The sequence below is a fragment of the Aquimarina ulvae genome, from assembly GCF_053613295.3.
Window position 1 is genome coordinate 1 of the sequence record NZ_JBSIBP030000005.1, and the last position, 57,671, is coordinate 57,671.

38 protein-coding genes (1 of these 38 running past the window's edge) are annotated in these 57,671 nt (G+C 34.7%); 17 read left to right on the top strand and 21 right to left on the bottom strand.

Features of this window, described 5'->3' with window-relative positions; translation table 11 throughout:
* A partial coding sequence (locus ACWGOQ_RS12010; protein WP_458202817.1) for a DUF6443 domain-containing protein occupies positions 1-3,490 on the bottom strand: 3,490 nt, incomplete at its 3' end.
* Positions 3,491-3,502: 12 nt separating this feature from the next.
* Positions 3,503-7,135 carry an RHS repeat domain-containing protein gene (locus ACWGOQ_RS12015; RefSeq protein WP_452058393.1) on the bottom strand — a complete coding sequence of 1,211 codons (3,633 nt, stop codon included), beginning with the start codon at positions 7,133-7,135 and terminating at the stop codon, positions 3,503-3,505.
* Positions 7,136-7,914: 779 nt separating this feature from the next.
* Between ACWGOQ_RS12015 and ACWGOQ_RS12020 the strand changes: the two genes are divergently transcribed.
* Positions 7,915-8,433, top strand: coding sequence for a hypothetical protein (locus ACWGOQ_RS12020; RefSeq protein ID WP_452058394.1), 519 nt, complete (start codon positions 7,915-7,917; stop codon positions 8,431-8,433).
* A gap of 154 nt (positions 8,434-8,587) precedes the next feature.
* Here the strand turns inward: ACWGOQ_RS12020 and ACWGOQ_RS12025 are convergent, their stop codons facing one another.
* From ACWGOQ_RS12025 to ACWGOQ_RS12060, 8 genes are all read right to left on the bottom strand, one after another.
* A complete protein-coding gene (locus ACWGOQ_RS12025; protein WP_452058395.1) occupies positions 8,588-10,012 on the bottom strand; it encodes a rubredoxin in 1,425 nt (474 codons plus the stop codon).
* A gap of 14 nt (positions 10,013-10,026) precedes the next feature.
* Positions 10,027-13,548, bottom strand: coding sequence for a molybdopterin-dependent oxidoreductase (locus tag ACWGOQ_RS12030; RefSeq protein WP_452058396.1), 3,522 nt, complete (start codon positions 13,546-13,548; stop codon positions 10,027-10,029).
* A 465-nt stretch (positions 13,549-14,013) separates the two neighbouring features.
* Positions 14,014-14,340: a hypothetical protein gene (locus ACWGOQ_RS12035; protein ID WP_452058397.1), complete on the bottom strand. Its 327-nt coding sequence runs from the start codon at positions 14,338-14,340 to the stop codon at positions 14,014-14,016.
* Positions 14,341-14,436: 96 nt separating this feature from the next.
* A complete protein-coding gene (locus tag ACWGOQ_RS12040) occupies positions 14,437-14,766 on the bottom strand; it encodes a hypothetical protein (RefSeq protein WP_452058398.1) in 330 nt (109 codons plus the stop codon).
* 380 nt (positions 14,767-15,146) lie between these two features.
* Positions 15,147-15,968 (bottom strand): ABC transporter ATP-binding protein, encoded by an 822-nt coding sequence (locus ACWGOQ_RS12045; RefSeq protein WP_452058399.1) that lies wholly within the window; start codon positions 15,966-15,968, stop codon positions 15,147-15,149.
* Between the two features lie 14 nt (positions 15,969-15,982).
* Positions 15,983-16,846, bottom strand: a complete 864-nt coding sequence (locus tag ACWGOQ_RS12050; RefSeq protein WP_452058400.1) for an ABC transporter ATP-binding protein — start codon at positions 16,844-16,846, stop codon at positions 15,983-15,985.
* Between the two features lie 10 nt (positions 16,847-16,856).
* Positions 16,857-17,954 carry an ABC transporter permease gene (locus ACWGOQ_RS12055; RefSeq protein ID WP_452058401.1) on the bottom strand — a complete coding sequence of 366 codons (1,098 nt, stop codon included), beginning with the start codon at positions 17,952-17,954 and terminating at the stop codon, positions 16,857-16,859.
* 122 nt (positions 17,955-18,076) lie between these two features.
* Entirely contained in the window at positions 18,077-19,483 is a 1,407-nt protein-coding gene (locus tag ACWGOQ_RS12060) for a CmpA/NrtA family ABC transporter substrate-binding protein (RefSeq protein ID WP_452058402.1), read from the bottom strand.
* A gap of 303 nt (positions 19,484-19,786) precedes the next feature.
* Here ACWGOQ_RS12060 and ACWGOQ_RS12065 point away from each other — a divergent pair, with 303 nt between their 5' ends.
* Positions 19,787-20,641, top strand: a complete 855-nt coding sequence (locus ACWGOQ_RS12065) for a type IV pili methyl-accepting chemotaxis transducer N-terminal domain-containing protein (RefSeq protein ID WP_452058403.1) — start codon at positions 19,787-19,789, stop codon at positions 20,639-20,641.
* Here the strand turns inward: ACWGOQ_RS12065 and ACWGOQ_RS12070 are convergent.
* Positions 20,630-21,313, bottom strand: a complete 684-nt coding sequence (locus ACWGOQ_RS12070) for a response regulator (RefSeq protein WP_452058404.1) — start codon at positions 21,311-21,313, stop codon at positions 20,630-20,632. The genes ACWGOQ_RS12065 and ACWGOQ_RS12070 overlap by 12 nt on opposite strands.
* 255 nt (positions 21,314-21,568) lie before the next feature.
* On the opposite strand from ACWGOQ_RS12070, the gene ACWGOQ_RS12075 reads away from it, so the two are divergent.
* The 6 genes from ACWGOQ_RS12075 (at position 21,569) to ACWGOQ_RS12100 (ending at position 28,893) form a co-directional block, all read left to right on the top strand.
* Positions 21,569-22,894, top strand: a complete 1,326-nt coding sequence (locus ACWGOQ_RS12075) for an alginate export family protein (protein WP_452058405.1) — start codon at positions 21,569-21,571, stop codon at positions 22,892-22,894.
* Between the two features lie 166 nt (positions 22,895-23,060).
* Positions 23,061-25,577 (top strand): nitrite reductase large subunit NirB, encoded by a 2,517-nt coding sequence (gene nirB / locus ACWGOQ_RS12080; protein WP_452058406.1) that lies wholly within the window; start codon positions 23,061-23,063, stop codon positions 25,575-25,577.
* Positions 25,578-25,629: 52 nt separating this feature from the next.
* Positions 25,630-26,007, top strand: coding sequence for a nitrite reductase small subunit NirD (gene nirD, locus ACWGOQ_RS12085; RefSeq protein WP_452058407.1), 378 nt, complete (start codon positions 25,630-25,632; stop codon positions 26,005-26,007).
* A 53-nt stretch (positions 26,008-26,060) separates the two neighbouring features.
* Positions 26,061-26,645, top strand: coding sequence for a DUF4202 domain-containing protein (locus tag ACWGOQ_RS12090; RefSeq protein ID WP_452058408.1), 585 nt, complete (start codon positions 26,061-26,063; stop codon positions 26,643-26,645).
* Between the two features lie 10 nt (positions 26,646-26,655).
* Complete coding sequence (locus ACWGOQ_RS12095; protein WP_452058409.1) at positions 26,656-28,473, top strand: ATP-binding protein; 1,818 nt, start codon at positions 26,656-26,658, stop codon at positions 28,471-28,473.
* 45 nt (positions 28,474-28,518) lie between these two features.
* Complete coding sequence (locus ACWGOQ_RS12100) at positions 28,519-28,893, top strand: hypothetical protein (protein ID WP_452058410.1); 375 nt, start codon at positions 28,519-28,521, stop codon at positions 28,891-28,893.
* Between the two features lie 20 nt (positions 28,894-28,913).
* Here ACWGOQ_RS12100 and ACWGOQ_RS12105 read toward each other — a convergent pair whose 3' ends face one another.
* The 9 genes from ACWGOQ_RS12105 to ACWGOQ_RS12145 form a co-directional block, all read right to left on the bottom strand.
* Complete coding sequence (locus ACWGOQ_RS12105) at positions 28,914-29,783, bottom strand: BadF/BadG/BcrA/BcrD ATPase family protein (protein WP_452058411.1); 870 nt, start codon at positions 29,781-29,783, stop codon at positions 28,914-28,916.
* An 81-nt stretch (positions 29,784-29,864) separates the two neighbouring features.
* Positions 29,865-30,866, bottom strand: coding sequence for a type I glyceraldehyde-3-phosphate dehydrogenase (gene gap / locus ACWGOQ_RS12110; RefSeq protein ID WP_452058412.1), 1,002 nt, complete (start codon positions 30,864-30,866; stop codon positions 29,865-29,867).
* A gap of 43 nt (positions 30,867-30,909) precedes the next feature.
* Complete coding sequence (gene pfkA, locus ACWGOQ_RS12115) at positions 30,910-31,896, bottom strand: 6-phosphofructokinase (RefSeq protein WP_452058413.1); 987 nt, start codon at positions 31,894-31,896, stop codon at positions 30,910-30,912.
* Positions 31,897-32,146: 250 nt separating this feature from the next.
* A complete protein-coding gene (locus tag ACWGOQ_RS12120) occupies positions 32,147-33,532 on the bottom strand; it encodes an alpha-amylase family glycosyl hydrolase (protein ID WP_452058414.1) in 1,386 nt (461 codons plus the stop codon).
* Positions 33,533-33,553: 21 nt separating this feature from the next.
* Complete coding sequence (locus ACWGOQ_RS12125; protein WP_452058415.1) at positions 33,554-35,416, bottom strand: glycoside hydrolase family 13 protein; 1,863 nt, start codon at positions 35,414-35,416, stop codon at positions 33,554-33,556.
* Positions 35,417-35,529: 113 nt separating this feature from the next.
* The gene (gene mdxK, locus ACWGOQ_RS12130) at positions 35,530-37,836 is read right to left on the bottom strand and encodes a maltose phosphorylase MdxK (RefSeq protein WP_452058416.1); all 2,307 of its coding nucleotides are present in this window, start codon (positions 37,834-37,836) and stop codon (positions 35,530-35,532) included.
* Between the two features lie 81 nt (positions 37,837-37,917).
* Positions 37,918-38,583, bottom strand: a complete 666-nt coding sequence (pgmB, locus tag ACWGOQ_RS12135; RefSeq protein WP_452058417.1) for a beta-phosphoglucomutase — start codon at positions 38,581-38,583, stop codon at positions 37,918-37,920.
* Between the two features lies 1 nt (position 38,584).
* Positions 38,585-39,961, bottom strand: coding sequence for an MFS transporter (locus ACWGOQ_RS12140; protein WP_452058418.1), 1,377 nt, complete (start codon positions 39,959-39,961; stop codon positions 38,585-38,587).
* A gap of 131 nt (positions 39,962-40,092) precedes the next feature.
* On the bottom strand, positions 40,093-41,115 hold the full coding sequence (locus ACWGOQ_RS12145) for a LacI family DNA-binding transcriptional regulator (protein ID WP_452058419.1): 1,023 nt from the start codon (positions 41,113-41,115) through the stop codon (positions 40,093-40,095).
* A 224-nt stretch (positions 41,116-41,339) separates the two neighbouring features.
* On the opposite strand from ACWGOQ_RS12145, the gene ACWGOQ_RS12150 reads away from it, so the two are divergent.
* The 9 genes from ACWGOQ_RS12150 to ACWGOQ_RS12190 all read left to right on the top strand — a co-directional run bounded on the left by ACWGOQ_RS12150 (position 41,340) and on the right by ACWGOQ_RS12190 (position 56,152).
* Entirely contained in the window at positions 41,340-44,291 is a 2,952-nt protein-coding gene (locus ACWGOQ_RS12150) for a SusC/RagA family TonB-linked outer membrane protein (protein WP_452058420.1), read from the top strand.
* A gap of 13 nt (positions 44,292-44,304) precedes the next feature.
* The gene (locus ACWGOQ_RS12155; RefSeq protein ID WP_452058421.1) at positions 44,305-46,152 is read left to right on the top strand and encodes a RagB/SusD family nutrient uptake outer membrane protein; all 1,848 of its coding nucleotides are present in this window, start codon (positions 44,305-44,307) and stop codon (positions 46,150-46,152) included.
* Positions 46,153-46,165: 13 nt separating this feature from the next.
* Positions 46,166-47,257 (top strand): SusE domain-containing protein, encoded by a 1,092-nt coding sequence (locus ACWGOQ_RS12160; RefSeq protein WP_452058422.1) that lies wholly within the window; start codon positions 46,166-46,168, stop codon positions 47,255-47,257.
* A 67-nt stretch (positions 47,258-47,324) separates the two neighbouring features.
* Positions 47,325-50,108 carry an alpha-amylase family glycosyl hydrolase gene (locus ACWGOQ_RS12165; protein WP_452058423.1) on the top strand — a complete coding sequence of 928 codons (2,784 nt, stop codon included), beginning with the start codon at positions 47,325-47,327 and terminating at the stop codon, positions 50,106-50,108.
* A gap of 362 nt (positions 50,109-50,470) precedes the next feature.
* Positions 50,471-50,674, top strand: coding sequence for a hypothetical protein (locus ACWGOQ_RS12170; protein WP_452058424.1), 204 nt, complete (start codon positions 50,471-50,473; stop codon positions 50,672-50,674).
* Positions 50,675-50,741: 67 nt separating this feature from the next.
* Positions 50,742-52,040 (top strand): DUF6734 family protein, encoded by a 1,299-nt coding sequence (locus ACWGOQ_RS12175; RefSeq protein WP_452058425.1) that lies wholly within the window; start codon positions 50,742-50,744, stop codon positions 52,038-52,040.
* Between the two features lie 178 nt (positions 52,041-52,218).
* Positions 52,219-54,423: a peptidase domain-containing ABC transporter gene (locus tag ACWGOQ_RS12180; RefSeq protein ID WP_452058426.1), complete on the top strand. Its 2,205-nt coding sequence runs from the start codon at positions 52,219-52,221 to the stop codon at positions 54,421-54,423.
* A 39-nt stretch (positions 54,424-54,462) separates the two neighbouring features.
* On the top strand, positions 54,463-54,825 hold the full coding sequence (locus ACWGOQ_RS12185; RefSeq protein WP_452058427.1) for a four helix bundle protein: 363 nt from the start codon (positions 54,463-54,465) through the stop codon (positions 54,823-54,825).
* A 28-nt stretch (positions 54,826-54,853) separates the two neighbouring features.
* Positions 54,854-56,152, top strand: coding sequence for an HlyD family secretion protein (locus ACWGOQ_RS12190; RefSeq protein ID WP_452058428.1), 1,299 nt, complete (start codon positions 54,854-54,856; stop codon positions 56,150-56,152).
* 3 nt (positions 56,153-56,155) lie between these two features.
* Here the strand turns inward: ACWGOQ_RS12190 and ACWGOQ_RS12195 are convergent, their stop codons facing one another.
* Positions 56,156-57,671, bottom strand: the 3' portion of a protein-coding gene (locus tag ACWGOQ_RS12195; RefSeq protein WP_452058429.1) for a tetratricopeptide repeat-containing sensor histidine kinase. The gene runs 461 nt beyond the window's last position; the window shows 1,516 of its 1,977 coding nt (coding positions 462-1,977); the start codon falls outside the window, past its right edge — the gene reads right to left on this strand; the stop codon is at positions 56,156-56,158.

Genomic DNA, 57,671 nt, shown 5'->3' on the forward strand with positions numbered 1-57,671 from the left:
TGTATTTATAGTTGTGTTCACGGCCAGTTATGGTGTTGTTATACCCTTTATGTTGCAGACCAAAAGGATAGTAGTTATTCTCGGCTACAATCACTAGACCTTCTTCCCCTTGAGTAATTTTGACGTTATCAAGATAAAAATGAGTATCAACTGGTCTTGACTGATAAATACCAACTTTTAGGATGATATACCCTACATCTTTTGGGATTGTATGCTCTGCTTCAAAAACACCAGTTTCAGGATGTCCTAGTATTGTATATCCTAGACTCTGATTTTGCAATGTCTTATAGGACATTACTACATCCAAAAGAAAATCACTTCCCAGTTTATCAATCTCTAAGCGTACATTAATCTTCTCTCCAGTAACAAAACTTTTGTTTATCCTATATTCGGCAGCACTAAATGAATTCTTAACCGTAGCTTTTAGTCTACCATTTTCTGGTGTGATAAGTGCTCCTCGGGATGTAGACCAACCTTCAGCACCTGTATCAAAAGCATTATCTGCATAAACCGTATGATCCTTGTCTTTATAAGAAAGTCTAATGTTTCCTAAGTGATCTCTATACTGATAAATGTACTGATAAGCTTTACCTTCAGCAGTATTTACAGGTTCTACATATCCTTCTGAGTGATTAAAAAATTGTAACACGCCGTTTTCATATACGTGGTTGCCAGCGTACTCAGTAGTATTCAAAGAACTTCCTTTGGATACCAGCTTTTTTAGTTTGGTACCTAAGGCGTCGTAAATATAGGTAATATTTCCATTATTCCCTGTCTTATTAATTGTTACAGATTGGGGTAGATTTAGATGATTGTATATAATATTTGTAACCCCTTTATTGGTATCGGCGATCATATTACCATTACTATCATATTGGTAATCATCTCCTGACTGCTCTGTATCCACAAACCCAAATGGACTACTGGTATTGGCGTAATCATCTACTTTAGCCAAACGATTACTGTTTGTATCATATTTATAATATAATTGATCCATAAACCCAAAAGAACTGGGTTCTGTATCTGTGGCTGGGATAAATCCTTTTCTAGATAGTGAAGTGATATTTCCGTTTTTGTCATATCGGAGCCCTCTTACTGTATATTTATCCTCTACATCCTGCGCTTCTTTTAGTCTATTGAGTTTATCATATTTATAACCATATAAACGCAGGGTGTTGTCGCTAGCTGTTTTCCAAAAAGTCTCACTAATGTTTCCGTTATGTAATCCTTGTAAGGCTAAATTATAATCATTCGTAATGGTAAAATACTCTGGTTGATCATAGGTTATCTTAAAGGTAAACAAGTCATCACCTATAGCGTTTACATCATTAATATCTGTAAGCCATCCGCGTATGTTATACTTATAATCTACATCTTGTAAAGGATTATTTTCTGTATTACCTACTTTTTTTTGTTTTAATTGCCCTAGATCATCGTATACATTTTTAGCTATAAGCTCACTGGATTGCCCATTGATACTTTGTTTTTGACTGATCAATCGAGACATATGATCATAGGTAAAGGTATCAATAGTAATAATAGGTGCATTATTCCCTTTGATGTGAGTCATTTTTGTTTGGATCGCTTTACCAGAAAAATCTAATTCTGTTTCTATAATATCTACAGTATTTAAATATTCATTGGTACTGTGTATATAAATAGGCCTTCCTTTGGTGTCATAATAAGTAACTGTTGTTATCCAAGAGTCGGTTTCTAATACTCGTACCTTTGACCCAGTGGCTAACCCTTTAGTGTTTGTAGTGACTGCTTGTCCGAATATCGTGCTTGGGTTAGGTACGTCATAGTCAAAATTATAATCATCATAATAATTGATAGTGAGGATTTCTGAAATATCCCCTCCAAAATAAGCATCGTTAGAATAATATAGATTAGTATTAGCAATATTTATAGGCTCAGATAGTTTACGTTCATAATGAACATTGATAAATTGATCTATATTTTGCTGCGTATATTCTCTATCGTAATTTGCTGTATTTTTACCAGTATAGACCACACGCCCAAAAACATCATATTTAGTAAATAACCAGGTAGCATTATTTTTTTGTATAGTATCTTGCATTAGTACGGGTTGGTCTAGTTTATTGTATACAATATACTCCCATCCTTTACCTGGTATTTTCTTCTCTACCAATCGATTGCGCTTGTCATAACGATATTGGTAGCACAGTTCGGCAAGTTCAATGTTCGAGATTCCATCGGTGATATCTACTTTAGGTGAAATTACGAATGTTAGATTTCCAAAATCATCATATACAGAGTAGGTGTCCAACGTGCTATTATCAGATTCTTCATCATCAAAACCAGATTCGCTATCATAAATCCGTTGCAAAAGCAGCTGACCGGATTTATTGGTAAACCCTTCTGTAGTCCTATCTTGTCCATCGTTAGGTGTCCAATTCTCATCTTTACTGATTACTTTGGTCAATTCTCCTGCCGGATAATACCCATTGGCAACCAACTCCGCAACACCATCGGTGATCACTACATCAAAACGGGCTACCTCATCTGTTGTATTTAATCCATAGCTGGCTTTCGTCGTATGATTGGTCGTATACTTCTCTGTGTAACTAGTTAAAACTTGTACCTGTGTAAGGTCAAAGGTCTCATCCATATCCACACCTTCGTTAAGTAAGGCCGGAATTTCTGTAGTTTTATGAATGGTTACATAATTATCTTCTATACTAATGCGATAATCGGTATCATTACCCAGACCATCTTTAATGGTTCCCATATCTAAATAATTGATAACAGGATATATATCCATACGATGTAATTTACCTGTTTGCAAGGTTTTAGTTCCTCCAAATTTGGCAATGTTTATTTGTAGTCTGAGAGCGCCACTAGCAATATCAATACTCAAAAAATTCTCACCTATAGTGATCGGATCATCATCCGGATTAGAAAGATCTGGCGTGTAAAAGATTTCTTTGGCTGTCCAATATCCATTATAGGTTGTGGTATTCGGATAGGGAGTATACACTGGATTTTCATACACAGTATCAGCAGCATCGTATGCCCAAGGATTTCCAGGTGCAGCCACTTCTTCTGAACGATTAAGCGGAGATACTTCTGTGATTGTTTCACTATATGGGTTGGTCGTAAATTCATACTTTTCTGTATTATAAAAACCGTTTAGTTCCTCTAGCGCATTGTTTCTATACGTTCCATTATTACCACTTACTGCATATGGTAAATAGGATTTGGTCGTTCTACCAAATGCATCTCTACCAACGGGCATAATAATATCTTCTTTACTACCACCTGCACGTAGCTGTATAGTTTGTTTTACTCTCCCCAATCCATCATAATAGGTTACGGATTCTATTTTGTTATCCTCCGGAGTTGTTATTGTTTCTGTTTCTGATACAGCTTCCTGATAGGTCGTTACGTGAACGTAATTTTCATTTTCACTTACCTGACTTACTACAGTCAATGGCAAGAAACATAATAGTTTTAGTATATTTTTCATTGTCCGTATGGTTTATTGATTACTGTAGTTGTAGGTATATTCCTGGATCACTTTGTCTTCATTATCTTTGACTTGTATTAATCGATGCAAATGATCGTAGCTATAATAGGTCGTTCTATTTCTAATATCCGTGGTTGTAGTCATGCCCACCAATGGATCATAAGTATAGGTAGTGATCTGAGAATCGGCAAAATATGGATGGTTTCTTACGGTATCTAATGCAGAACGTAATGCTAGTTCCGAACCGGCATTTATATCATCATTGGATGCTAATTGTGCTGCTGCTATTACATCTTTGACGTCTTGCGGCATTCCCTCATAAGTAGCCTTAGCAATCACAGCAATTGGCACTGTTTCCTGATACCCCCAAACATAGATGGTATGAATTCCTTCTCTAGCAGAAGTTTCTAAAGGATTTCCTTTATCATCATAGTTGTGAAATACGGTTTCATCTCTTAGGCTGGCATTTTCTTTAGCCGCTTGTATGGTTTCCGGAAGATATAAACCAGTACTCCACTGTCTAAAGTTTACCAATGCTGTACTCTGCTTTTGATTTTTATGGTAGGTTTCTGTCTTCACAGGTGATGAAACCCTATTCTCTGTAGTTAGTGTAGTATTATTCACTTGTGGATGATACGGGTAAAAATAATTCACCTTTTTAATATCCCCTTTAGAATCCGTAGTAGTTTGCGCTACGAGTTGATTATTACTGTCATAGGCATACTCCTGAACCGTTGTGGCAAACTGATTTGGATCTATATCCGAAAAAGTTTTAGTAGTAACCTTATTACGCAGGTATTGCACATTGGTTTCTTTATATTCTAAGGTAGTGTATAACTCATGTTTCACTTCATCATTAAAACCAGAAGTCAATTGCCATTCTGGTAGGTATTCTGCGGCTGCATTGCTAACTCCCACAGCCATATATTTTAATTGACTACCAACTGGACTTTCTCCGTTAGTTCTTGTTGCCGTTAATAAGGTCTGAGCATAGCTTTCGAATTCGTCCTGTGTTCCATTGATGTATCTATCTTCAAAATCTTGTAAGACAGGAAACGCTGGATCACTGATATTGCCCAATTGATATTGTAATAATATCCAATCGGGGTAATGCATTTCTCTTTTTAGACGATTTTTGGAAATTACTTTAATGCCGTATGGATAGGCAACATCCAAAGAATTTCCGAAAGCATCAATATTTGGTGTAACAGGTTGATACTCGTAACTCTTTTCGGACACCAATACTTCATTATTTCCGTTTTGTATATCATTTTTGAATTTAAATACTTTTGCAGACGCTATACGAATGCCTGACTCTATATTTCCTTTAGGCATACGGTCATAGAACTCTTTGGTTCTAAAATCAAGTTCTGATGCAAAGAAATAGGGTTCTTCAAAAGTGTAAACCGTCTTACCATTTTTAGTATTGTCTTTAGTAGAAAGTACCGACTCACTTACCTGACTATAGTATACAGGTACCCCTCGATTTTCTACATAAAAAGGATAGCTTACATTCACTAAATCTGTAGAGGTTTCCGTATAAAAAACCTCTTCTGGCAATTCCTGTAATACCGAATATATTTTTCCGCTAGATCCCCTATAATCATTTTCATAACTAAAGGATTTAATGGTTTTATCACCAGTATCTGGAGCAGTGCTTTGAATACTCGCTACTCTGATTCCACCGTATAATCTGTCATATATTTCTTTTCGATATCGAGGTTGTACTCCATAGGCAACTTGAATAGAAGCTTCTGATCCTTGACTGGTTTCTACATAAAAAGTATAGGTTCCTGGTGCTATTGTAAAACTTTTACTTCGGTTGGTAATAAAAGTTTCGTACACCGAAAAATCATCGGTAGGACTGGGATTGACAGCTACGTTAAGATATGGTGAAAATGTAGTTTGTACCTGATCATAATACGGAGTATTGCTCTGCGTAGCTCCGTGTTTCAATATTTGAATGATCAAGGTACCATTTCCACTTGATCTTATCCCTGAATGTGAAATTGTAATCGGGATTGCCGTATCAAAGGTCCTAGTAATTGATTTTTTATTGGTTGATCCAATACTATTACTGCCAATGCTGGCCAATTCGAAATCATGGTTATAATTAAAAGGCGTAGAACTATGCGGTGTATAATCAATAGTTCTTGGCAGCGCATTCGCTTCATACAAAATATCAGTATATCCACCTGTTTTATATCGTATTCTCTGTAAAGCACCCGCTACCGTAGCATTAAATACAGGATCGTTGCTTTCTTCAGCTTCTAACACATCTTCAGCAGCTTGTTCTCCGGTATAAAATCCCCAATAATCCATTTTTGAGAACACTTCATCCTGATTGAAATCAAATTCAGGGATAGCTATCGGATCATTTTGATGATAATATTCAAAACCATACGCAAACTCGCTATTAATTTCAACCTCATCTAATAAACGTCTGCTTCCCGTAGTGGTTAATTGATAAGTAGTAATCAATTCATCATGAAAATCATTTAATTCAATACGTTCGTACTGATGCTGTGCACCAACTGGAACAGTTTTGGTAATAAAATCCAAAGAACCTTCCGCAAAAGTAATCTTAGTTACTACTGGTTTAGTTACATCCACATCCAATCGCGTATGTGTATATACAAAAGGATCTTGTCCCTCTTGTAATTCTTGTTGCTCACTAGGTTGAAGAATTTCATCTTTCTTTTTTAAACCAACCAAAAATTCTGATTGTAACCCCTTGTAAGAATATATTTTAGGCAGGAATGCTTTGGTCTGGTACAAGTGATCCTGATAACTAAAAGTAATCTCTTGTGATGTATTAGGCGGCTGAATGCGGGTTAAGAACCAACTACGTGTATAGGAATAGATTGGCGCTAACGGCAATGTTATCTGCTCACCGTTTGGACCTGTTTCAAAAATATCATCTTCTGGTACAGGTGTAAAAATCTCTTTTGCCGCAAATGTGTATAAAACGCCTTCAGAATCTGTTACTTCGATCTGATTCCAATTAAAAATTACCTTTACATTATGATGTGATAATAATACAGGCTGAAGGTTTTCACCCAATTTGAAAGTAAAATTTAACCTTCCTGCACTTACTCTAAATACATCAGGTTCTCCATCTGCCAATCCTTGGGCTAACAAATAGGCATGATGTTCCTTCAGCACTTTTTTATTACCAGTTTCTGGATAATTAGGTCTATTATAATTGGGATCGTTAAGATCCACACCAATAGGGTTAAAATTATAATAATTATCTAGGAGTAATTGTTCTCGGATATTTTCTGATCCGTGATATCCTTTAGGATGATCATCTGGTAATCCACGGACCTCTCTGGATACCACTCCTGTGGCTGCTAGATCCCAACCAAGGCCAATAGGAGATGGTTCTGCCATTACTTGTAATCCAGAATAACTATAATGTAATCCTATATTCCAGCTAAATCCGTTCTGACTAATGGTGTGAATAGGTACCGCTTGTTGCACAGTGCCGGTAGCACGGTTTACCGTTGCACCTCCAGCAGCAGTAACTTTGGCAGCCGTTGGAGCAGTAGTTGCGGATGGCGTATAGCCACCATAATACTCCTGCTGCGCTAAGGCAAAAGTGCTCACGACCATCGTAAACAATAAAAAAGAAATTTTCTTCATAATAATTAATTAATAATTTATAACCCTATTCAATTTTTCCAGCGACAAGTTTACGAGAAAACCCCCATTCTCACAATAGCTATTTTTTCCCCTTACACACGTCATCCAATTTTTATCTATTAATTGATCCAAAAACAAGATCAACAACACAGAATCAACAAAACCTATGCCTTATAAAAAATAAAAATTAACATTTTTATAACATATAGTTTAAGGTTTGTGAAGCTTTTGATATGGTTTGTAAATGCGATTTATGTGCATTCCTATAGTAAAGTGTTATAAGAAGAAGATTTGTTACCACCTATTTTTACTTTTTTTGTTTTTTAAATAAATAAAACAACGACTTGACTACTAAAAAAAATGCTTATACAACTAACTAACAATCATTTATAAGATATTTTTTATTTTTAGGTAATGACTCTTTATTTTAAAAACAGAAGAAATATGATGTAGATTGGATTAAACCCGTGTTATGCATAAAAAAATCTATTACATCTGTGAACCACTTCAAATACTGATGTTTCACTTTTTTTATATAACCCTAGCGGTGCAACGCTAAAATCAAGAAAAAGCCATTATTAATTGGATATCAAAGCTTCATTACGAAGTGCCAATGCATAGTCCCGGTTAAAAGAAAGACCTGAGTTCAAATGGATTCTTTTTTTAATACCTGAAATACAATACCTTAAGAAGCGATTACCTGTACGGCAAGACAGAAATAAAAGTAATCACTAAACCGGAACAATTTTTGATTATTTATCGTTATTAATATACAAATGATGACAAAACACTACTATGCTTTTTTTATGGCCGTCGTTATAATGATGACACTCTCCTGTTCTAATACTTATAAAAAACCATATCAAATACCGGATAATCCAATAGAGTTAATTGCTGGTGTATCAGGCAAAACCTGGAAAATTGCAAAACGACATAATGATGGAACGCGGATGAATATGGCTGGTTGTTTTTTATCATATAGAACTACGTATTCTCCAGATATGACAATGAAAGATAACAATGGAGCACAACAAGCGTGTGGTCCATCTCTTGATGCGAATTGGAAGATTACTCAAAATAAGGAAGGTCATTACTTTATCAAACTAACAAGTGACCTGCTTTCGGAATTGATGAATATTGATAAGGATTATAAATATTTTCAGATTACCTATCTTTCAAAGGATAGTTTAGAATTGCGATACAGACACGCGCAATTTTCGGGTCAGGTACGAACAATTGTCGATTTATATGTGCAAGAAGATGTTGCTGTTCCAAACAGGGATTTTCATAATAAATAATTCTGCTTTGGTATTAAAAAAAGTCTTTTGTACGAGCACTCTCCTCGACAATATTTTGGGTAGCATTAACATTAAATAAACTCTTGTATACATTCGTAATAGCATTTTTTTTGGTAACAAAAAGTATTGCTTTTCCAAAATGGTATTTGATTAACTAAATTATTTCTAGTGTCATTTTCTTAAAATTACCGCTAGCTGCTTCACAAAGTGAGCATGTATAAGTCGTAGGCAGGTCATCAAATTCTGTTCCAGCAGGAATATTTGATACTACATCACCAACCGATGGATCGTATATGGTTTGGCAATCCTGGCATTGAAACACTTCTATTTCTGTTTTCTCCTTGTCAGCAGTAACCCCAGCAAAACTTTCTGCGTCTCCTTCGCCCAGATTTTGGAAATACGACTTTGTTAATTCTAGTAAGATTGTGGGCAAATCCATATGATCTACATCTTGCGCATAGACGATGTACTGTCTTGTATTAGGGTCAAAATTTTTAGCATATAGCACATTAAAAGTAGGTCTGACAACAAAATCCTTGATAGCTTCGGGTGTTTTATTCTCTTCTATAACTACTGATGTAAAATATCTTTTTTGCCTCTGTTGCAGACTTATAGTAAAAGTCATTCCATAGGTACTGATATCGTTCTGATCAAAACTCTTGACCAGAAATTTTTTTAGGTCTAAGGCTTTTTGACTTGCTACCGGAAGATGCCAGTTTAACTCTAAAGCAGAGTGACGAACATTGATTCCGAACTGTCCTAATAATTTTTCTAGTGCCAATTTACATTCTTTCGGAATTCCTTTTATTACAAAGGATTTCCACGGTGTCAAACAAATTTTTCCAATACGATATTCGATGCAAAACTCACAAAGTGCGTGTAAGAATTTAAGATCATAGTTATTATTTCTCCAGTACAGCCCCAACCAATATTGATTCATCCCCATTTTGTTCATTCCCTCATAATACGGAAACGGTTTGAAACTCACACTGAGCGGTTTTTCGATCGTTCGGTTATTGGTATCTATACTTTCGTTAAGAAACTGAAACAGTTCATCCACATTCTTCACTTTTTGATATATTTTTTCGATCTGTTGGGCAACTTTGGCAATATCCCAGGTAAATATCAATACCGGATAAAAAACTTCTTCCCACTCAGGTAATTTCAAAAAAAGATACCAATAGTCTTCATTTGTAGAGGCGATAAAATTAATATCTCCCGAAAATAAAGAAACCATTTGCTGTTGTGGGTCTGTGATATTGATTTTTAATTTCGGTTTATACCTAAATTGTTCCAACACGTACAAATAAGTCGTGCCACGTAACCAAACGGTAGCATTAAAGATATCGATAGAAACATAGGAACAACTAATATTTTGCTCTGTCTTAGGAGCAAAAAGATCTGGATGAAATGACGGATGCTCTACAAGTGCATTTCCTGTTGGATCAATAGATGGAAAAATGATATCCTGCCTGGATCCAAAATGAAAAGTTTCTAGCCCTAGATCTTCTGCATATACGATAATGCGCTGTAACTCACTGGGAGATAAAATTCCACCTTTTATATTGACTCTGTGCATAAACTCTTCCATAGTTAAGCTAATTGCATTACAGTATGCAATACTTCTTTCACCTCAGGTTTACAACTACCGCAGCCCAATCCAGCTCCGGTTTTTATACATAACTCCGAGAAATCTTCGCATCCCGATTCGATTATTTGTTTCAGATTCCCTTCTCCCACTTGACTGCATGAACAAATTAATTTCCCCAATATGGGTTCATCTGGCTGAGATGATCTCAATAATTCATCTCTTTTTTCTGATAGTTCTATTTTTTCTTCTATCAATCTTTTAAAATCTGGAAATTCACTCTTATCTCCCATCAGGATGGCACCCACCAACCAATCATTCTTAACAATGCATTTTTTATAAAATCGTTTTCCCACATCCATAAAAATTATTTCTTCGAATGAGGGGTCATCTTTTGGCATATCGATATTACCGATACTACAAAGGTCAAGATCGTCAAACTTCAGGATGTTCATAAATACAGACCCTCTATAAATAGCACTAAAATCTCCTAATAAGTATTTTGCTACGATGTCTGCCTGCTGTTCTGCCGCAGCTGTAATACCAAATAAATTGCCTTCAAACTCGGCAATTTCACCAATAGCAAAAATATTGGGATCACTGGATTGTAAATATTGATTTACCACAATACCCCGTCGACAATTGACACCTATAACTTTTGCCAAGTCAATATTCGGAATGGTACCAATAGAATATACTAATGCATTACAACTCAATGATTTTCCAGATTTTAGGTTTAGTAATAATGTCCCCGTGTCCTGATTAAATGCCGTATCCACTTCATTTTCGAAATAAATTTGAATTCCTTTTTCTCGTACATCTTCTGCCAATAAGCGACTTGCCACGGGATCCAACTGACGTTCCATTAATCGGTTACCACGTTGTACAATTGTAATTTTTATATCTTTTTTACGCAAAGCTGCTGCCAATTCTAAACCTAATAACCCACCTCCAACTATAGTGACATGCTGTTCTTTTTCGGGTAAATAGGTTTCATCCAGATATTTTTTAAGTTTATCCGCATCACCACGATCTCTCATCGTAAATCTTCCAGGTAAGTGGATAGGTACTTCTTTTGGTACAAAGGCGCGGCTACCGGTAGCCATTAAAATAATATCGTATTCGTGTCTTTCTCCTTTACTATCAATTATATATTTTTCTTCTCTATTAATTTTAGTGATTGGATTGTTTGTATATAGCGTAACGTTAAGAGATTCCATACTTCCTTCACGCATCTTTTGTAATTGTTCCCAGGTAAGTTCTTCACTAACGTACTCTGGTAATAACACACGGTTATAGAAGGGATAAGGCTCTTTAGAAAACACTGCAATCTCATCCCTAGTGTTATGGGTTCTATATGTTTGTATAAAACGGTACGCAGCTGTACCTGCGCCAATGATACATATTTTCTGTTTTTCTTTAATAAATTTCGAAACTTGCACTGCCGAAAACTTAAAATCCGGTTCTTTAGAAACAGGATCGATAATACTGGTGGTTAAGTTGTTTACTCTTCCATAATCATTTCCTAAAACTTTACCCCAATGCATGGGTAGGAATACAACTCCTTTACCAATGGTGTCACATACATTTACTTTTACCTGTACTTTTCCCCGCTTGCTTTCGACTATGGCAATATCTCCATCTTTCATTTTTCTTAGATAAGCATCTACCTGATTCATTTCAAGAAAAGGGTGTGGTATGTGTGTTAACAGCCTGTTTACCTTTCCGGTTTTAGTCCTGGTATGCCATTGATCACGAACTCTGCCAGTTGTTAAGATTAATGGATGTTTCGCTGTTAACAATTCTGAAGTCGGTTTGGTAAATCTAGGTACAACGAACTTTGCATTTCTGGTGTCTGTATAAAAACGTTTGTCTTCAAACAATCGTTGCGTTCCTGCATGACCATTTTCTGGTACTGGCCACTGAAAACTACCTTCATTTTTTAATCGATCATAGCTCAATCCTGTAATGTCTATATTAGTACCTTTAGTCAGCTGACAATGTTCCTTATAGACTTCTTCTACAGAAGTATAATCAAATCCCCTATATCCCATTTGTTGTGCAAACTTCCAAAGAATCTCTGCATCTGGTAATGCCTCACCAGGTGGATCGACAACTTTATTTAAGTATGTAATGCGACGCTCACTGTTGGTCATCGTACCTTCTTTTTCTGCCCAACCAGCAGCAGGTAATACTAAATCTGCATACTCCAATGTTTCTGAGCGATGTGAGATATCTTGTACTACAACAAATTTGGCTTGCTTTAATGCTTTTTCGACCTTATGAACGTTTGGGAGGCTTACCAAAGGGTTTGTACAAATAATCCATACTGCTTTTAGTTTTCCACTTTCCAATGCATCAAACATTTCTGTTGCAGTGAGTCCAGGTTTCTCTGAAATTTCTTTTCCTCCCCAAAAATTAGCAACTTCTGTTCTGTGTGCTTTATTACTTAAGTCCTTGTGCGCTGCTAAGAGATTCGCCATTCCTCCTACTTCTCTACCACCCATAGCATTTGGCTGACCTGTTAATGAAAATGGACCTGATCCTGGTTTACCGATATGCCCCGTGAGCAGTGATAAATTAAGAAGTGCATTGTTTTTATTCACTCCAATAGAACTTTGGTTTAACCCCATAGCCCATAACGTGATAAAACCTTTGGCATTACCTATATAAGAAGCTGCCTTTTTAATCTCTCCTACTGTCACTCCACATATTTTTGCTGCACCAGTTAAAGAAGTAGATTGTAATGATTCTTTCAGTATTTCAAAATTATCCGTATGATTGGCGATAAAGTTTTTATCTATTTTTCTTCGATCAATTAATCGTTTGGCGATTGCATTGTACAATACAACATCAGTACCTGGTATGATCTGTAAATGTAGATCAGCAATATCACAGGATTGTGTTTTTCTCGGATCTACTATGATAATTTTTGTGTCTGGATGTTGCTCTTTATGTGCCTCAATTCTTCTATATAAAATGGGGTGACACCACGCGGGATTGGCTCCTGCAATCATAAAACAATCTGCCAGTTCAATATCATCATAAGCAATAGGAACACTGTCTTCTCCTAATGCTTGTTTGTATCCTACCACAGCAGAACTCATGCATAATCTAGAATTAGTATCTACATTATTGGTTCCTATAAATCCTTTGGTAAGTTTATTAACCAGATAATATTCTTCTGTTAGACATTGACCAGAAACGTAAAACCCTACACTGTCGGGTCCATACTTTTCAATAATGGTTCCAAACACCGCTACAGCTCTTTCAAAAGCTTGATCCCAGGATACGCGCTGACGCTCATGGGCTTTACTCCATCGCATTTCGGGATACAGAATTCTATCACTTTTATCCTGAACCACGTGATGTAAATTCATCCCTTTAGAACAAAGCATTCCTCTATTCACAGGATGTTCAGGATCCCCCTCTACAGTAATCACTCCCTTAGCATCTTTTTTTGCTATTATCCCACAGCCAACACCACAATACGAACAGGTAGTTTTATAAGATTTAAATGCCGTCATATATCTATTTAAAATACGTAAACCCTTTTTTCAAAACTAAGTATTAATACGTACCAATCATAACTTCGAAACCTTTTTCTATCATGGACTATAAAAAATTATGAAATCGATAAAATATACCTACTTAAAAAATGATTATGAGATTGTAAATCTATAACTCTTATGAACTTACGTATAAAAAAACCGGTTATGATTTCTCATAACCGGCAACACAAGAAACACTTAAAGCTACTAGACCTTTAAGGTTTCAAACACTAATTTTTATGTATTATATTCATTTATTTTATATCATACCTAAAAAAATCTTTTTTAATGTTTGCTCTGTGAATCACTTAGCATTTTGGGAAACACGCATAAGAAAAGCTCTGTTTTGGTAATATTAGTTTAAATATACCAATATTACCCAAACAGAGCCTAATACTTATTTCTTTTTAGAAAAAATTTATAAACTTTGAGATTTGCAGATTAAGCAGCTTTTTCTATTTTTCTTAATAACCCTATTGCTATATACTCATCAATTTTATCGGCCTTTTCAATTTTTCCGGTATCTATAGGCAACCAACCATCTATTTTAATCATATCATTGGGGTTACTGCTAAAAAACATTTCATATTCGTAACTATCAAAATTGTCATTGATTCCATATAAATGTGGGCTATTTTTAACTTTACTCGTGATACGTTTTTTAACTATTTCTATTTTAGACGCAAAATTTAGATCTTGCATATCGCCTTGTACTTCAACATCTAAAAATTCGGTAATAGCTTCAGTGATTAATTCGTTTACTTTCATGATTCATATTATTTTTGGGTTCATATTTACTCTCTGACATTACTCTACTCTATTATTATAATACGATGTTTAGGTTTACATCGTAACTAATGTTTGTTAGCTTAATGAGTTTCCTATTTTTCTTAATAATCCGATTTCTATATACTCATCGATTTTATCAGCCTTTTCAATCCTACTAGTATCAATAGGAATCCATCCGTCAATTTTGATCATATCGTTAGGATTACTACTAAAAAACATTTCATATTCATATCCCTCTAAACCATTCACCATACCATAAGCATCGGGACGATTTTTAACTTTGTTTGTAATTCGTTTCTTAACTATTTCAATTTTGGAAGAAAAATCAAGGTTTCCAGTATCTCTATGTACCTCAACATCTAAAAATTCCATAATTGATGCAGTTATCAATTCTTCTATATTCATACTACTTTTTTTACTTTTCTTACAAACACCCCTTTTTAAAAAAAAGGGGTGTTTGTAAGAAAAAAAATACTTTTTTTAAATTTAACCCTATTAAAACTTTACAAATCTATACATAAAACAGTAAAAAAAGCAAAAGACCCCTAAAAATTTAGGGGTGTACTTCAAATTATTACATAATAATAAAAAAATGTTTTAGTAAATTACTTTTTTTACAATATGACTCCGATAAATTTTGAAATTTAATAAGTAGTATACCACGTAATTTGATTTTCATACCACTTTTGAAAACACGGACAAACAAATAAAACGCCTTATTCCACTGTCTAAAGATAAACAGCAGAATATGGTGACCTTACAATTGTATAACTTTGGCAGTAAACTTAATGTTCCAGAAAATTTATTAAATGTTCTCGATATTTATAGTAATCCGGATGTTCTAACACATCTTTTCTTAAACGGGGGCGTTCAAAATCAATTTCCAGAATATCCCCCACTTTAGCTCGAGGGCCACTAGTCATCATAATTACACGATCCGCCAGAAAAATCGATTCATCAACATCATGAGTGATCATAATCGCAGTAATTTTTTCTTGGTTCCAAACCTCAATAAGAACATCTTGCAACTCTCCTCTTGTCAAAGAATCCAACATACCAAATGGTTCATCCAGTAGCAAAACTTTTGGTTTCAGTGCAAATGCTCTTGCAATTCCTACGCGTTGTTGCATTCCCTGAGATAACTCTTTTGCTTTTTTATACATTGCATCTTCCAAGCCTACTTTTGATAAGTAATATTTTACTATATCATCTCTATCTTTTTTAGTACCATGTGCAAAAACCTGCTTTACTCCCAACATGACATTTTCATAGGCAGTCATCCAAGGTAACAAACTGGGTGACTGAAATATAACTCCACGATCAGGTCCTGGCCCTTTTATGGTTTGATTATTAATCACAATTGTTCCTTTTGAAATCGGATTAAGACCTGCAATCATAGTAAGCAAGGTTGACTTACCGCAACCAGAGTGACCGATTATAGATATAAACTCTTCGTGTTTTACTTTTAAATCAAGATCGTCCAAAACTACATAATCACCTTTGGGAGTTGGGTATATTTTGGTTAACTGAGAAATATCTAACATATATTTATCCTCAAACAATCCATTACCCGATCTTCTTACTTCTAATTCTTTTAAAGTTTCCATAGTATGCTTATCTTTTAAATAAAACTTAACCTCTTAAAAGGTGCAAGTTTAATCTTTGGCTTAATAGCCGGTAAAGTATAATTACTATCATTTTTAGACGCCCTTTGTTCCCCTATGCGGATAAGGTATTCAATGATACTGTTACGCAGTTTTTTATACTCCTCGTTATGATTGAGCGCTGTTTTATCTCTGGGACGTTTTAGGTTGATCTTATATTCTGGTCCTAGGGTAGCTTTTGGACCAGGTTTAAGAGGTATAATGCGGTCTGCCATTAAAATACCCTCATCTACATCATTTGTAATCAATAAAGCTGTTTTTTTATCTTTATTCCAAATCTTTAGAATCTCTTGTTGTAGATTTCCTCTGGTTAATGCGTCTAATGCACTCAACGGTTCATCCATCAAAATCACATCTGGGCTCATTGACAAGGCTCTTGTCACAGATACCCGTTGGCGCATCCCTCCAGAAAGTTCTTTTGGAAGTTTACTTATAGCTGGAGAAAGATTTACCATTTCTATATAATCTTCTACACGCTTATTCCTATCTTTTCTAGACATCTTCCTAAACGCCTCTTTTACAGCCATCCCCACATTGTTCCTAACATTTAACCAAGGTAACAATGAATAATTCTGAAAAATGATACCTCGTTCGTGGCTAGGTCCGGTAACAGGTTCTCCTTTAAACAACACTTGTCCTTCATCAGGCATTAATAATCCGGATATTAAGTTGATCAATGTTGTCTTTCCGCTACCCGTAAAACCAACAATCGCTACAAATTCTCCTTCTTCAATCTCTAAATTGATATTAGAAAGCACCTGAGTACGATCCCTTCCGGTTCCAAAAGATTTGGATACATTTCGTAATTCTATATATGCCATAATCTATATTTTATGTAGTTTCCTCAGTAAAAGTGACAAACTTTTGTATAGTTAACATGATACGATCTAATAAAAACCCTATAATTCCGATAACAAACATGGCTACGATAATTTTAGAGTTAGAATCATTAGCTCCATTCTGAAACTCTTCCCAAACAAAAGAACCCAATCCGGGACTTTGTGCTAGTAATTCTATAGCGATCAATACCATCCATGCTACCGATAGTGTTATTCTTAATCCAGTAAAGATTAACGGAAATGAGGATGGTAAAATAATCTTGAATACTTTTTGCGCAACACTTAATCGAAGTACTTTGGCTACATTTATATAGTCTTTATCAACTGAAGAAACCCCCATACTGGTATTCACCAAAGTTGCCCACATAGAACACAACCCAACACTTATAAAAGAAATGATAAAAGAGCTATCTGTATCAGAACCCCGTGTTAATGTTTTTACAATCATAAACACTAATAATAACCAAACAACTGGAGAAACAGGTTTAAATATTTGAATCAACCAGTTTACTGAAGATCGCAATGTTTTACTTAATCCTAACATAATACCAATAGGAACGGCAATAAAAAGTGCTAATAAAAACCCCGCAAATACAGTCTTCAGACTGGTAAATATCTGATCTACGAATGAAGGCCTTCCGGTATATGTGATAGGTTCCAACCCCTGTGCTTCTCGCTGTGCATTTGTAGCTTCTACCTTATCTGCAAAAGCATCTTTTTTATCCGAAATAACTGCGTGGTCAGCTAATAATGACTTATAAGCTGTCCAAACTTGTGCTGGTGACGGTAACGTATTGGGCTGACAGCTAATATCACCAGATTCTATACACGTGCGCATTTCTAATGCCCCCACTTCTCCTTGATCCGCTAAGGCTTTTTCTATCCTAGCATCTTTCTCCACGTTATATAGATATGTGGCTCCTGTATGCCATAGAATTAAAAACAATCCTACGGACACTATCGGCAGCAATACTTTTTTAAATAAAGCAATTAAATTTTTCTTTATTTCTTCACCGGTTGCCAATCTAATAGCCGGTTCAAAAAAACCCAACCCTACAAAATTGAGAATATGTATAGATCTGTCTTTCATTTTATTTTGTTTAAAACTTACTTCTCTTTCATTACTTCACTCGCTGATGTCATACCAAATGTTGCCATTAGCGTTTATTTAATTCTATCTATGAAAAAGAACTAAAAAAGGAATGTTCCTTTTTAGTTCTCTATGCTTGAAACACCTTCCACATTCTCTTTATTTCCAATACCAAAACTATTGATATAGCCTATCGGGTCTTTAGCATCGTATTTATTACCATCAATAAAATCGGCAGTTGTAGGCTTATAACCATCTGTTTTAGGCAACTCTGAGACTTCAAGATGGCCTTCTTCTACCAAAAGTTTAGCGGCTTTTGTCCAGATATCAGGACGGTAGATATCCTTAATTGTTTTATCATACCAAGCTGCTGGTTTGCTTTCGGGGATTTGCCCCCAACGTCTCATCTGTGTTAAAAACCATATACCATCAGAGTAGAAGGGATATGTTGCATCATATCTATAGAATACATTAAAGTCCGGCATTTCTCTTTTATCTCCTTTTTCGAACTCAAAAGTTCCGGTCATAGAATTTGCAAGTACCACTTCATCCGCTCCTACATATTCTGGCATTGACAATATTTTTACGGCTTCTGGACGATTACCAGGAGTATCTAGCCATTTTCCAGCTCTAATCAACGCTTTTGTCACAGCAGTCGCAGTATTGGGGTATTGTTCGAGAAACTTTTTGGTCATTACAAATACTTTCTCAGGATTGTTTTTCCATATATCATAATTCGTGATTACCGGAACACCAATCCCTTTAAAAACCGCCTGCTGATTCCATGGTTCTCCTACACAATATCCATATATGGTGCCTGCTTCTAGTGTTGCCGGCATTTGTGGCGGTGGAGTTACCGATAATAACACATCTGCATCAATTTGACCTTGGATATTGTCTTTAGAATACATCCCTGGATTGATTCCTGCGGCAGCTAACCAATATCTTATTTCATAATTATGTGTAGAAACAGGAAACACCATTCCCATTTTAAAGGCTTTTCCATCATTTTTATAAGATTCTATAACCGGTTTAAGTGCTTCTGCAGAAATAGGATGTATGGGTTTTCCATCTTCTCCCTTTGGAACGTTAGGCTTCATTTTAGACCAAACATCATTGGATACAGTAATACCATTACCATTTAAATCCATCGAAAAAGGTGTTACAAGCTCTGCTTGTCTACCAAATCCCGCACCCGCTGCTATCGGCTGACCTGCTAACATATGCGATCCATCTAATTGTCCGTCAATGACACGGTCTAAAACATTTTTCCAATTAGACTGCGCTTCTACAGAAACGAATAAGCCCTCATCCTCAAAGAAGCCTTTTTCTTTTGCTATTGCTAAAGGAGCCATATCTGTCAACTTTATAAAACCAAAAGTTAACTGTGGTTTCTCTATAGTCAACTTAGCAGTCTCTTCTGTAGAACTCGTATCACTTGATGCCATTTCTTTTTTCTTTTCTCCACCACAGGACAAAAGAAGAATAGTGGTTAACAGCATCCCAATTGTAAGATTCATTGTTTTCATAATTCAGTTTTTTGAAAATTCAGCTAATAGAATAATTCAAAATTAAGTATAAATACTTAATTTAATAATAAAAATACGTATTAAAAATAATTATTTACGTATTCTAAATTCATAATACCTGAAATCGAAAATTCAATAAATAACCTTTAAAATTTTACGAATTTCTTAATTATAGGGCATTCAACAATCTTTAGAAAACCGTTTCTATATCTTTTGGGGAAAAAATAACTTTTTATACATACTTATTTTTTAAAAAAACCTTATTTTATAAGTACTATAATTAAAGAACAACTCTACTTAGTAATGGTACGTATAAGCTTAAGAAATAATATTTTTGGGAATATTTGGCTGCTGTTTTTGTTATTCTACATAACAGTAAACCCTTTATTTTCCCAAGATTATGGAGAAATATCCTATGGAGAGGCTATTAACATCTCTGGCAAACAACGTATGCTATCACAAAGAATATCGAAGGCTTATTTAATAAGAAACATGGGGTATGACAATTTTGTAACAAAACTAGAAATAGACTCTAGCATACGTCTTTTTGATAGTCAATTAGCTTTATTATTTAAAAGCACCAGCGATGAATCAATCACAAAAAAATTACAAAAGGTTAAAAACTTTTGGAATAGTTATCAAAATCACTTGAATAAAACTCCAAATATTATTACTGCAGAAAAGATCATGAATGAGAATACAATATTGCTTAATCTATGCAATGATGTGGTAAAAGAAATAGGCTATTCGTATTTTAAAAACATAGCGGATAATAATCCAGAAAAAGCTGATTTATTATACATCATTAATATATCCGGAAGACAACGAATGCTATCACAAAGATTATGCTTGTACTACGCAGCCGGATTAACATTTAATAAAAAAAATAATGCGTACCAACTTCATCTAAGAACAATTTATGAAGAATTTGATCTTGCTGTTAATCAACTTATAATGTCAAAATTCAATAATGAAAAAGTTAGACCGGAAATCGCCAAGTTACTTTTCTTCTGGCATAATCTTAAAAGTGTGGAAATAGAGCTATGTCAATTTAGATTAGAAATTAGTGATGTGTATGAAATTACTAATAAACTGACAGAAATATTTGAAGAATTAACCAAAAGTTATGAAAAAATTTACGGTGATTTAGGCAATTAAACCAAAATCTTTAGCCTTTTTACTCAACTCAAGAACATTTTTCACTCCCATTTTCTTCATCAGGTTAAAACGATGCACCTCGGTTGTACGTTTACTTATATCCAGTTCTGCAGCAATATCCTTATTTGTCATTCCAGAAACAGCCAACTTGAGTATCTGATTTTCTCTTTTGGTAAGATCAAATGGATTTGTTTTTGCTTTTGCGTTTTTTTGTTTAGCAACCACCACTTTTTTATCTGTTCTAACTCCATCACCTTTTAGCAGCTTTTTTACCAATATAGAAGACACATCACCACTGAAATACTTATTACCTTTACTTACAGTAGACAGCGCTTTAAGGAATTCTTCTTTACCGGCATCCTTTAATAAATACCCATCTGCTCCTGCATTAATAGACTGTAATATGTACTCATCAGAGTCATGCATAGATAGCATGATGGTTTTAGAAGAAACCGATAAATCAGTTAATTTTTCAACTGTCTCAATACCAGACATTTCAGGCATTCTAATATCACAAATCACGATATCCGGTTGTAAAGACTGAACCACCCGTATTGCTTCTTGTCCATCTGAAGCCTCCCCAATAACTTCGTACTGTTTTTCTTCTTCTAACAATGAACGAATACCATCTCTTACTAAAAAATGATCATCCACCAATACTATACTTACCATACTTTTTAATACATAAATTAAGTGACAGTCATTATTAAACTGCCTACCACCCAAAGATATGAATAATTCAAAAATAGGATCATAAAATTAATAATCTCTGAATTAAAAATAAGTATTTTTATTTAATAAAAAATTAAAAAATACGTATTTATACTTAGATTTGTCATTCAATTAATTTATCAGCTAATAGAATTAATTGAAAAATAATATAGTAGTGCTAAAGGCACAATCACACATCAAACAAAAATTTAAGAGATGAAAAACAAAACATATTATACTATACTATTGTTATTGGTATTAGTATTTAAGGGAAAAGCTCAGGAATTAAGTATTGATTTAGATTTTAGAGATCGATTTGAGTACCGTCACGGATTCCATAACCTGGTTCCACAAGGAGCAGATCCTGCAGCTGTTGTACAACAACGAGCCAGGCTTAAATTTGGATACACTTCCGAAAAACTTAAAGCGCATTTAAGTATTCAGGATGTCAGAGTATGGGGTGATACCAGACAAATACTGGATAACGATGCTAATAATAACTTGCAAATTGCAGAGGCTTGGGCATCTCTGGTTTTTGGAAAAGGCTGGTCCACCAAAGTAGGAAGACAAATGATATCGTATGATGATCAAAGAATCCTAGGAGGCTTAGACTGGGCACTACAAGGTCGTTTCCACGATTTGGCTTTGATCCAATATGGAAATGAAAAAATCAAATTAGATTTAGGTTTTGCCTTTAACCAGAATGATCTAGACGCACTTCCTAATAATGAATCGGGTACGATCTATAACGTAACCGGGTTTTTTAGTTATAAAGCCATGGAATATGCGCACCTAACCTGGAACGCTTCAGAAAAAGCATCACTGAGCATTTTGGCCTTAAATAATACATTTCAAAACGTAGTAAATGGTGCTGCTACCGATGGATTTTATCATACGCACACCATAGGAACTCACTCTAAATTTACATTTGGAGGAATAGGTTTTGCTTTAAATGCATATTTACAAGCCGGTGAAGGTACGGCAGGTCCTCCTGAAACGCCAGCCACAGATCTTTCCGCATATTTAGTTGGCTTAGAAGTAAATGGAAAAATCGGATCTACCGGAATCGGAGGAGGTTTTGAAATTCAAAGTGGTACGGATCAAGATGAAACTGATGGAAAAAACTATTCTTTCTTCCCATTATACGGTACTAATCATAAATTTAATGGATACATGGATTACTTTTATGTTGGAAATCATGCAAACTCGGTTGGTTTAACTGATCTATATGCAAAAGCAAATTTCAAATTAGGAAAGTCCTCAAGTCTACTGGTTAAAGGACATTATTTTGCATCTGCAGCCACGTTAATAGATGATACAGATGGATCTGAAGCTGATAAATATTTAGGAACTGAAGTAGATATTGTGTTCATACAAAAATTACTTCCTTATGCTTCAGTAAAAGTTGGATACTCGCAAATGTTTGCGTCAGAAGGAATGGAGTTTTTAAAAAACCAACCTAATCCAAGTGGGTTACAAAATTGGGGATGGGTTCAGTTAGTAATCAAGCCTAACTTTTTAAAATGGAGCCCTAAATCCTAAAACAACTTAGTGCGCAACGACTTATTTCTGAAACCTGCGAAATCAGTTTTGCAGGTTTTTTTATGAATTATTTTAATATTCTCAATTTCCAGTAATTATAATTACGTAATTATCACCAAATAATTACGTATTAATACTTAATTTTGAATGTATAAACACGTAACTAATGAAGAAGATAGTAATAATAGGTAATGGAATGGTCGGTTATAAGTTCTGTGAAAAGTTTGTTGCATCAGAAAAATTTACTAATTATAAATTGATTGTCTTTGGTGAGGAGCCTAGACGTGCTTATGACAGAGTCCATCTTAGTGAGTTTTATGATGGTAAAACTGCAGAAGATTTGAGTATGTGTGCGGCTAATTGGTATAAAGACAACAACATCGATCTTCATACATCAGAAATGATTACCGAGATCAATAGAGACGACAAAACAGTAGCCAATCATCGTGGAGATACATATTCATATGATTACTTAGTATTGGCAACCGGATCCTCTGCATTTGTACCTCCTATCGAAGGTGTTGATAAAGAAGGGGTTTTTGTATACCGAACTATTGAAGATCTCGAAGCTACCGAAGCATATGCTAAAAAGTTAAAAACACAAGGAAAAACAGAGGCTGCTGTACTTGGAGGAGGTCTATTAGGTTTGGAAGCTGCAAATGCAGTTAAAAACTTAGGATTAAATGCTCATGTTGTAGAATTTGCTCCAAGACTAATGCCCAGACAGTTGGATAAAGGAGCGAGTGATATGTTACAGGCTAAAATAGAAGGCTTAGGATTAAAAGTGCACCTTTCTAAACAAACACAATTTATTCAGGGAGCTACATCAATTGAAGGATTACAATATATTGATAATACCGAATTAAAAGTAGATATGCTAGTAGTTTCTGCCGGTATACGTCCTCGTGATGAAGTTGCAAGAGAAGCTGGACTGGAAGTAGGGACCAGAGGAGGTATCGTAGTTAATCAACAAATGAAGACTTCTGATAAAAACATTTTTGCTATAGGAGAATGTGCATTATTGAACAGTATGATATATGGTTTGGTCGCTCCTGGATACGATATGGCAGAAGTCGCTGTAGATCAAATTATCGGCAATGATAGTGTAATGCCTGAATATATTGACATGTCAACCCAACTAAAACTCATTGGTACCGAAGTGGCAAGCTTTGGTGATGCTCTAAACGAAGCCAAAGAAGAGGTTGATGAGATTACCTACGTAAATAAACGAAAAGGAGTTTATAAAAAAATAAACGTTTCTAAAGATGGTAAAAAACTATTAGGAGGAATTTTAGTCGGGGACTCATCCGATTATAATGCTCTTTTCCAACTCTACATCAACGAAATAAATCTTCCCGAAGAACCAGAGAACCTTATATTAGGTAGCCGTGGAGGTGATGGAGGTGGACTTCTGGGAGAGGTGATGGATCTTCCTGAAAATGCCCAAATATGTTCTTGCGAAAGTGTTACGAAAGGTGAAATATGCGGAGCTATAGCGAGTGGCGAAGCTAATACCTTGGGAGACGTTGTCTCTTGTACAAAAGCAGGCACTGGATGTGGCGGTTGTAAACCAATGGTAAAAGACTTGGTAGATGCTACATTAAAATCCTTAGGAAAAGAAGTAAAAGATACGATCTGCGAACATTTTGAATATAACAGACAAGAACTTCTTGCTATTATAAATGTAAAAGGTTATAGAGACTATGACAACGTTCTTGACGAATATGGTAAAGGTAACGGATGCGAAATTTGTAAACCAGTCATAGCTTCCATTATGGCTAGTTTATATGCCGATACAGCTAATAAAGAAATTGTTATACAAGATTCTAATGATCGTTTTTTAGCCAACATACAACGAAACGGAACCTATTCTGTAGTTCCAAGAATACCCGGTGGTGAAATTACTCCAGAAAAATTGATTGTGCTGGGAGAAGTTGGTAAAAAGTACGATTTATATACTAAAATCACAGGAGGACAACGTGTAGATTTTTTTGGAGCCAGATTAGATCAGTTACCGCATATATGGAAAGATTTAATAGACAACGGATTTGAGAGCGGTCATGCATATGGAAAATCATTACGAACCGTAAAAAGTTGTGTAGGATCGACCTGGTGTAGGTACGGTATGGATGAAAGTGTCAGTTTTGCTATAGCGCTAGAAGAGCGATACAAAGGGTTGCGATCTCCTCATAAAATAAAAGGAGGTGTATCCGGATGTATCCGGGAATGTGCTGAAGCTAGATGTAAGGATTTTGGTGTAATTGCTGTAGAAGGTGGATGGAATCTCTATGTCTGTGGGAATGGAGGTGCTAATCCCAAACACGCAGAATTATTGGCAGAACAAATTGATAATGAAACTGTTATTAAATACATCGATAGATTTCTAATGTTCTATATCAGAACTGCAGCACCGTTAGAAAGAACTTCAAAATGGCTTGACAAACTTGATGGTGGTATAGCATATTTAAAAGAAATTGTTATCAATGATACGCTTAATCTGGTACAGCAATTAGAATCACAAATGGCTGATTTAGTAAATTCTTTTCAATGTGAATGGACACAAGCGATACAAGACGAAAAGATGATGAAGCGCTTCAACCATTTCGTCAATAGTAACGCTACAGACGATAATCTAGTGTTTGTTCCTTTGCGAGATCAAAAAATGCCAAAACACTGGAAGTAAACATTTTGTATATAGCACTTCAAAATCTAGTTAAGCTAAACGCGTGAAAGTTATGGAAGAAATTTTAGATATATATAGAACCACAACTCTAGAAAATGTACGAATATGGTTCAAGGCAGCAAAAGTAAATGATTTCCCAAAAAATGGCGGTGCCTGTATAAAATATAAAGAAAAGCAGATAGCTGTTTTTAATTTTGAAAGAAACAGTACTTGGTATGCCTGCCAAAATATATGTCCTCATAAAATGGAAATGGTACTGAGCAGAGGAATGATAGGGGACCAGAATGGAACCCCTAAAGTGGCTTGCCCAATGCATAAAAAAACATTCTCTTTAGAAAATGGAGAAAACTTAAATGGAAACCTAGCCCCTATTGCCACATATCCCGTAAAAATAGAAAATGGAATTGTTTTTATAGGCTTTGAAGAGTAATTTTTTTAAAGTTAAAAGTATTAAATTAGCGAGTCTATTAACACATTGCTTTTATGCCAACCACAAAACTAGCCCAAGCATTTGCCTTATTTGACAAAGCAAATGCCAATGATCCTAATAAAGAAATTGTTAACGAACAACCTATCGCTAAGGAGTTAATCTATGGTCAACGAATGACTCAAACACTGAGCAATTTTACCACAGAAGCATCAGAGGCATTACATCTTGCTGCCAGAGCCCAACATATTTGTCGCTGGGAAATTCCTCGTGACAGCTATCCAATGGATCGAGTAGGTTATCTGAAATGGAGAGAAGAGCTTAAGAAATTGCATGCTGAAAAGGCTGCGAAAATACTCCAAGAAGTAGGTTATGATCAAGAAGTCATTAACCGGGTATCTTTTTTAATACAAAAGAAAAAGCTAAAAAAAGACGAAGAAACTCAGCTTTTAGAAGATGTTATCTGTTTGGTGTTTCTAGAATTTTACTACTCAGAATTCTATGAAAAACATACTTCAGAAAAGGTGATTGACATATTGCAAAAAACATGGAAAAAAATGTCAAACAAAGGACATCATGTTGCTTTACGTTTATCATATTCAGAAAAAGGATTAGATTTGATCCAGCAAGCTATTGCATAATTCACTTGTATTGAATAAATTAGAATCACTAGATCACCAGACTTTTAATCGCCTAAGTAAAATTTATATCATTGCCTTAGGAGCTATTGCCCTATTTACTATTGGCGGACAGTTTTTTATTCAACGGTATCTTAATTCTCAGATTGACGACTCCAAAATCATTAACATTTCTGGTAGACAACGTATGTTAAGTCAGAAACTTACTAAAGAGATTTTATTACTTTCCCATATCGAAAATAGCAAGTTAGAAAAAAGTTATATCGAAGAATTAGAGTCAACAATTACGCTTTGGAAAACTTCTCACGAAAGGCTTAGAAGGTATAATGATTCTATCTCTAAAGGTAAGAGTGATAGTACCGAAATAAAGCGAATGTTTTTAGTCTTACAACCTTTTTTCGAGACCATTTACGACAATAGTACTCAGGCGTTGGAAATTGTAAAAAAAGACTCTGCCCATGCTGATATTCTAGGACCTCTCCTCAATCATGTTATCGTTAACGAACCCTTTTTTCTTAAACAAATGGATGCTATTGTGTTTAGATATGAAAAGGAAGCACAGGATAAGATATCCAGTCTTAAAAAAATAGAGTATACGCTTTTTATCCTTATTATTTTGATTCTGGTTTTCGAGTTTTTCCTTTTATTCAGACCAGTCGCATTAAGTATTAAAAATACGATATCAGAGCTTCTTATCTCCCAAAAAGATGCGACCGATATGGCTGCTAATGCAGAAAAATTAAGAAGAGTCCAAAATGAAAACGTACAAGAACTAATATCCCTTACCAAAGCATTGGATCAAACCTTGTTATATGCAAGAGTAAACGAACTTGGTCTTGTCAAAAGTCTTGGAGAACGATTTAGAAAAGCACTAAGTACAGATCAGGGTTATGAGCAAAAAAGTCTCCCTGAGCTTATGAATTTAAACGGGCTACAAGCAAATAGATTAATTCAGCTTATTGCTCAGAACAAAGGGGGTGTTTTTAATGAGGAGTTTGAATTTACCTCGAATGATGGTAGAAGAATATGGTTAGACATTTCTATTCTAAATATTTTTAAAGAATCAGGTAGTACAGAAAGATTAGTACTTTGCTCAGATATTTCAAAAAGAAAAGAAGCTCAACTCGAAATAGAACGATTAAACGACTTAGAATATCAACAAAAGGAAGAATTGCAAAAGTCTAACGCAAGTCAAATTGTAGAGGCACAAGAAGAAGAAAGAAAGCGAATTGCAAAAGAAATCCACGATAGCATAGGGCAAATGTTAACAGCTCTAAAATTCAATATTGAGTCTATAAACACTGACAATATTGAAAAAACAAATCAAAAAATTGAAGGTCTTAAAAAATTGTCCAAAGATTTAATACTAGGAATCAGGACAGCTACTTTTAACCTGACTCCACCAGAGCTAAAAGATTACGGAATCAGCATTGCACTTCAGAAAATGGCAAATGAGCTATCTAAATTGACAAGTAAGAATATTATTTTAGAAAACAAGTCAAACTCCGAATTGCGTTTTGACTCTCTTATAGAAACGAATTTGTATCGTGTTACACAAGAAGCAGTCAATAATGCTATAAAATATGCTAAATCAGAATATATTTTGATTGTTATTAACAGCTCTGAGTCTATTCTAAGTATTACTATAGATGATAATGGGCAAGGATTTGATCTTACTAAAATACCAGAAAAACCCAAAAACAATGCAGAAGGAGGAATGGGTTTGTTTTTTATGAAAGAGCGTATGAATTATATAAACGGAAAAATTTTTATAAGCTCTGCTCCCGGAAAAGGAACAAGAATAACTTTAAATTATAATTTTAATGAATAAAATTATATATTTTTGCTCGCTCGAATACTCCCCCAAACAAAGAACGTGAAGGAAGAAAAGGAAAATATAAAATACCTAATGAACTGGGATTCCAAAAAGATTTGGAAAGAAGAGATCATTAGTAAAGAGTTTGTAAAATACCTAAATGAAGCCGAGGTCAATAAGCTTGTAAAAAAAGAAGGTAGTCAAATAGGAATAATATCGGAACGGGACATTATTGACTGGCTTGATAAAGGAGAGAACCTAGACTTCTGGAATTATAAAATGCGACATCACATCTGCGAAAAAATAATCAAAGATGAAGATGACTACTTTGTAGGTTGTGACTACGGAGATTTTAAAGGTGGATACTTTTATGTAGCCAGTTTATGGAAAAAACAAAAAGGAGAAAACCTAATAATCCTGGAACACTATCAGTGATTCCTGTTTTTTTAATATATTCAAACGTTGTTTGGTTTCTTTTTTAGTACGTCATTTCTATAGTAATCAATAATACCATCAATGGGTCTTCTTACAATATTTCCAACAGTTAAGTGATACGGCCAAACAGCTGCTCTTATAATATCTTCACTAAAATGCGCTATCGATCCTATAAAATGCACCGGAACATTTTGTGCTTCAGGAAAACATAATACTCTGGTCTCTACAAACTCCTGAATACCTTCTGTAATAATTTTATAAAAGTATCCGTTACGTTCACTAGTAAAAATAAACTCAGCGAACGAAGCTAGGTACGTATTTGGATTGTCTTTTTTATACAAATTCTCCTTAATCGTATCTGATTTCAGATCGAAACGCTTTTCAAAATCTGCTGCAACTTCTGGGGGCATTCTTTTGTAATAGTAGTCTCTAATTAATCGTTTTCCAAAATAATTACCACTGGCTTCATCCATAAGAATGTAGCCCAAAGAATCTACAGCCATGTGTATATCATCACCATCAAAATAACAACTGTTAGATCCTGTCCCCAAAATACAAACAATTCCAGGTTCTGTAGTTGCTGCATAAACCGCAGCGACCATATCTTCTTTTACTACCACCTCTGCATTTTCAAAAAAATCTTCAAAAACTTTCTCTAGCATAATTCTCGGTTTTTTCGTACCACATCCGGCTCCATAAAAGTGAACTCTTTCTATGGTAGCTTGATGGGCGGTAAGTTCAGAATTTGCCCGTACTCTTTCTTCTAGTAAAGATTTCTCGAATACAGCAGGGTTTAATCCTTCTGTACGGGTTTTAAATACAATCGCTCCTGAATCATCAAGGAGAATCCAATCGCATTTAGTAGAACCACCATCAGCTATTAAAGTCATTTGAAAATTTATTTGTTGTGTGTTAGCTAAGAAAAAAGCCCCAATATTACTCCAATTGGGGCAAAATTATTTTATTATCCCTTATAGGTTTCCTACATATGTTGACAAATCAATTAACTTTGTAGAATACCCATATTCATTATCGTACCAAGCAATTAGCTTAAAGAAATTATCATTTAAAGCAATTCCTGCATTAGCATCAAAGGTACAAGTATGAGATTCTCCAACAAAATCCTGAGATACCACGGCTTCTTCTGTATAAGCAAGAACTCCTTTTAGTTCATTTTCTGCGGCGTTCTTAATAACCGCTTTAACCTCATCATAAGACGCAGATTCTTTAGTTTTCACTGTTAAGTCAACTACAGAAACATCTGCTGTAGGTACTCTAAATGCCATTCCAGTAAGTTTACCATTCAATTTAGGAATTACTTTTCCAACTGCTTTAGCAGCACCTGTTGATGATGGTATAATATTATTCAAAGCAGAACGTCCTAATCTATAGTTTTTTCTCGAAGGTGAATCCACAACAGCTTGTGTAGCGGTTCCTGCATGTACTGTGGTCATAAGTCCCTCTTCGATACCGAAGTTATCATCTATAACTTTGGCCAAAGGAGCTAAACAGTTTGTGGTACAAGAAGCATTAGAAACGATAGTATCTGTTGCCTTTGCTTCAGTATGATTTACCCCCATTACAAACATAGGAGCATCAGCAGAAGGCGCAGAGATAACTACTTTCTTCGCTCCAGCTTTTAAATGTGCATCTGCAGTATCTAATGTTGTAAAGATACCTGTACAATCCATAACCACTTCTACTCCAGCCGCATCCCACTTTAGTTCCTCAGGGTTACGTTCTGCAGTTACGCGAATCTCTTTTCCGTTAACTACGAGGTTTCCATCTTTTACAGCTATAGTACCGTCAAATTTTCCGTGTACGGAATCGTACTCTAATAGATAAGCTAGATGTTCTACATCTAGTAAATCGTTGATCGCTACAATTTCTACATTATCACGCTCAGATGCAATTCTAAAAGCAATTCTTCCGATTCTACCGAAACCGTTAATTCCTATTTTTAACGTACTCATATTTTATAATTTAATTGTTTTTGATTTAAAAACATGGTTATATTTATACTGAAGTTATATCAGCTACTTTAATTAATCTATCGTGTTTATGGGTTCTTTTTTCTAAGGCAGTTGTAAGAGGCACGATGGTCACGTTTTTGTGAACAATCCCTATCATTACTTCGCTTTTTCCTTCTAATAGTGTTTCTACAGCTCCCACTCCTAGTTTACTTGCCAATACTCTGTCATAACAGCTAGGTGCTCCTCCTCTTTGAATGTGACCTAATACCGATACTCTTACTTCGTAATCTTCCAGATGTTCTTCTACATACTCTCCTAGTTCGAAAATATTCTTACCGGATTTATCACCCTCTGCAACAACTATGATACTAGAGGTTTTCCCTGTTTTTTTACTTTTTTTAAGAGACTCTATCAGTCGATCAACTCCCATATCTTCTTCAGGGATCAAAATTTCTTCTGCTCCTGCTCCAATTCCAGAATTTAAAGCAATATCTCCGGCATCCCTTCCCATCACTTCAATAAGAAATAATCGGTTATGAGAACTTGCAGTATCCCGTATCTTATCGATAGCTTCTACCACCGTGTTTAATGCAGTATCATAACCAATTGTATAATCGGTTCCATTGATATCATTATCAATTGTTCCTGGGATTCCTACTACCGGAAAACCAAACTCTTCAGATAACTTCAATGCTCCAGTAAAACTTCCATCTCCACCAATTACAATAAGAGCATCAATATTATTTTTTACCAGATTATCATAAGCCTTTTTTCTCCCTTCCTCTGTCCGAAATTCTTTAGAACGGGCAGATTTAAGGAAAGTTCCTCCTTTATTAATAATATTTCTTACTGAACGTGCATTTAATTCTTCCATTTCATTGTTTATAAGACCTTCATAACCTTTATAAACACCAAAACAGTGAATTTGATAATAACTACACGCACGAACTACTGCTCTGATTGCAGCATTCATTCCAGGAGCGTCTCCTCCTGAGGTAAGCACAGCGATATTTTTAACTTTTTTTGTCATTGAAGTCAAATCTATTGTTATTGACTACAATAACCTAATTTGCTTAAAATCTAAAACGTTTTCGGTTAATAAATTCAGTAATTACTGACAAAAAAGGTATGGTTTTAACATATTTTCATGAATAATGTTAAGGAATAAGTAAAGTTTTAAAACCTGGTTATAACCGTTTTTTTATTTTGATGAATTATAGAAAAGTAAAAACGACCTATTTTTATAGGCCGTTTTTATTGATTCTTTGATAAAAGAATATTCATTCCTGAATCAGTATCAAGTACTGCCATGGATTTAGTTTGTGCTTTTGATCCTTTGTTACTTCTATATAATCACCAGATAGATAGTCTTTAAACTTCCCTTCATAGTCTGCTCTATAATTTACTGGTTCTTTAGTCATATTCGCAACAAAAACTACGTTATTTTTTCCTTTTTCTCTTTTAAATACTAAAATTTTATCATTTTCTGATGTTTCAATTCTTGTATAAGAAGCTGCTTTTTTCCCTCCATGTAACGCTGGGTTTTCATTCTTAAGTTTTCCTAATTTTTCGTACAACGGAAAGAATACTCCTTTCTTTTTGATAATTGTATCTTTTTCAAAAAACAATAAACGCTTGTCCATATCATACTCTTGTCCCGAATAGATTAATGGCATTCCAGGTGCCAGATATGATAATGCTGCGAACACTTCTTTAGCATCTCCCATTCTTTCCTCGACTGTTCCATTCCATGAATTTTCATCGTGGTTAGACGTAAAATTCATTAAAATATCATCGGTTGCGTACATTGAATCTACTTGGACCATTCTTTTGTCCCAAGCTGCTACTGTATTTTCTCCCTTTGCTATATGATTCATTACGTGATGTGTATCCCATCCATAGCCCATATCAAAGGCTTTCTTCATTAATTCAGGTTCCCAACCTTCAGCCAGCATAAATACAGGTTTGATTTTATTCAACTCTGCCACTGCAGCATCCCAGAAATCCATCGGTACCATTCCAGCTACATCACATCGAAAACCATCTACGTTTTCTTTTTCAACCCAATATTTCATAGCCTGCAACATTTTTGCTCTCATTTCTTCATTGTCATAATTGAGATCTGCTACATCTGTCCAATCTGTACCTACAGTATGCGTAACTTCTCCTTTGTCATTTTTTGTGTAAAACTCAGGATACTCTTTTAACCAAACGTGATCCCATCCCGTGTGATTTGCCACCCAATCTAATATTACATAAATTCCATTTTGGTGCGCTGTTTTTACCAAGTCTCTAAAATCCTCTATGGTTCCGAATTCAGAATTTACTTTCGTATAATCAGAAATTGCATAATAACTCCCTAAAGAGCCTTTACTTTTAGTCGTAGAAATAGGATATATTGGCATTACCCAAAGTATTTTCACTCCCAGTTTCTTTAACATAGGAATATCCTTTGTAAATTCTTTAAATGATCCTTCTTCAGAATATTGACGGATATTTGCTTCATAAATAACAGCATTCTCCATCATTGCATCGCTAACTGGAGCCAATTCTTTACTTACTTCTTCAACAACAGTTCCTTTATTGGTAACTGTTTTTTCTTTTTTTGTCTTTCCGCAGGAAAATATAATACCAACTAGCGCAAGACCTAAAATTATATTCTTCATTTATATTCCTATTTTTTTTAGTTATTGTAATTTGATAATCATCGATGTTCTGGCCGGAACTGTCAGGTTTTCTGTCATATCAATGGTATTGTCAGTAATAATATCTTTTCCAGTCTTAAATCTCCCGAGTCCTTCTTTAAAACGTTTCATATCGAGCTCCTGACTATCCGAGTTATTATTAATAACAACCATTACACTTTCTTTTGCTGTATATCTGAAATATACATACACGTTGTTAAAAGGTATATATTGGAGTAGTTTTCCGTTATGTACTGCATCACTACTTTTCCTCCAGTTTAGCACTTTCTTGGTAAAAGCATGAAACGCTTCTTCGTCCTTTGTTCTTCCTTTTACTTTACCAGAAGAATCTTCTGCCAGAAAAGCGCTTCGTTTGTCATCAGGCCAACCGCCCGGAAAATCTCTTCGAATATCCCCATCACCTTTTTTATCGCGATCTCCCAACATTCCGATTTCATCTCCATAATAGATTTGTGGAATTCCTCTGGTAGTGAATATTAAAGTCATTGCCATTTTATACTTATTGATATCGCTTTGATAAATTTCATTGATTCTATTGGTATCATGATTACCAGCAAATAGTAAAATATTGTTGATATCTGGATATAAGAAATCATTCGTGAAATTTTCATAAGCTCTTATCATTCCTTTATCCCAGGAATTTCCTTCTTCCTGAAACATTACCATTATAGCATCGTGTAGTGTAAAATCCATCACTGATGGCAAATGAGAGTTGTAATTATCAATGGCTCCTATTTTACTGTCCTTTTGCCAGTATGCCATTTGTGCCTGGTCGTGCATCCATACTTCTCCAACAATATTAAAATTTGGATATTCGTCCATAATCGCTTTTGTCCACTTTGCTATTCCTTCTTTATCATTATATGAATAAGTATCTACTCTAAAACCATCTAGATCCGCATATTCTATCCACCAGATTGCATTCTGGGTAATATAATTAAGTAATAAGGGGTTACTTTGATTCATATCTGGCATGGTTGTGTCAAACCATCCGTCCATACATCCTTTTGCGTCAATTACTGAAGCATTTATATCAAACTGGGTTGTCATACGGTAATTACTTCTTCTAAATCCTTCTGGCCATTGATGTATCCAATCTTTTGATGGTAAGTCTTTGATCATCCAATGTTTAGATCCCCAATGATTTGTTACATAATCCATAATTAGTTTCATATCTAGTGTATGCATCTTGGCAGCTAGTTGCTTATAATCTTGATTGGTTCCGTATCTGGGGTCTATTTTATAAAAATCACTTTGTGCGTATGTATGATACGAGTATACTGGTTCATTATCCTCTAGTAAAGGTGTACTCCACAATGCAGTAACTCCTAAATCTTTAAGGTAATCAAGATGATCCATTATTCCTTTAATATCCCCACCGTGACGCCCTCCTGGATTAGAACGATCTGCCTTTTCCACAGTATCTTTATGAGAATCATTGGATGTGTTGCCATTTGCAAAACGATCTGGCATGATTAAATACATTACATCACTACTATCAAATCCTTTTCGCTCTGCTGCGCCTTCTCTTCTTTTTTTAAACTCATAGGTTTGAGAATAGGCTACCGTATTATTTTCCCTGAAATTGATGATTATTTTTCCTGGCTGTATGTTCTTAGTATCAATTGTAACAAATATATAATTAGAATTCTCTGTTTTGATAATATCCAATATTTTTACACTATCGATTTCAACATCGTAACGGGCTATTTCTTTACCATAGCACATTAATTGTAATTGATCAGATTGCATACCACTCCACCAAAAAGGAGGTTCAATTTTTTCTACTTGTGCAAAGGTTAATGAAATGACTAACCCGAAGAGTACGGTTATTATATTCTTCATTGTTTTAATTTTGATTTCTTTAATTCTTTTATTCAATCTTATCATTTTGATTGAATTAAATACCCCAAAAACAAACGTCTTTGGGGTATGTAGTATTTCATTTAAAAAATGGTTTAAACGGTCATCAAGCTATTAGGAGAAATGGTAAACTCTTTGCCATCTACATATATTAGCAGTTCTTTTTCTCCCTCGAGGCTGAAACTTGTTCCTTGCTGAGAAACATTTACCTTTAAAATACTATCTCTAAAGTTTACATTAAATGTATAGCCTTTCCATTCTTTGGGAATTTTAGGCGTAAATGATAAGGTATCATTTTTAACACGTAATCCTCCAAACCCTTCTACGATACTCATCCAGGTTCCAGCCATACTGGTAATATGGAGACCTTCTTCTACCTCTTTATTGTAATCGTCCAGGTCTAGTCTTGATGTTCTTAAATAAAACGTATACGCTTGATCCATTCTATTCAAGTTTGCTGCCTGTATACTATGTACACAAGGAGAGAGCGAAGATTCATGAACTGTAAAAGGTTCATAAAAATCAAAATGACGCTCTAATTCTTCTTTGGTAAAGTGATCCTCAAACATATAGAATCCTTGAAGAGTATCCGCTTGTTTAATATAAGGAGATCGTAGAATTCTATCCCAACTCCATTTCTGGTTGATTGGGCGTTGAGACGTATTAAGATTTTCGACAGTGATTAATTCTTTATCTAAGAATCCATCTTGCTGCAGATATACTTGGTGCTTTTCTGAATATGGAAAGTACATCTTTTCTGCAACCTCTAACATTGCTTTAATCTCTTTTTGATCCAGCTTTGTTTTCGTTATGATTCTTTCGTAATCAGCTTTGTATTCTGATTTAACTTTATCAATATTTTCAACGCAGTACTCAATACACCATTTTGCTAGATAATTTGTATACCAGTTATTATTAATATTATTTTCATATTCATTTGGACCGGTAACTCCCAGGATCACAAACTGTTCTTTATCTGTAGAGAACGTAGCTCTTTGATGCCAGAAACGTGCTACGGCAATCATCACCTCCAACCCCATTTCTGGAATATAACTATAATCGCCCGTATATCGGAGGTAATTGTAAATTGCAAATGTCATTGCTCCATTTCGATGAATTTCTTCAAAAGTAATTTCCCACTCGTTATGACATTCTTCTCCATTCATGGTCACCATAGGATATAATGCGGCTCCATTAGTAAATCCAAGTTTCTCTGCATTCTCTATTGCTTTCTCTAAATGGTTATAACGGTATTCCAATAGGTTTCGAGCTACATTTTGATCTTTGGTAGCCATATAAAAAGGTATACAATAGGCTTCTGTATCCCAATAGGTACTTCCCCCATACTTCTCTCCAGTAAATCCTTTGGGTCCAATGTTTAATCTGGCATCTTTACCTAAGTACGTTTGGTTAAGCTGGAAAATATTAAAACGGATGCCTTGCTGTGCTTTCACATCTCCGTCTATAGCAATATCGGCCATTTCCCAAATTTTAGACCATGCTTTCTTCTGAAGATCTAATAGCGCTTCGAAACCGGAATCGGACGCTTGTTTCAGAATTGCTGCACTGGCAGATACAATATTTTCTTGTTTATGGTTTAGTGAAACGGTATAACCTCCAAACTTATGTAATGCCACAGTTTTACCCTTTGCAACTTCTACAGTATAGCTTAGACCTGCATACGTTTTATTAGTTTCTACAGAAGGATAGGTATCTTGCAATGCACCCTCTAAAAATAACTGATTCAGCATTCCTGTACACACATGAAATTCTGTTTTCATTGTTTTAGAAGATATATATGCTGCACTACCTTTATGTGATACTTCGTAGGTATCCCAGAATTTATCATCCCAATTAGTATCTTCATTTGTAATTCCTGAATCTAAATAGGGTGTAAAGCGAACTGTGGCTTCTTTATTTATGGGTATTACTTCATATTTAATCGCACCTACTTCATCCAAGTCCAGACTTAAAAATCTTGTTGATGTAACCTCAACTTCGGTATCATTTTGTAGGATTGCGTTAAAAGATCGTTGGTACCAACCTTCCTTCATATTAAGTTCTCTACGAAATTTTGATACGGTTTTACATTTATAAAGATTTAATTTTTCACCATTAATCTCTACATTAATGCCAATCCAGTTAGGAGCGTTCAGTACTTTTGCGAAGTACTCCGGATATCCATTTTTCCACCAACCTACTTTGGTTTTATCGGGGTAATATACTCCTGCGATATAACTCCCCTGAAATGTTGGACCTGTATAGGTCTCTTCAAAATTTGCGCGCTGTCCCATAGCACCGTTACCAATACTAAAAAGACTTTCTGAGGACTTAACCCTTTCTACATCAAATCCTTCTTCAATTATAGACCAGTTATCTGGTTTAATATAATCCTGATTCATCGTTCTCTTTTTTATTTTTAGTTGTTGAGGAATTACCTAAGCATAAATATAACTTATACTTAGGTTATCCCCGTATTATTCTCAAACTTTTTCGGTTGTAACTAATTGGTTTATAAACTCTTCCTTAATTTCTGTAAAATCTTTAAAAATATAATCTGCTTCATGCAAAACTTTTGGATCACCAATTCCGATACTTATCATATCGGCACTATTAGCCGCTTGAATACCAGCAACAGAATCTTCAAAAACCACACAATCTTTGGGATTCACACCTAATTTTTGAGCTCCAATTAAAAATACTTCGGGATCAGGTTTTGCCTTTGATACATCCGTACCATCTACAATAGCGTGAAACTTCTCTCTTAATAATACCTTATCTAAAATTATTCTAGCATTTTTACTGGCAGAGCCCAATGCAATTGCTTGTTCTTTGGTTAAAAGATACTCTAATACCCTGGGTACATCCGGAAGGATTTCTGAAGTATCCATAGTATCTATATAGTGGAGATACTCTTCATTCTTTTTAGCCATTAACGTTGTAAATTCTTCTTCTGAAATGGTTTTATTGCCCCATTCTAAAATTTTCTCTAACGACCGTACTCGACTTACCCCTTTTAGTTGCTCATTTTGTGCTGAAGAGAAAGATATACCCAAACTATTGGCTAAATTTTGCCACGCCAGAAAATGGTATTTTGCGGTATCAACAATAACACCGTCTAAATCAAATATGAATCCTTTTTTTGTCATTCTAAACTTCTTTTGGATTATATGTAATAGCATCTTTATTAGTAATTAGCAAATTACAAAATCCTGCTATAATTAAACTTATTCCTGCTACGATCATTGCGTTTATTGTTTCGTTTCCAATTAATTTATAAGCGAAATTTACACCGCCTATTGCTGCTACAATCTGTGGAATAACGATAAACATATTGAAAATTCCCATAATCACTCCCATTTTTTTGGGATCTACAGAACTAGATAACATAGCATATGGCATAGACAGAATACTACCCCAAGCAAAACCCACTAATGTAAAGGAAAGTGCCAACCATTCTGGTGAAGGGATAAAATACATAGAAATAAATCCTAAACCTCCTAATATAAGTGATCCCATATGTACAAACTTCCTATTTATTCTCCTTCTGGAAGTGTAAAAAGTTAAGATTAGCGCAAATGCCATTGAAGATAAACCATAGGTACCCATATACCTACCGACATCATTAGAGGATTTTTGAAAGGATGTATTAGCAAGCTTGAAGGCCTCTGCAGATTCGACGATATCAATGTTATACGATGATTCTTCAGGAACAGGAGTTTTAAAAACATGCTCTGTAAGTGCTGGATTAGCTAAACTCCACATAGTAAAAAAAGCAAACCAACTAAAAAACTGAATAAGACCCAACTTCTTCATAGTCATTGGCATATTACCTATGTTATTTAGAATGTCGGGAATAAACTGATTTTTCTTTTGTTTTTCTCTTTCAAACTCTTCCATATCCTCTGGAGGATATTCTGAAGTTGTAAAAACAGTGTAAAAAATACTTACTAAAAATACTAAAGCACCAACAGCAAATGCAACCTTTACTGACATCGGTACTACTCCGCTAGGAGCAGAATCACTAACTCCCATCTGGGAAACCATCCAAGGCAAGTTACTAGCTACCCAAGTACCAATACCTATTATTAAAGTTTGAGTAACAAATCCATAAGAACGCTGAGATTCTGGTAATTTATCAGCTACAAGTGCCCTAAAAGGTTCCATTGAAATATTAATAGAAGCATCCAGAATCCATAAAAACCCAGCTGCTACCCATAGAGTAGGCGAATGTGGAACTATGAATAATGCAATGGAACTTAAAACAGCTCCAATTAAAAAATAAGGCCTACGTCTACCCCATTTCGGACTCCAGGTCCTGTCGCTCAGATAACCAATTATTGGCTGCACTAATAAACCTGTTAAAGGAGCAGCAATCCACAATAAGGGAATCGCATCTTTTTCAGCACCTAACGTTTGAAATATTCTGGACATAAATCCGCCTTGCAATGCAAAACCGAATTGTATCCCCAGGAAACCGAAACTCATGTTCCAAATTTCCCAGAAACTTAGCTTACGCTTGTTCATTAAGTAAATCTTTATTAATTACTATGATAAGCGCGTACACTTATCAAAACTTATGTTAGTAGAAAGTGAAAATATAAGTTCTGATAGAGGTCAAATATATTATAATATTTTAAATAAAATAGTTTTGGAGATTATTTTTTTGTGGATTGTCTTTGAATCAGGCTGGTATCAATAATCACAGTTTTATATTCTTCGGGAACATCCTCATCTCCTTCCAGTTTATCGATCAGCAGCCTTGCTGCACGTACTCCCATTTCTTCTCCGTGCTGGCTAATCGTTGTTAAACTAGGAATAAAATGTTTAGATAAAATACCGTCTGTAAAACCAATGATGAATACGTCATCTGGCACTTTTTTACCTTGTTCGTTTAACACTTTTGCCGCAGTAACAGCAAACAACTCATTTACTGCAAAAATTGCATCTACATCTTTATCTTTAAGAAAATCCATAATATCGGATTCACAATTATCAATATCCTCTATTTTAAGGATGTAATCTTCTCTGGCAGTAATATCATAGGCTCTTAATGCTCTTAAATACCCATTTGTTCTAAGCTTACCAACACTTATATAATCTACGGTTGTTAGAATTGCAATCTTTTTACACCCTAATGACAAAAGATGATTGGTAGCGGTCTGGGCTCCTTTGCCATCGTCAATTATAACTTTATCACATACAAGTTCATCAATAATCCTATCGAAGAGAACTACAGGCATTCCCTGACTCATCGTTTCTTCTATATGATGATAATCTTTTTTTTGTTGTGTCTCTTTAGCTACAGATAGTATGAATCCATCTGCGCTTCCACTTGCTAACATTTCTAAATTAATTACTTCTTTATCAAATGAATTGTTAGAGGAGCAAATAATAACATTATACCCTTTTTCATTAGCTACCTTTTCAACACCACCAATTACGGTCGTAAAAAAGTGATGAACAATCTCAGGAATAATAACCCCTATTGTTTTGGTTTTCCGATTTTTAAGGCTAAGTGCAATATTGTTAGGTTTATAATTATACAACTTAGCGAAAGCTTTTACCTTTTGTCGAGTGTCTAAACTGATCTCTACGCTATCTTTCAATGCTTTAGACACTGTTGAAATCGACACATCTAGCTCTTTTGCTATTTGTTTTAACGTAACTTTTTGCTTCATTTCCCCCTAAATTTTATTAAAATCTAAATTTTAGTACGAAAATATGTCAAATGATCACAATTACCCTTAATTTTTTAACAGAATTTTAAAAGTTATCCACACGCAAACGTTTTCGTAAGGTTATGGCTACACCGTAAATGAGATTTAACATAGATTTTACATACATTGCTTTCAGAAAGTGAAAATATAAGGCTAAAAACAATTAAAAACTAATTTAAATTTGTATGAAAACATTTACTAAAAGCACATTGTTTTTATTGTGGTTGATACCAATGAGCTTTTTTGCGCAGTCGACAGTCAATGGTACTGTGACTGATGCTACAAATGGTCAACCGATTCCCGGTGTCAATATCATTGTAAAAGGAACAACAAACGGAACTTCATCAGACTTTGATGGAAATTACACGTTGAGTGGAGTAAACAACGGAGATATTATCGAATTTTCTTATGTAGGTTTTGTACCGCAGGAATTCACGTATTCCGGTAATGCTCGAATCGACGTTGGATTACAAGTAGACGCCGCCGAGTTAGAACAAGTGGTCGTTATTGGTTATGGATCTGTTCGGAAAAAGGATTTAACTGGATCTGTAACAACAGTCACAGCAGATGATTTTAACCAAGGTGTTACTACTTCTCCTGATCAACTAATAAAAGGTAGAACAGCTGGAGTTACTGTTATTGACAACGGTGGTGCTCCTGGTGAAGGATCTACGATAAGAATTAGAGGTGGATCTTCGTTAAACGCTTCTAACAACCCATTGATTATTGTCGACGGTGTTCCGTTGGATCCAGGTCCAGGTGGCACCAGAAACAATCTGAACTCTATTAATCCTAATGATATTGAATCTTTTACTGTATTGAAAGATGCATCTGCAACAGCAATCTATGGTTTTAGAGCTTCTAATGGTGTCATTATCATTACCACTAAAAAAGGAACCAATACTGACGGTAAATTAAAATTTAATTATAATGGCAATGTAACCTTTTCTGAAATTGTAGATAAAATCGAAGCTTTAAACGGAGATCAATTCAGAGAATATGTTACGGCTAACGGATCTCAAGCTCAGATCGATTTATTAGGAACAGAAAATACAGATTGGCAGGATGAAATTCTGCAAAATGCAGTTTCTACCAATCATAATGTTAGTCTTGCTAGTGGATGGGATTGGATCAACTATAGAGTTTCTCTTGGATTATTGAGTGAAGAAGGGTTGATTAAAACAGATCAATTGGATAGAACTTCTTTATCTGCAAACATCCGTACGAAATTCTTTGATAATCATTTAAGAATTAATTCTAATATCAAAACAGCTGTTGAGGATTATACTTATGCAACTACGAATATCGGAGCTGCGCTTGGATTTGATCCTACGCAACCTGTTTTTCAGGAAAATAATTTTGGCAACTACTTTCAATGGTTAGACGGCAGCGGTAATCCTATTGCACTTGCAGGGCAAAACCCACTTGCTGCCCTTGAGCAGAATGATAGTCGTGGACTTGTTTTTAGAAGTCTTGGTAATTTAGAAATTGATTATAAGTTTCACTTTTTACCAGAGTTAAGAGCTAATGTAAATGTGGGATACGAAATTGCCAGTGCCAAAACCGAAAATATAACTTCCGCTAGATCTGTGGCAAATTCAGCAAGAACCGGTAACGATAGTTTTAGTAGATCTTTACAAAAAAGAGAGAACTTATTGTTCGATTTTTATTTGAATTATAGAAAAGATGTTGAAAGTCTTAATACCATTTTTGATGTTACAGCCGGATATTCTTATCAGAAATTTTTAGACAGTGGAAGTAATTTTAGCAGAGGGTTTGATCTAGTAGAAATTGACAACCCCTTTAACAATCCAAGAGAGGTACTTCTTGGTTTTTTTGGTAGAGCAACGATTTCTATTGCTGATAAATATATTTTTACAGGAAGTTTCAGACGTGATGCAACCTCAAGATTCTCTGGTTTAGAAAATCAATGGACCAATAGTCCATCTGGTGCATTCTCTTGGAATGCTCATAACGAAAATTTCTTAAAAGAATCGAGCCTAATTTCTCAACTTAAGTTTAGAGTAAGTTATGGTGTTACGCCACAACAAAGTATCGGTGATGCTACACCTTCTTTACCAAGAATATTAACAAGTGGCCCAGGTTCTCAATATCAAATAGGACAAGAACCAGATGGAACACCTATTTTTATTTCTACAGGTTTAGCACTTCCGTATAACCCCGACTTAACCTGGGAAACTACGACACAGTATAATGTAGGTTTAGACTTTGGTCTTTATAACGGTAGGGTATCTGGTACGGTAGATTTATATAGAAAGGAAACTGATGATCTATTATTTGTTGCTTCCCTTCCTAGTGGTAGTTTGGCAAATGCTGATGATGTAAATTTGGGAAACTTAACTAACGAAGGTTTGGAGTTTTCTTTAAATGTTGTTCCTGTACAAACTGATAATCTAAAATGGACTGTTGGAGGTAATATTACATTCCAAAAAGGTGAAGTTACAGAGTTGTTTGCTGTAGATAATCCAAATTTTGAAGGTTTCTTTGGTTCTGGATTCGTAGGTAGTAATATCAATATCCAAACTGTAGGGTTTGCACCCAGCTCGTATTGGGTTTTTGAACAAATTTATGATGCTAATGGCAGACCTGTAGAGGGTGCTTATGTAGATAGAAATAATGATAATGTAATTAATGAAAAAGATAAGTATATCTACAGAAAACCTGCTGCAGACTTTTTCTATGGCTTCAATACTACCTTAGATTATAAAAACTGGAATTTTAGTATGTTCTGGAGAGGTAGTGTAGGGAATTATAATTACAATTTCGTAGACGCAGGAAGTAACGGTAGGAGAATTTTAAATTTCCAAAATACGCTATCTAATACAACAACAGACCTTTTAGACACCGGCTTTTTTGATGGTGGTGTAGACAGATTCTCTTCTGATTACTATATCCAAGATGCTTCATTCTTAAAATTAGATAATATCTCTTTAGGATACACATTCAAAAACTTCCTAAATTATAAGAATATTGATATGAAATTGTACGGAACGGTGAATAATGTTCTAATTATTACTGATTATACAGGTATTGATCCTGAAATTAGCAGTGGTTTTGATCAGACAATTTATCCGAGACCGAGAACGTACCAATTTGGAGTTAATTTAGACTTTTAAAAAAATGAATGCAATGAAGATAAATTTTAAAAACTTAACAAACATTGGTGTATGCGCACTCCTATTATCTATAGGATCTTGTACCGATGATTTAGATGTAGCAGTTAATGATGATCAGAATCAAACTACGGATGAATTCTATAGTTCTGATCAAGCATATTTACAAGCACTTGGAAAACTATACTCAGGATTAGCTGTTAGTGGACAAGATGGTCCAGGGAGCAGTGATATTTCTGGAATTGATGCCGGTTTTGGTCAATATTTAAGAGGATTCTGGCAACTTCAGGAATTACCAACAGATGAAGCAGTAATTGCTTGGGGAGATCCAGATTTACCAGTATTAAATTTTGGTCAATGGACTTCTAGTAATGCTTTTGTAAGAGCTTTTTATGACAGAGCAAATTTTCAGGTTTCTTCTGTGAATGAATATTTGAGACAAACGTCTGATGCAAAATTAGACTCCAGAGGAGTTTCTGCAGCTTTAAAAGCAGAGATTCAAGGATTTAGAGCAGAAGCTAGATTCTTAAGAGCATTAAGCCACTATCACTTGATCGATATGTTTGGTAACATTGCTTTCTTTACTGAGGATGATCCTGTTGTTGGATATATTCCCCCTCAAGTTTCGAGACAGGAGGCTTTTGATTTTGTAGTGTCAGAATTACTAGCTATTGAGGATGCCATGCCTGAGCCAAGATCTAACTCTTATCCCAGAGCGGATAAAGGGGCCGTATGGATGTTATTATCAAAACTCTATCTCAATGCAGAGGTATATACGGGTACAGCGATGTATACCGAAAGTTTAGAATATACTAATAAGATATTGGGTGCTGGATATAGTTTAGTAGATGATTATCAAAAATTATTCTTAGCAGATAATAACGCTAATGGTTCTCAGAGCGAAAGTATTTTTAGTATTGCTTTTGACGGAATCAACACTCAGTCTTTTGGAGGTACAACGTTTTTAACGCACGCTCCTATTGGTGGAAATATACAACCAAGAGCATTTGGTATTGACGGAGGATGGTTTGGAGTGAGAACAACAGAAGTGTTTGTAGATTTATTCGGAAGTAGTAACGGATCATTTACGATCTATGAGTATGATAATGACTTACGATTATTAGCTCAGGATGGAGATGCTTTAAAAGCATTTGATGCTGATGGTGATTTAGAATACTTGGGTTCTGATCCAAACAACACAAATCCGGCTTTTGATGCTGATCAAGTGTATCGATATGACTTTTTGACCGGTGTTATTACTAATAATGGAACAGAAGTCCCTGCTCCGGCTATGGCTGTTTCTATTGCTTCACAACCTGTTTGGAATGATTCAAGAGGAAAGTTCTACACAAATCAACAAACACTAAAAATTGAAACACTTTCTAATTATCAGGATGGATACGCTATTCAGAAATGGAGAAATGTTGGTGTTGATTTGGAACCAGGTTCTGATGGAACTGGCACACACGTTGATGCTGATTTTCATATGTTCAGACTTGCAGAAGTCTATTTAAACTATGCTGAAGCTGTTGTAAGAGGTGGAAATGGCGGTACGCCAACGGACGCAGTTGGATATATCAATCAACTTCGTGAACGTGCTTACGGAAATGCTAATGCGAATATCAATGCAGGTAATTTGACATTGGATTTCTTATTAGATGAAAGAGCAAGAGAATTGTATTGGGAAGGACAAAGAAGAACTGATCTTATACGATTTGACCAATTTACTGGAGGTAGCTATTTATGGCCTTTTAAGAATGGAGCTACTAATGGTTCTCCACTCCCACCTCATATAAGCCTTTTCCCAATACCATCTACTGAATTAGTAGCAAACCCAAACATTAATCAAAACTCAGGTTATTAAAAAATTATATAAAATGAAAAGAATATTTTTAACATTAGCTATACTAAGCACCCTATTTATTGGATGTACAAGTGACGACAACATAGAAGAAAGACCAGTTTTTGAATTGGCTGAAGCCCCAGTATTAACTGCACCGGAAGCTGGTACTTCTTATGTATTTACTTTTGAAACAAAAGATCTTTTAGCCGAAAGATTTACTTTTACTGATGCTGATTTTAACTTTGATTCAGCAACAAACTACTCCGTAGAGGTAGATGCAGAAGGAAATGAATTTGCTAATGCGCAAGAACTAGGTAGTAGTAACTCTTTACAAATACCAGTATCTGTAGATTCTTTTAACAATGCAGCTTTAGCATTAGGATTAGCTCCTGGAGAGCCTTCTAATGTAGAAGTTCGAATCGCTGCAAATGTAGGAGCGGGAACGCCTCAATATTCTGAATCTAAAATTGTGGTGGTAACTCCATTTACAACAGAAGCACCAAAATTCTTCCTTATCGGTAATTTTCTAAATGCAGGTGGATATGGTGATGACTGGACTCCTTCAGGTACTTTACCAACTATAGAAGCTGCTGAATTTGGAGCAACTGCTTTCCAAGGATATGTGTTTTTGAACAATCCAAGCCCTGAATTTAAAGTTTTACCAACGAATACAGGTTTTGATGGTGATTATGGAGATGCAGACGGAAGCGGAACATCCGGAATTTTAATACAAGAAGGAGAGTCTAACATGAGAGTTTCTGAAGCTGGATATTATAAAATTGATGCTGACTTTACAGACCCTGAAAACATTACTTGGACATCAAGAAAGCAGGTGTGGGGAATCATTGGAGCTGCAACACCAACTGGATGGGATAGTGATACTGATCTTACATATGATCCAGCCTCTAAAACTTGGAGTATCGTGATTGATTTAGTTGTCGACGAATTTAAGTTTAGAGCTAATGATAACTGGGATGATCCAGTTGATAACTTTGGTTCAGGAGCTGAAGATGGACAATTAGATTTTAACGGAGGAAACCTTAGTGTTGATACTGCAGGAACTTACTTAGTGACTTTAGACTTGAGTAACCCTAATAATTATACATATACTTTAACTCCACAATAGTTAAATATAATCATAAAAAAGGCTGTTATCAAATATAACGGCCTTTTTACTTTAAATACACAGCGTCATGAAAAAAATTACTTTGATAATTGTATTCTTTCTAGGATTGATTACATCTAATGCGCAACAGCAAAATGCTACTTTTACCATTGATCCGCCTGCTTTTAATGAGGATGATGAGATTACTATTACTGTATCTGGTGTGGATCTCAATATTTGGGGAACAACAGATCTATATTTATGGGCTTGGTATTTTGATAGCCCAACGGCAACAGCTGCCATCAACTCTCCTAATAATGGAGATTGGACAGACTCCTCCAATAGCGCGCAACCTCAAATCTTTACCGATAACGGAAATGGAACATATTCAATTACCTTAACCCCAACAACTTTTTATGGTACTACAGGAATTGATCGTATTGGTATGCTGGCAAAAGCTCAAGATGGTACTGGAGATAATAAAACTCAGGACAATATAGTGAATGTTGGAATTTTTCAACTTACACTAGATGCGCCAACAGATGCTGTTAGCATTATTGATAGCGGAAATGACTTAACCATTACCGCAACGAGCACTGTTACTGCTGATTTTGAACTTTTTGCTAATGGTGCTTCTGTCGATACACAAGCTGGTATTACAAGTTACAACACTGCCTACACAATTACCGAAGGTGTGGATTTTGAACTGGTTGCCACAGAATCAGGAACCACTAATTCATTATCAGAAACGTTCTCTGCTATTACAACTCCCGTTAATAATGAAGCTCCTGTACCTGCAGGGATGAAAGATGGGTTAAATTTAGATGGAACTTCTGCTACTTTAGTACTGTATGCACCAGGAAAAAACTATGTTCATGTAAAAGGAAATTTTAATAACAACGATTGGACTCTTGATAACACATATTTATTAAATAAGGATAGTGCTCAAGATCGGTTCTGGATTACTTTGGATAATTTACCAAACAATGATGACATCTTATATCAGTATGTTATCGATGCTTCCATATCAGTAGCAGACCCCTACTCTACTTTAATATTATCGGAATTCAATGATGGATTTATTGACGACACCACTTTTCCTGATTTACCAAGTTATCCAACCGGAAAAACTAATGATGCTATATCTTGGTTTAAAACTGGAGAAGCACCATACATTTGGCAGACTACAAATTTCCAAAGACCAGAAGTTACTGATTTAGTAATTTATGAATTATTAATAAGAGATTTTGATGCTTTACATTCGTTTGATGCTGTAAAAGCAAGACTAGATTATTTAGAAGATTTGGGTGTAAATGCAATTGAATTAATGCCTGTTTCAGAATTTGATGGAAACATTAGTTGGGGATACAACCCTTCATTTCACATGGCATTGGATAAGTATTATGGAACTCCTACTGCATTTAAACAATTTATAGATGAATGTCATGCTAGAGGAATTGCGGTCATCTTGGATGTAGTCTATAATCACGCGACAGGTCAAAACCCTTACTATAGAATGTGGAATGACTGCAATGGTTGCTATAATGGTCAGGCGACTGCAGAGAATCCTATATTTAGAGAAACTGATTCTAATCCGACTTTTTCGTTCTTTAATGATATTGATCACGAATCTACAGCTACAGAAGATTATATTGACCGATTAAATGAATATTGGTTAACAGAATATAATGTAGACGGTTTTAGGTTTGATTTTACCAAAGGGTTTACAAATACCATTGGTGATGGAGGTGCTTTTGATCAAAGTCGTATCGATATTTTAACTAGAATGAACACAGCTATTAAAGTTGTAGACCCAAATGCATACGTAATTCTAGAGCATTTTGCTCCAAATTCTGAAGAAACACTGCTCATCAACGAAGGAATGCTTGTTTGGGGAAATAGTAATTTCAACTATAATCAAGCCACAATGGGTTATGGAGACTCTAATTTCCAATCAGTATCTTATTTAACGCGTGGTTGGACGACTCCATCAAATGTTAGTTACATGGAAAGTCACGATGAAGAGCGGCTTATGTACAAAAACGTTCAGTTTGGTAATAACACCAATGCGCCAACATATGATGTAACAGATCTATCCACTGCGTTGGATAGAGTGGAACTCGCAGGCGCATTTTACTTTACCATACCAGGACCAAAACTGATATGGCAATTTGGTGAACTTGGGTATGGATTTAGTATTAATCGATGTGAGGATGGAAGTATTGATGATGGATGTAGAACCAATCCAAAACCAATTCGCTGGGATTATCTAAATGTTACTGACAGAACCGATGTATATGATATATACGCTAAGTTAATCAGTTTAAAATTAAATGAGCGAATTTTTAAAACAAATGATTTTACCTTATCTGTATCTTCTGCCACCTCTAAAAAAATTCAACTTACGGATGCTGCTGCCATAGGAGATGAACTAAAATATGTAACCATTATAGGTAATTTTGGAGTGAGTACGATTACTGTCGATCCCGATTTTCAGGAAACAGGTACTTGGTATGATTTACTTAGTGAAACGGGAGAAACTATTACTGTAGCCAATGTTAATGCTCCAATTACTTTGCAACCGGGAGAATTTAAGGTTTATGGAAATGAACAGCGTAATTTAAGCACACAAGAGTTTATTAAGGGTAGCAGCTTTAAAGCATATCCTAATCCGGCCAAAACTGCTTTTAGCATCGATGAATCCGTACAAAAAGTATCTGTATATACTATTACTGGATCTTTAGCTAAAAAATTTGAAGGTGATTTCCAGCCTGGAACCAGTTTCGAAATAGGAGAATTATCCAGAGGATTATATCTCGTACAAATAGAAAACGAAAATGGAATAGCCACTACTAAACTAAGTTTGAACTAAAAGGTAAAAACTAGATTATTGTATGAAAAAGGAGTGTTTTTTTAGGCACTCCTTTTTGTTTTGTAAAAACATTTTAAGTAATAAAGAATGATAAAAATATTATCGCTTCTTTCATAAAATAAGTGTCTCCAAATTCGAGACACTACCTTTCTAACAAAAAAAAATCAAAGTGAATACATTTCGCATGAATAACATTTTTTGTATAGATCCCTTTTGTAATTATGCTAAAAAACCATTAATTACACAAACTTATTAACACTATAACGTTTACGTAAATTTCCCCTAAGTAACATTTATATATTTCACCGTATTATACAGTAAAAGTATACTATCAAATCATTATTAATTTAAATTCATTAAAAATGAAAAAATCAGAAATTTTAGAGAAGATTAAAGGTGAAATCTTAGACAGAAAAGAGGCTAAGCAAATTACCGGTGGTTACGAGTATGGATCCTTCCCGAATTGTCCATCTGGAAAAATGTATCCTCCTCATGGGTCTTGGATAAATGGTCAATATTTGTATTATGATACTGAATTGCAAAGTTGGTGTAAGCCTAATTATTAAGATCTATTCATCTTACATTATTCATAGAGGGTGTCATCTGGCATCCTCTTTTTTAAACATAAGTATCATGAAGATTATTCAAAGTTTTTGGACCAAACCTACATATCATAATTCAGATGATGCCAACGCAAGGTTTAACGGTGGGTGGCCTAATCAAAAATATGCTTTTTATAGCTTTGCCTTAAGTGCGTTGACGATCAATAAGTTTTATAGAAAAAATGAGTTATTTACAGACCATAGAGGAAAAGAACTGTTCGATAATATATTGGAGTTACCATACTCTGATATTCATACAAGTTTAGAAAAGATTAATAATTATCATCCTAAATTATGGGCTTTTGGTAAATTAGTTACTTGTGCGGATCAAAACGAACCTTTCTTACACTTGGATAATGATATTTTCATTTGGGACAAAATTCCTTACGATTTTAACCAATATGACATTATTGCGCAAAACATTGAAACCGATTTTCCAGGATACGCAAAAACGTTTAAATATATGCTTGCTAATTTCGATTCTATTCCTAATGAACTTATCAACAACTATTACAAAAATGGCAGGATTCTGGCTCATAATGCAGGTTTTATTGGTGGAAAAAACAATGAATTTTTCAAGGAGTTATATGATACTGCTCAATGCTTAATAAAAAATAATCAACACCATTTTCCACATATAGATATTGGAATTTTCAATACTATTTTCGAACAGCAATTGGGATATGCAATTACCGAGAAAAACAATTTAAATGTTCAATATTTATTTGAGAATGTACAACCAAATTTTACAGAAATTATTGATTTAAGCACGGTACCACTAATTTCTAAATTTATTCATTGCATCGGTTTTGCAAAAAAATCAATCTTTGCCTGCGAACAGATTGAAGCCAGACTTCAATATCATTTTCCGGATTATTATAAAAATATAAAAAGTAAACTTCATAGACTTTTCCCTGATCAAGGCTTTGATATAGAAATCAGATCTTCCAGGTTACAAAACATATTTGATTTTTATGATTTTGTAGAACATATGACTGTTGACAAATTATTAACGATCAAATTTGCCATAAAAAAAGATTGTTTCATAGATTTTAATGCAGACCCAATAACTATTCAATTTACAGTTCCGTATAACCAAAAAATTGACAAGAAAGATCTTGTTGGATGGCACAGTATTTTACTTTACTTTATAGAACCTGTTTCTATTCAAGAACTTTATGATGAACTATCTGAAGATGATGCGTTTATAGAACAGTATGGTGAAAACATTACAAATTTTAAAACAAAGATGTTGTCCTTTGTACTTGAAAAAACATTGTTACTGGAAATACTACAACCAGAATCCATCGGAGTTTCACAATCAGTATGAACAAAAAGACCAGCTAAAATTTTATAACGAAAAAAACACTCCTTTTTTGGGTAACAAATCACCACAAACATGAACTAATCTATACGAAACGTATAGGATCTGATCGGGTATGGTAGCATAATCGAAAAGAATTACTTTTCTTTGTAACAGATCACAAGACACAAAATTAAAACTCTTAATGCCAAAATTTCCATTTTACAAACAAGCTGAATCCAAAGATTGCGGACCTACTTGTATTAAAATAATTGCTAAACATTACGGAAAAGTACTGAATACACAAAAACTTAGATCCCTAAGCGAAACTACCAGAGAAGGAAGTTCTTTACTTGGTTTAAGTGAAGCAGTAGAAAGTATTGGTTTTAGGTCATTGGGTGTAAAATTATCCCTGAATCAGTTATTAGAGGTTCCTCTACCGTGTATCGTACATTGGAATAAAGTACATTATGTAGTGGTATACAAAATCAAAACCAACAGAAAAGGTGGCATGACGATTTATGTCTCTGATCCTGCGCACGGTTTAATAACCTATACCAAAGAGGAATTTATCAAAGCCTGGATTGGAAACAACGCTGATCAAACTACAGAAGAAGGAGTTGCTCTCTTAGTAGAACCCACACCTAAATTTTACAATGACAATATTGATGAAAAGGATGAAGAATTTGGGTTTAAATTCATTTCCAAATATGTTTTTAAGTATAAGAAATTTATCTTTCAGCTTATACTGGGATTAACGGCAGGTAGTTTATTACAATTAATCACACCTTTCCTCACACAAAGTATCGTTGATGTAGGTATCAAAAATGAGGACATCGACTTTGTATATCTTGTGTTGATCGCGCAACTATCTTTATTCGTTGGACGAACATTAATCGATGTTCTGAGAAGCTGGATCTTATTGCATTTAAGTACCAGAATAAATATTTCGTTGATCTCTGATTTCTTTATTAAGTTAATGAACCTTCCTATCTCTTACTTTGATGTAAAAATGACAGGAGATTTATTACAACGGATTAATGATCATAAGAGAATTGAGCAAATACTAACGATGTCATCGTTGAACGTATTGTTTTCTATGGTAAACTTAATTGTCTTTAGTATTGTTCTGATCTACTATAGTTTCTCTATATTCGCCGTTTTTGCTGTGGGTAGTGCCTTCTATTTTGCTTGGATACTAATATTCTTTAAAAAGCGTAAAAAGTTAGATTACAAACGTTTCTCTCAGATTAGTGAAGAACAAAGTAAAGTTATCGAATTGGTAAATGGTATGCAGGAAATTAAATTGCATAATGCTGAAAAAAGAAAACGATGGAACTGGGAGTTTGTACAAGCAAAGCTTTTTAAAATATCGATAGAAAACCTTGCACTGGAACAATATCAAAGCGTTGGTTCTGCTTTTATCAATGAATTAAAAAACATACTGATCACTGTGCTTTCTGCTGTTTTAGTGATTGATGGAGAAATCACGCTAGGTATGATGTTGGCTATCACATCTATTGTTGGGCAGCTCAACGCACCAATAACACAATTGATTAACTTTCTTAGAGAGCTACAGGATGCTCAGATTTCATTAGAACGTCTGGGAGAAATACACAATAAAGAAGACGAGGAAAAATCAGGGGAAGAAAAAATACGAGATATTCCGGAAAATTCAGGTTTTGAAATCAAAAATCTTAGTTTTAGATATGTAGGATCTGATAAACCGGTGTTGCAGCATCTGGATTTATCAATTCCTGCTAATAAAATCACCGCTGTTGTTGGCGTTAGTGGAAGCGGAAAAACGACCCTTATGAAGCTTTTGCTAAAGTTTTATGACCCTGATGATGGTCAGATATTTATTGGTTCACACGATCTGCAACACGTATCTCAGAAAGCCTGGAGAGATCAGTTTGGTGTGGTTATGCAAGAAGGGTATATTTTTAATGATACTATTGCTAATAACATCGCAGTTGGTGAAGATTATGTAGATAAGAAAAAATTAGCACACGCAGTTGATGTCGCTAATATAAAGGAATTTGTAGAGTCTTTACCTTTATCTTATAACACAAAAATAGGAATGGAAGGTGTCGGATTAAGTACAGGTCAAAAACAACGGTTGTTTATTGCCAGAGCCGTATATAAAAATCCTAAGTTTTTATTCTTTGACGAAGCTACTTCGGCATTAGACGCTAATAACGAAAAAGTAATTATGGAAAAACTAGATACTTTCTTTAAAGATAAAACAGTTATGGTGATTGCACATAGGCTTAGTACTGTAAAAAATGCAGATCAAATTGTAGTATTGGATAAAGGAGAAATTATTGAAGTTGGAAACCATGAATCCCTAATTAAAGAAAAAGGAAGCTATTACAATTTAGTCAAAAATCAATTAGAACTTGGTAAATAATGTTTAATGAAGAATTAGTAATTACGAATTATCGCCTAAATGAAAAAAGAAAATATTGTTCAGACAAAGAGTTATGATTTTGCTTTATCGTGCATTAAATTATTTAAAAAATTGACAAAAGAACAACACGAATATATTTTATCAAAACAAGTTTTAAGAAGTGGCACTTCTATAGGGGCTAATATTGAAGAAGCTATTGGAGGGCAAAGTACTAGAGATTTTTTATCAAAAATGTCTATTTCATATAAAGAAGCAAGAGAAACCCATTATTGGTTAAGACTGTTAAGAGATAGTAATTATATTAGTAGAAAGGAAAGTAAAAGTCTGATTGAACAATGTGAAGAATTACTTAGAATTATTGGTTCAATACAAAAAACCACTAAATTAAAAACTCGTAATTAATAATTTAAAATTCGTAATTACACAAAATATGCCAGATAATTTAGATGACATACAACTAAGAAGTGAAGAGGTTCAGGAAATACTGACTCGCGTACCTCATTGGATGATTCGTTGGGGCAACTTGTTGATATTAGCACTGATATTGTTATTATTGTTTTTATCTTGGATGCTAAAATATCCTGATACTATTCCGGCAGAAGCCGTTATTACAACAGAAGTACCATTACAAAAAGAACAAGCAAACGTTAGCGAAAAAATAGAAGCTATATTAGTAAAGGAAGGAGATACTGTTCCCGAAGACACGCCGCTTGCTATTTTGCGTAACACGGCTAACTATCTGGATGTCTTTAGCCTTAAAAGGGTGATCGACACCATCACTATCAATAATAGAAAAATTGAATTTCCTTTTGATCAAATGCCTCCAATTCTAGAACTCGGAGATATCCAAACAAGTTATGCAACTTTTGAAAACAGTTATATTGAATATAGTTTAAACAAAGAGTTGCAACCTTTTTCTGATGAAAATTTGGCCAATCAAATTTCCCTATCAGAATTATATAGAAGACAAGAAAGTATTTTAAGTCAAAAGAAGAGAGAAAAGAACGCGTTAAACTTTAAGAAAAAAGATTTTGAAAGACAAAAAGAGTTATATGAAAAAGGAAGTATTTCTCAACAAGAATACGAACAAGCAGAAATAGAGTATTTACAATTTGAGAATCGCTACAAGGATTATGACACGCAGCTTTCTCAGATTAAAGAGAGTATAAGTAATGCCAAAAAAACATCAAAAGGTACGGAGTTTAATCAACGAAGAGAAGAAATTAGCTTACGTAATAAAGTTATACAGTCTTTTGACCAGCTAAAAAAGAGCATCAAAGATTGGGAGCTGAAATACCTTTTACAATCTGACATTGAGGGCCGCGTTTCGTTTTCTAATTATCGTTTTGAAAACGAAAATGTCACCGCTGGTGACATCGTTTTTGTGGTAATCCCAATACAGGAATCCTCATCTTATGTCGCCGAAATAAAAGCGCCTAGCCAAAATTCAGGGAAAATAAAAATTGGACAGAAAGCTAATATCAAATTAGAAAACTTCCCGGATGACGAATTTGGGATGCTTCAAGGTACAGTGGACTATATTTCTATGCTACCAGATCAAGATGGGTTATATCTAATTGATGTAAAACTTCCTAAAAAGTTAATTACAACCTATAATAAAGAAATACCTTTCAAACAAGAAATGAGAGGTTCTGTAGAAATCATAACTGAAGACCTTAGGCTTATAGAACGATTCTTCTATCAGTTTAGAAGCTTGATGGATGAGTAGACGCTAAGCTGCCTTTGGTAAGGATATTAAAAACACACTTCCTTTTCCTAGTTTGCTATCGACTGCTATTTTGCCTTGATTAAGTTCTATTAATTCTTTACAAATTCTAAGGCCAAGACCGGTTCCTGTCTCATTTTTTGTACCATTGGTGGTAAATGTATCTTCGGCAAATAATTTTTGAAGATTGGCAGGTTCAATACCGACACCAGTATCTTCAAAAAAGATCTCATAATAATCTCCTTTATCTTTGGATATCAATGCAATCGAATCTCCAGAATTGCAAAACTTAATAGCATTAGCGATCAGGTTTTGCGCTACGATACCAAACATATCTTTGTCAGCAAAGATTATAGTAGATTCTAGCTTATTGATGAGTTTAATACCTTTTTCTTCAGCTTTAGATTTAAAAAAAGTGAACTTATTATCGATAACTTCTACAATATCAAAAGTAGTTGGATTCGCATTGAGCTCTTTCATTTGTGATTTTGACCAGTTTAACAGGTTATTTAATAAGATTGAGGTTTGATGTGTTCTGTTCGCCAATAAAGGTACTATCGCTCTAAACTCTTCTGTAGAAATTACATCTTCTTTCATTAGATTCAAACTACCTTCTAATCCGTGTATTTCATTTTTTAAATCATGGGAGATGATAGAGAATAACTTATTTTTTACCTCATTCGATTCATTGAGCTCTTTTATATATCGTTTTCTTTCTTTTCTGGTTCTTATAAAAAGAAGTAAGAAAATTAATATGATACTGATTATTGCTAAACTGATAAAGGTAAACACCCTATATCTAAATAACTCTTCCTTGGTTCTTTGTTCTCTTTGCTCTTGCTCGTCGATAAGCTTTAATTGCTTTAATTCTGCTTCATACCGCGCTTTGGCATTTTCAACTTTTTGAGCAGTACTTTCATACATTCTTTTATCAGAAAGTTGTTGATATGCTCTTTGCCATTGAATAGCTTCCAGAAGATTACCTCTAGTAGAATCCAGTTTAAAGGAATACTTATAATTTTTCAAAATTAATGAGGTCACGTTAGATTGAATAAGGTCTTTTCTGGCCTCTTTTAGTAACATAGCTGCTTTTTGATACGCACCTTCTTCTAGTGCTATAATTCCGAGTTGTTGTTTAGCGTTTACAACAATAAGCTTATAATTTGCTTGTGTTCCTACACACATTGTTGTATCATAGAATCTTTTTGCCGCTTCATAGTCTTTACCATACATTGCAGCTTTTGCCATAATGCTATAAGACTGAGCAGTATGTCTTACATCGTGTTCTTCTTTGTTAATTAATAACGCTTTTGGTAAAATTTGTTTTGCTTTAGAAAGTTTACCTCCTTCTGTATATAACAATGCAAGATTGTTCATCACCATTCCCACACCGCTAATTTTTAAGTTTTTACGGGTATGAATAGATTTCAAATAAAACTTTTCAGCATTTGGAACATCCTTAAGCTCTTTATAGATAATAGCTAAATTATTATAAATACCAGACAATCCGATACTATCCCTT

Coding starts and splice junctions, on each gene's coding strand:
- ACWGOQ_RS12090 (WP_452058408.1), top strand. CDS start 26,061: ATGCCAACCACAAAACTAGCCCAAGCATTTGCCTTATTTGACAAAGCA.
- ACWGOQ_RS12070 (WP_452058404.1), bottom strand. CDS start 21,313: ATGGTAAGTATAGTATTGGTGGATGATCATTTTTTAGTAAGAGATGGT.
- ACWGOQ_RS12035 (WP_452058397.1), bottom strand. CDS start 14,340: ATGAAAGTAAACGAATTAATCACTGAAGCTATTACCGAATTTTTAGAT.
- ACWGOQ_RS12060 (WP_452058402.1), bottom strand. CDS start 19,483: ATGAAAACAATGAATCTTACAATTGGGATGCTGTTAACCACTATTCTT.
- ACWGOQ_RS12065 (WP_452058403.1), top strand. CDS start 19,787: ATGGTACGTATAAGCTTAAGAAATAATATTTTTGGGAATATTTGGCTG.
- ACWGOQ_RS12170 (WP_452058424.1), top strand. CDS start 50,471: ATGAAAAAATCAGAAATTTTAGAGAAGATTAAAGGTGAAATCTTAGAC.
- pfkA (WP_452058413.1), bottom strand. CDS start 31,896: ATGACAAAAAAAGTTAAAAATATCGCTGTGCTTACCTCAGGAGGAGAC.
- gap (WP_452058412.1), bottom strand. CDS start 30,866: ATGAGTACGTTAAAAATAGGAATTAACGGTTTCGGTAGAATCGGAAGA.
- ACWGOQ_RS12120 (WP_452058414.1), bottom strand. CDS start 33,532: ATGAAGAATATAATTTTAGGTCTTGCGCTAGTTGGTATTATATTTTCC.
- ACWGOQ_RS12105 (WP_452058411.1), bottom strand. CDS start 29,783: ATGACTTTAATAGCTGATGGTGGTTCTACTAAATGCGATTGGATTCTC.
- ACWGOQ_RS12160 (WP_452058422.1), top strand. CDS start 46,166: ATGAAAAGAATATTTTTAACATTAGCTATACTAAGCACCCTATTTATT.
- nirD (WP_452058407.1), top strand. CDS start 25,630: ATGGAAGAAATTTTAGATATATATAGAACCACAACTCTAGAAAATGTA.
- ACWGOQ_RS12025 (WP_452058395.1), bottom strand. CDS start 10,012: ATGCACAGAGTCAATATAAAAGGTGGAATTTTATCTCCCAGTGAGTTA.
- ACWGOQ_RS12055 (WP_452058401.1), bottom strand. CDS start 17,954: ATGAAAGACAGATCTATACATATTCTCAATTTTGTAGGGTTGGGTTTT.
- ACWGOQ_RS12020 (WP_452058394.1), top strand. CDS start 7,915: ATGACAAAACACTACTATGCTTTTTTTATGGCCGTCGTTATAATGATG.
- ACWGOQ_RS12030 (WP_452058396.1), bottom strand. CDS start 13,548: ATGACGGCATTTAAATCTTATAAAACTACCTGTTCGTATTGTGGTGTT.
- ACWGOQ_RS12180 (WP_452058426.1), top strand. CDS start 52,219: ATGCCAAAATTTCCATTTTACAAACAAGCTGAATCCAAAGATTGCGGA.
- ACWGOQ_RS12125 (WP_452058415.1), bottom strand. CDS start 35,416: ATGAAGAATATAATAACCGTACTCTTCGGGTTAGTCATTTCATTAACC.
- ACWGOQ_RS12165 (WP_452058423.1), top strand. CDS start 47,325: ATGAAAAAAATTACTTTGATAATTGTATTCTTTCTAGGATTGATTACA.
- ACWGOQ_RS12015 (WP_452058393.1), bottom strand. CDS start 7,135: ATGAAGAAAATTTCTTTTTTATTGTTTACGATGGTCGTGAGCACTTTT.
- nirB (WP_452058406.1), top strand. CDS start 23,061: ATGAAGAAGATAGTAATAATAGGTAATGGAATGGTCGGTTATAAGTTC.
- ACWGOQ_RS12185 (WP_452058427.1), top strand. CDS start 54,463: ATGAAAAAAGAAAATATTGTTCAGACAAAGAGTTATGATTTTGCTTTA.
- ACWGOQ_RS12175 (WP_452058425.1), top strand. CDS start 50,742: ATGAAGATTATTCAAAGTTTTTGGACCAAACCTACATATCATAATTCA.
- ACWGOQ_RS12140 (WP_452058418.1), bottom strand. CDS start 39,961: ATGAACAAGCGTAAGCTAAGTTTCTGGGAAATTTGGAACATGAGTTTC.
- ACWGOQ_RS12045 (WP_452058399.1), bottom strand. CDS start 15,968: ATGGAAACTTTAAAAGAATTAGAAGTAAGAAGATCGGGTAATGGATTG.
- ACWGOQ_RS12050 (WP_452058400.1), bottom strand. CDS start 16,846: ATGGCATATATAGAATTACGAAATGTATCCAAATCTTTTGGAACCGGA.
- ACWGOQ_RS12075 (WP_452058405.1), top strand. CDS start 21,569: ATGAAAAACAAAACATATTATACTATACTATTGTTATTGGTATTAGTA.
- pgmB (WP_452058417.1), bottom strand. CDS start 38,583: ATGACAAAAAAAGGATTCATATTTGATTTAGACGGTGTTATTGTTGAT.
- ACWGOQ_RS12145 (WP_452058419.1), bottom strand. CDS start 41,115: ATGAAGCAAAAAGTTACGTTAAAACAAATAGCAAAAGAGCTAGATGTG.
- ACWGOQ_RS12150 (WP_452058420.1), top strand. CDS start 41,340: ATGAAAACATTTACTAAAAGCACATTGTTTTTATTGTGGTTGATACCA.
- ACWGOQ_RS12190 (WP_452058428.1), top strand. CDS start 54,854: ATGCCAGATAATTTAGATGACATACAACTAAGAAGTGAAGAGGTTCAG.
- mdxK (WP_452058416.1), bottom strand. CDS start 37,836: ATGAATCAGGATTATATTAAACCAGATAACTGGTCTATAATTGAAGAA.
- ACWGOQ_RS12155 (WP_452058421.1), top strand. CDS start 44,305: ATGAAGATAAATTTTAAAAACTTAACAAACATTGGTGTATGCGCACTC.
- ACWGOQ_RS12040 (WP_452058398.1), bottom strand. CDS start 14,766: ATGAATATAGAAGAATTGATAACTGCATCAATTATGGAATTTTTAGAT.